A 56,310-nucleotide genomic window follows, 5' to 3' on the forward strand; every position below is an offset into this window, starting at 1 on the left:
ATACCGCTCATCCCCATCGCCTTGACGAGATCGTCGACTGAGCGCGTCGAGATGCCCTGAATGTAGGCCTCCTGAATAACCGCCGTCAGAGCCTTTTCCGCCATGCGACGCGGCTCAAGGAAACTCGGGAAATAGCTGCCCTTGCGCAGCTTTGGGATGCGAAGCTCGACCGTTCCGGCTCGCGTCTCCCAGTCCCGGTCGCGGTAACCATTGCGTTGGGCAAGCCGCATCGGGTTCTTCTCGCCGTAACCAGCACCGGTCGCACCGCCAACCTCCAGCTCCATCAGCCGTTCGGCCGCAAAGCCGATCATCTCGCGCAACAAATCCGCGTCCGCGCTCTTCTCAACAAGCGAGCGCACGTTCATCATATCCTCGGTCATCGGTGGTCTTTCCATCAGGTTGGTCTTGAACAACCCGACCCTACCGGAAAACACTGGTGACCACCGCTACCCTGCTACACCACTCCCTGGGACGTCATCTTTCGAAGAAATAGCAGCATGAGCAGTGCACCGATTAACATCGGAGGTAAGGCTTTTCTCCAGCTCATTTCGGTTGAAGCAAGGCGTGCATATAGGATATTTGCAAGCATTTCGCAGAAGAGCGACCAGGCAGGACCTAATATGAAGGGTTGCCCCAGCAGCGATATAGGCAAAAATAAAGCATTGAATAAAAAGGTTATGCCCCAAGATAAAAGGGTGACGCCGTTGATAGCCTCGAGCCTCCCTAAATCATAGCCCGTCATTAAAACGAGACCAACGATAAACATTGGGTAAAGTCTAACCAGGCGACGCCAAAGGAAAGACCTTTCGGGCATTCCGTTCACAAGTTTGCTATCATAAGCGTGAGCTATGACAAAGCCGCTTAAGACGAAGAAGAAATCAACGGCTAGATAGCTTGACTGAAATGGCCGGCCGCCGAACGTCTCTGAGATATGCCGTTGTGCTACCAATATCGCCGCAATTCCTCGAAGGGCATCCAAAAATATATAATGACGCTTGGTGGGTTCAACCTTGGCGTTGGCTGGCGCTGCGTCAAATATATTGGCCTGGTAAGCTGAAGTCATGGGGGGTTCTTTAAAAAGACAATTTGAACGCAGCAATTTTGCAAGATAGAACTTATCAGGATGACATTGACGTATAGATAACGCCTTGTCGGTGAGAAGTGGCATATCAGTTGGCATTTGCCCAGTCGACAAGCTGCTCCGAACCTAATTTGGCAATCACCAAAAGTCTCAGGTCGAATTTCCGCTCGATGGTTGAAAAATAGAAAATTCCGGGTGTTCATCGGAAGATACTCAAACTGTCGAATACATGGCATCAATTGCTTGTTTAAGGCACGAGTATTATCGCTTCGATCCAGGCGGGAACTATTTCCGGACAGGCACGTAATCAAGCCCGCCGTCGATTTGTGACGGCCTACCATCGAGGAAAAGCTCGCCGATGCGCGGCGCGGAACGGGCGATGATCTTGCCGCGCTTGATGACGGCGAGGCGATTGGGCTTCAGGCGCAGTGCCTCCAGCGTGTCGATGGCCTGCAGCACCACGAGGTCGGCGTTGCAGCCTTTCTCCAGGCCATAGCCTTGAAGTCCCAACGTCCTGGCGGAGTTGACGGTGAGCGCGTCGAAGATCTTCTTCTTGTCTTCAATGCCGGCCATCTGCGCGACATGGATGGCCATATGGCCGACTTCGAGCATGTCACCCGAGCCCATCGAATACCAGGGATCCATCACGCAATCATGCCCGAAGGAGACGTTGAGCCCGGCATCCATCAGTTCGCGCACGCGCGTCATGCCGCGCCGTTTGGGATAGGTGTCGTGCCGGCCCTGCAGCATGATATTGATTAATGGGTTGGGAATGACGTTGATGCTTGCTTCCGCCATCAAGGGGATGAGCTTGGAGACGTAGTAATTGTCCATCGAATGCATCGAGGTCAGGTGCGATCCGGCAACGCGGCCCTGCAGCCCAAACCGGATGGTTTCTGCCGCGAGCGTCTCGATATGGCGCGACATCGGATCGTCGGTCTCGTCGCAATGCATGTCGACGGGAAGACCGCGATCGGCCGCGATCCTGCAAAGCGCTTCGACCGAGGCCCTGCCTTCGTCCATCGTCCGCTCGAAATGCGGGATGCCGCCGACGATATCGACACCCATGTCCAGCGCGCGTTCAAGGGAAGCCACACCATCCTTGGCGCGGTAATAGCCATCCTGCGGGAAGGCGACGAGCTGCAGGTCGATATAGGGCTTGACCCTTTCCTTCACCTCCAGCAGCGCTTGCGCCGTCACCAGCCTGGGATCGGACGTGTCGACATGGCTGCGGATGAAAAGCAACCCTTGCGTCACGGCGAGATCGCAATAGCGCAGCGCACGCTCGACAAGCTCCTCCTTGGTCACGATCGGGCGCAGCTCTCCCCAAAGGGCGATACCTTCGAGAAGTGTGCCGGAAACATTCATGCGCGGCAGGCCGAGCGAAAGCGTGGCATCCATGTGGAAATGCGGATCGACGAAGGGCGGGCTCACCAGCCGGTCGGTCGCGTCGATCTCTTCTTTCACTTCTGCCGCGATCGAGGCCTCCACGGCGACGATCTTGCCGTCTTTAATCGCGATATCGAGGCCCTTGCGACCATCGGGCAGATTGGCATTGCGAATGACCAGATCGAACATGAAAAGGCTCCCCGGATTATCTCTCGCCACGGCGATAAGGTTGCATCAGCGCCTGCGGCACGCGAGCCCGCCGGCTCATGACGGCAAGGGCAACAATGGACAGGATGTATGGCGTCATCAGGAAGATCTGATAGGGCACGCCCTGCACCGCGGTCTGCAAGCGCAGTTGGAAAGCGTCGAAGAAAGCAAAGAGCAGGGCACCGAACAGCGCGCGGCCCGGTCGCCAGGACGAAAAGACGACCAGCGCGATGCAGATCCAGCCGCGGCCCTGCACCATCGTCGGAAAGAAACTGTTGAAGGCGGACAAGGTCAGGAAGGCGCCACCCATGGCCATCAGTGCGCTGCCGGCAACGATCGCGCCATAACGGATCCTCATGGGATTGAGGCCCTGCGCTTCCGCCGCATGCGGGTTTTCGCCGGTCATGCGGATCGCAAGCCCGATCGGCGTGCGGAAGATGAGGTAGGCCATGACGAGCGCCATCAGGATCGCCAGATAGGTCGGCGTCGTCTGCGTGAAGAGCGCTGGACCGATGAAGGGCAGGGTGGAAAGCCCAGGAATGGCGATCGGCTGGAACGGCGTGATGGTCGGCGGCGTTCCGGCAACCGGCACGACCAGCCGGAAGACGTAATAGCTGAAGCTGGATGCGAAAAGCGTCACGCCGAGTCCTGAAACATGTTGCGACAAGCCGAGCGTCACCGTCAGTGCCGAATGCAGAAGCCCGAAAATGCCGCCGGCGATTGCTGCGATCAGAAGGCCGGTCCAAAGATCGGCACCATGATAGGCCGAAAGCCAGCCGATCATAGCGCCGAAGGTCATGATGCCTTCGATGCCGAGATTGAGGACACCGGCCCGTTCGCAAAGTAGCGCACCAAGGGTACCAAAGATCAAGGGTGTGGCAATCCTCAGTACGGCAGCCCAAAGCCCGGCCGATGCGATAATGTCGATCAGCGTGCTCATCGGCGGATCCTGTACTGCGTGAAGAACAAGGCGATCAGCATGGTCAAGAGCGACAAGGAGACCGTGACGTCGGCGATGTAAGTGGGGATGCCGAGGCTGCGGCTCATGCCATCGGCACCGACGAACATCGTTGCGGTAAAGATCGCCGCAAGCACGACGCCAAGCGGGTTGAGGTTGGCAAGCATGGCAACGACGATGCCGGCATAGCCGAAGCCGGGCGATAGATCGGTGGTGACGTAACCTTTGACGCCCATCACTTCGATCGCGCCGGCAAGACCGGCAAGCCCGCCCGAAAGACAGGCAACCTTGACGAGCGTCGCGCCGAGGCGAACGCCGGCAAAGACGGCGCCCGACGGATTGAGGCCTGCTGCCCGCGACTGCATGCCGAACACCGTGCGCGACTGGACGAAGTAGACGATTGCCGCGATGACGATTGCAATTGCAAAGCCGATGTGAAGGCGTGATCGGGCAATCAGCTTCGGCAGCATGGCGTGATCGGCAAGGGCTTGGGATTGCGGCCAGCCGAATGCCGTCGGGTCCTTCAGCACGCCATCGATCAGCATGGAGACGAAGAGAACGGCGATGAAATTCAGGATCAGGCTGGTGACGACCTCATCGACGGAAAAGCGCAGCCGCAGCCATAGCGGCACGAGGATCAGGATCATACCGGCGATGGCGCCGATGACCATCAGGAGTGGAATGAGGATCGGGCCAGGCAGGCCGGAAAGCATCTTCGAGCCGAAGGCCGCGACCGCGATAGCTCCGAAATAGAATTGCCCCTCGGCGCCGATGTTCCAGAGGCGGGCACGAAAGGCGACTGCGGCCGCCAAGCCCGTCAGGATCAAGGGTGTGGCGCGGGTCAGCGTCTCCGTTGCCGAAAGTCGCGAACCGAAGGCGCCCAATAAGATCCGGCGATAGGCCTCAAAGACTGGCGCGCCGGCAATCGCGATCAGGATGCCGGCCAAGGCGAGCGCTGTGATGATCGCAAGCAAGGGAGCAAGGGCCATCACGTAGAGAGGGCGGTGTTCGCGCCGTTCAAATCGCATGTTCGATCCCGCTCTTTTCTTTCCATTCCCCGGCCATCATCAACCCCAGCAGGCGTGCATCGGCCTCTTCGGCCTCGATCGATGCCGACAGACGCCCGCCGACAATCGCCTGGATGCGATCGGCCAAGGCGATCACTTCGTCCAGGTCCTCCGAAATCAATAGAACAGCGGTGCCCTGTCGGCGCGCTTCCAGAATGCGACCGTGAACGGCGGCGACTGCCCCTTCGTCCAGGCCACGGGCCGGCTGAGCGGCAATGAGGATACGCAGGTGTTCGTGGAGATTGCGTCCGAGGATCAGCTTCTGCATGTTGCCGCCGGACAGGAGCCGCGTGCGGGTCGCAGCATTACCGCCGCGCACGTCGAAGGTGTCGATGATCTCCCGCGCAAACGCCAGGCCGGCTCGGCGGTCGACCAGGCCGCGCTTCGAATAGGCGGATAGGCGCTCGAGCGCGGCATTTTCCCAGATCGCCATTTCGCCGATTATGCCGTCGCGGTTTCGGTCTTCCGGAATGCGCCCAATGCGTGCCTCGATGATGGCGGCCACGTCGAGATCGCCGACAGGCTGACCGAACAAAAGAAGTTCACCGGATGAGCGGTTTGACGTGCCGGACAGGATCTGCCCCAAAGCGGCTTGGCCGTTGCCCGATACTCCGATAATCCCCAGAACCTCGCCGGCGCGGACATGAAAACTGATCTTTTTCAAGCGTTCGACACCGCCGGTCCTTACGGTGATATCGCGAGCTTCGAGCGCGACGCCGCCGGGTAGGCTTTTCTCGCGGGTCGGGCGCGTGACGCGATGTCCGACCATGAGCTCGGCAAGCTCGGCCTTGCTGGTCTCGGTTGCCTGCCTTTCGGCCGCAACCTTGCCGCCGCGCAGGACGACGATACGGTCGGCCGTCGCCATGACCTCGTCCAGTTTGTGAGAAATGAAGATCAAGGACAGGCCTTGGGCCGCCATCTGCTTCAGCGTCGAGAAGAGCTTTTCCGCTTCGATCTGGGTCAGAACGGCGGTCGGCTCGTCGAGGATCAGAATGCGCGCATCGTTGTAAAGTGCCTTCAGTATTTCCACCCGCTGCTGCTCGCCGACTGAGAGATCACCGAGGCGCGCACCTGGATCGACCTTCAGGCCGAAACGTTCTGAGATTGCCAAGAGCTTTTTGCGGGCAGCCGTCGTATGAGATTTGTGCGACCACAGCCTTTCCGTGCCCGTCATGATGTTTTCGAGCACGGTCAGGTTCGGCGCCAGCGAAAAATGCTGATGCACCATGCCGACGCCGGCCCGGATTGCCGCGCGCGGTTTGCCCTGAGGCAGTTCCACATTGTCGACTAGGATACGGCCGGCGTCGGGCACATAGTGCCCGAACAGAATGCTCATCAGTGTCGTCTTGCCGGCGCCGTTCTCGCCAAGCAAGGCGACGATCTCGCCCTTTGCCAAAGACAGCGAGATGTTGTCATTGGCAACCGTGCTGCCGAAACGCTTGCTGACACCTTCGATGGAAAGGACTGGGATGCTCATGTCGGAAGGCCTGCAATCGGATAGCGGTGTTGCCAACGTTGCTCGGCCTCGAGCGCAGATGCAAGCTGCAGCAACAGGTTATCCTCGCCCATGCGAGCCATAATCTGAACGGGCAGCGGCAATCCTTCGCCATCTTCGCCGAAGGGAAGTGTGATCGCCGGGAAGCCGGATATGTTGGCGAGGGCAGCGAGAGGCGCGAAGGACGTCATGCGCTCGAGGTGCAACTCAGTGTCGGAATGATCCGTGGGAAAAGACCCGATCGGCGGCGGTGCCGAGGCGAGCATGGGCATGACGACGGCATCCACCCTGTCGAAGATTTCCCAAAGAATGCGACTGGCCCTCACGGCGCCATTGAGGGAGCTCCAAAGTGCCATTGCCGGCATGGCGCGTCCGCGCATGATAAACGCCTGCGTCATTGTCTCCGTCGCCAGCATATCCAGTCCAAGGTCGTCGATCAGGCTGGCGATATTGACGGAAATGATATCGCCAAAGGCGCGGGTGCTGGCCTGAACGGCGCTTTCCATTTCGTCCCAACGAAGGGATACCAGCTTGTTTCCCAGGTTTTCCAGCGCGCTGGCCGCTGCTTTTATGGCTTGAGCCCGCTCGGTTGCGATCGGATAGTGCTGTCCGGCGTCCGAAAGAAGCCCGAGGCGAAGCTTGCCCGTCTTCAGCGCGGATTGCGCGATATCCGCGAATGGCCCCCTTGTTCTTCCCCGCACGATATCGAAGATCGCTGCGCTATCACGCACGGAACGGGTGACGGCAAGTTCGCTGGCAATGCCGCCAAGGTGATTTCCGAAGGAGGGACCAGCCGGCACGGCGCCGCGCGTCGGCTTCAGTCCGACAAGGCCGCAACAGGCGGCCGGCACCCGGATCGAGCCGCCCGCATCCGTTGCATGCGCGATTGCCACGATGCCGGCGGCGACTGCAGCTGCTGCACCGCCCGAGGAGCCGCCGGCTGTTCTATCTTGGTCCAAGGGGTTTCGGCAGATCGGGCCGATTGCCGGCTCGGATGCGAGCGAGAAGCCGAATTCCGGGCTGGTGCTCAAGCCGAAGGCGCAGAGGCCGGCATTGCGAAAACGGCTCGCCAAATCGCTGTCGGCGCCTTTTCCCGCCCGGGTGAACAGGCGGGAGCCTGCCGTCGCCGGCAGTCCTGGAAACGGGCCGCCGAGATCCTTGGCAACCGTCGGCACGCCTGCGAACGGCCGCAACGCAAAGCGCTCTGGATGCTTCGAGGCTTCCTGATCCATGGCTCGGGCAGCGGCAAGCCCGGTGTCCGGATTGAGATAGGCGATGGCGCCAAGCTGTTCATGCGCGTCGCAGGCGGCAAGTGCCGCCTGCATGGCATCCACACAGGCAAGCTTGCCAGACTTGATCGCGCCGGCCAGCTGGGTGGCATCGGCGAATGATGGGCTGCCCATGATAGAGCCGGAGAATTACTTCGGCTGATCCGGTACTTTCGGCACTTCGAAGGTACCGGCCTTAATGTCGGCACGGACCTTTTCCATTGCGGCTTCCGCCTCTGCCGGAGCAATGCCCTTGACATAGACGATGTCGCTGCCGCCTTCCTTCATCAGGCCGTAGGCCGTGTAGTTGCGGCCGACGGGCTTGCCGGCGGCAACATCGGCGATCGCCGCATTGAGGATGGGACGGAAATACCACATGGCATTGGCAAAGACGGTATCAGGATAGCGCGGCGTATAATCGATCAGCGATCCCACGGATTTGATGTGACGCTCCTTGGCGGCATCCGCCGTGCCGATACGCTCGCCGAAGAGAACGTCGGCGCCGGCATCGATCTGCGCAAGACCAGCCTCGCGCGCCTTCGGCGGATCGAAGAAGGTGCCGATGAAGGAGACGAGGTGCTTGCAGTCCGGGTTGACCGCCTTGATGCCGGCGGCAAAGGCATTGATCAGCATGTTGACTTCGGGGATCGGGATCGCGCCGACGGAGCCGACGACATTCGACTTGGTCATCTTGCCCGCCAGCATGCCGGCGAGATAGGCGCCGTCATAATTCCATGTGCCGAAGACACCGAAATTACTGCCGGCGGCCTCGCCGCTGGAGCCAAGGACGAAAGCCGTGTCTGGATAATCGGCGGCGACCTGACGTGCCTCCTTCTCCACGGCATAGGCCTCGCCGATAATCAGCTTGTTGCCCTGCTCGGCATATTCGCGCATGGCGCGGGGATAGTCCGTGCCCGAGACGCCCTCGGAAAACACATATTCGATCACTCCTTCCTTGGCTGCGTCTTGCAGCGCCTTGTGAAGACAGGAGTTCCAGGCATTTTCGACCGGCGAGGCATGAATGCCTGCGACCTTGAGCGGCGCAGCCGCGCGGGCGGCTGGCGCCAGCGTGCTGACGCCGAGGGCAATGCCGGAGGCTATGACGGCACGGCGCGAGAGTATGATTTGATTGGTCATTTTTCAGTTCCCCTGCTTTTTGATCATTTGGTAAAAATCATAGGAGGGGGCTAAAAAAGTGTCAAGCAACAGGCGTGCCCAAATAATATGCGAAGCGCATGATGTCTGCTCGTCACATTCGCCAATAAACAGTCCATGTAGCCGGTATTCAATCGTCTTGCAGGTTGTCTCCCATGGCGGCTTGCGCCAAATGTGGAATTCACAGCGCTTAATGCCAAGAATGCTTATTTGAGGACCGATAGGAGCGGGAGCGGCAATCGGTAAAATCCGTTGAAACAATTGTATTCTTCGTTAACTAGCTCACTTCACTCAATGTTTTGGTTTTCGTGCGATAACCGGACCAAAGGTAAGGTGATCCATGCAAGAGCTTCCAGTTTCATCAAAAATCATTAAATCCGTCTTCTTCGGCCCGGACGACGGGCGACTTTACATCCGTTTCAAAAACGGCGAGGAGCGTCAGTTTACCGGCGTTCCGCAGAAGGCCGCAATTGCCATGGTGAAGGCACCTTCACCCGGCCAGCACTATATCGAGCATATCCGCACCCAGTTCGAACGCGTCGCTTGAGACGATAGTTCAAAGCCGGCCGTTTCGCCTTGAAGATGCCGGATGGGGCTTGTTGCTCTCCGGCCACAAGTTGCCTGCATGCTGGGTAGGCTTATCCATTAATGCATTGATAAACGACGAGTTGCGCTATCTACATCGGTCAGGACCATCTCCCAGGGAGGACGCGGCGTGATTGATGAAAAGCAGCTTATATCCAAGATCACCTGGAGGCTCATGCCCTTCCTGGGGATCCTTTATCTGATCGCCTACATCGATCGCCAGAACGTCAGCTACGCAAAACTGCAGATGGTCGGCGATCTCGGCATGAGCGAATATGCCTATGGTCTCGGCGCCTCGCTGTTCTTTATCGGCTATTTCATCTTCGAAGTACCGAGCAACCTGCTTCTCGACCGATTCGGAGCAAGCAGATGGTTCGCGCGTATCCTGATATCCTGGGGTGCTGTCACGGTCGCGCTCGCCTATACGCAGAACGCCACCATGTTCTATATTCTTCGCTTCCTGCTCGGCGCCTGCGAGGCAGGCTTCTTTCCCGGTGTGCTCTATCTGCTGACCCTTTGGTATCCTTCGGCCTATCGCGGCACCATGGTCGGGCTTTTCATGATCTTCAGCGCCTTTGCCAATGCGATCGGTGCGCCGCTCGGTGGCGTGCTCCTGGATCTGAATGGGCTCTATGGCATCGCCGGCTGGCAGTGGGTCTTCCTCGTGACCGGCGTTCCCGCGATCATCGCCGGCTTCGTCACGCTGTTTTACCTGCCGGACCTGCCTGCCAAGGCGAGTTTTCTCGACGATACGGAAAAGCGCTGGCTTGAAGATAGGCTCGCGGTCGAAAACTCGGCCATGGAGCAAAATGCCGCCGATGGTTTCAAGGCGCTTGTCAATCCGCGCGTGCTGCTGATGGCGCTTTGCTACATCGGTTTTCCGCTGGCCGCTTATGGACTCAGCTATTGGTTGCCGACCATCGTGAAGAATTTCGGCGTCAGCAATACGACGAACGGCCTCCTCAACATTATTCCCTGGCTCCTGGTCGCCATCGCCCTTTACGCAGTGCCGGCAGCGGCGGACAAGGCGGAATCGAAAACGCCCTATATCGTCATCCCGGCTTTGATCGGCGCCATAAGCCTGGTCTTATCCGCTGTCATTCCCGACCATACGCTGCAGTTTGCTTTCCTTTGCATCGCTGCCGCCGGCATCTTCGCCGGCCAACCGGTCTTCTGGAGCCTGCCGTCGCGCTTTCTTCAGGGCGCGGGTGCTGCAGCCGGCCTTGCCGCAATCAACTCCGTCGGTAATCTCGGCGGATTCATCGCCCAGAACGTCGTCCCCTGGATCAAGGATTCCACCGGAAGCACCATCGCACCGATGTTCTTCCTTGCCGCTTGCCTGCTGGCCGCGGCGCTATTGGTTTTCGTCATCGGACGCATGGTGCCACGCACGCCGCGGCGAGGCGATCTTGGCGATGCAAATGCGGCGCGCGTGAAGTGAACACGAGCGAAATCAGGCGATCACTCGCCCTGGTGAAAAGGACGGGGGCTCTCCAGGCGCTAAAGTATTTTTTCGCCATGAGCAGAGTACTTTGGAATCGGCCTGCCATTGGCCGCGATGGCAACAATGCGTCAGAAGTGGACATTAGTGCTGGTAAGTGCGTTGGCCGAAATTGGGCCGCGAGCGGAATGTCCGCTATTGGATGTCAGAGACAATCATGTCGCCTTCAGTTGGAGCGCGGCAACCGGTCGGCAGATTGGCTTGAGAAATAGCGTGCGGGCGTGGTGCCGAGCGCCTTCTTGAACATCACGATGAAGGCGGTCGGGGACTCGTAGCCGAGATCGCTCGAGACCCTCTGCACCGACGCGCCGCTGGCCAGTTCGCGCAAGGCGATGACAAGATGCAACTGGCGCCGCCACCGGCCGAATGTCAGTCCGGTTTCTTCGACCATCAGCCGCTTGAGGGATCGCTCGCTCATGGCGACATGTGCCGCCCAGTCAGCAAGTGTGCGGCGATCGCTTGGGTCATCCGTCAAGGCAGCGGTGATCGCGTTGATCTTGGGATGATGGGATGCGGGCAGCGACAGCGCCTCTATCGGCATCTGCGCCAGTTCGTCCAGCATGACCCTGACCAGACGCTCAATATGTTCATTCCCGGCAAAATTGACCGGCACATCTGCCAGGCGCAGGATCATCTCACGCAGCATCGGCGAGACAGAAAGGGTGCAGCACTCCATAGGCAGCGCCGCTGCGCCGGGCTCGACGAACAGGTAAGAGAGATGGGCGTTGGACGTGGCCTGGTTGCTGTGAAGAATGCTCCCCGGTATCCAGACGCCGCAATCCGGTGGAACAATCCAGAGGGCGTTCTCCGTCCTGCAGGTGACGGCGCCGTGCAAGGCCATGACAAGCTGTCCCTGGCGATGCTGGTGCAGAGGCACTTCGGCCTTGTACTGGCTGAAGTCGAGACGCACGGCGAATGCCGTGCGATCCACATTATCGGGATCGAACTCAGCATAACAGCTCAGCAACGCTTCGGAAGATTGGCCTGATTTAGAGATCATGTGGCATTATCTCCAAATTCGCCAGAACCTGCAATGGGCTACCGTTCAGTGATCAATCATTGAACGGAGTGTGTTATGAGAATTGCTGTCGTTGGTGCAACGGGACGAGTTGGGGGCAAGCTTACCCGAACCCTTTTGAGCGCCGGGCATCAGGTCAGGGCCCTGTCCAGAGGTGGCCCGGCGCTGGAAGAGCTGGTTTCGCTCGGCGCAGAGCCCTTCATCGGAAGCTTTGATGAGGGGACGGGTGATCTCCACGCATTTTTCCGCGATGTCGATGCCGCGTTTCTGATGGTCAAGACAGACTGGAACAAGATCAAGACAGACTGGAACGACTTCGAGGGTCACTATCGCGTCGTGGCTCAGCGTTTTGTCGATGCGCTTGAAAAGTCCGACGTCAAGCTGGCCGTGAGCCTGACCGCCATGGGGTCCGAGGTCAACGCGAAGACCGGCCATTTCGAGTGCTTCCACCATCTCGACACCAAGCTCAACGAACTGGGCTCGATCAATCTGGTTCACCTGCGTGGCGCCTGGTTCATGGAAGATACGGCTCAGTGGATCAGGCCGGTTGCGAGATATGGCCGCATTGGGTGGTCCTGCCTGCCGGATCTGAAGATGCCATGGGTGGCAATCGATGACATCGTCTGGCTGGCTGCCAGGGAACTGACCAATCCGAGAGGCAGACACCGGGTCAACCTTGAGGTCGGTTCTGAGGACATCTCCATGAATGACCTGGCCGCGATCATCTGCGCTCAGATCGGCAAGCCGGTCGACTATCGCTACATCGACACGAAGCGCGAAGAGGTGAAAGCCGAATTCATCGGGCGGTTCGGGACGCCGGAAAAATGGAATTACGACGTACTGACGACTGAAGCCCTGAACAGCGGCCTCGTCAAGTTCCACGGGCAGCACGAGGATCGTCCGCAACTGCCGACGTCGATGGAAGCGTTCATCCGCGACGTCTGGAAGCCAAGCTACCTGGCAAACGCGGCGCCCCTGGAAGATGAGCCGGAGACCTTTGCTCTGTGGTGCGCGAGGGACTAACCCCCTCGCAGGCAGCTCATTCCGGCTGGCTGCAGTATCCCTAACGTCGGCCTATAGCCGACGCTGACGAGGCGATACGACCAGGGGAATGGCAGCTTCCGGGCGGTCCCACGAACCGCCTCCTGTCCGAAATGAAGGCGCGAAGGCGCCTCTCGGTAGACGAACTTTCCTTGTCCGCTTAGGGCCGACTGCGGTCATGGCACAAAGTGGAACCGCGAAGTCCAGCGGCTCCACCTTTGAGTTAGCGGCTGAGCGATAAAGGTCGTCAGAGATTGTCACGCAAAGGCATAGGAGCCGTCTGGACGCTTCGGCACGCGCCGCTGCCAATGGATGTAGCCTTCCTCCTCCATCGCCTTCTCGTCCATGTCGACACCCCAGCCGGGTCGGTCGGGCCTGAGCTCGAGATAGCCGTCCTTCGGCAGATAGGGATCGACGACGTAGCGGGTTTCGCCTTGTCGCTGCTCGACTTCGTTGCCGCCATAGACATAGGCCTGGCCCTTCGGCAGCCGGTATTCGAGGATCTTGAAGTTCTGTGCGGCGGCCGAGAAGTGCACGTTGACGGCGGTGGCGAGCGGACCCATCGGATTATGCGGTGCAACGCCGACGAAATGCGCTTCGGCGATCGTCGCGATGCGGCGCATCTCGCTGATGCCGCCGACGACGCAGATATCGGGCTGGATCAGGTCGGCGCCCTTGACCTGCAGCAGGCGCAGAAACTCGTTGCGGTTATAAAGGGACTCGCCGGTCGCCAAGACGCAGTTGAGGCCCTGCTTCAGCTCACCCCACATTTCGATGTTCTCGGGACGCAGCGGCTCCTCGTAGAAAAGCGGATCATAAGGAGCAAGCGCATTGCCGAGCTGGCGTGCGGCGACCGGTTCGAAGATCTTGGCATGGGCGTCAAAAGCGATCTCATAGTCGTCGCGCACGGTTTCGCGCAGCGAGCGGAAATAATCGGCCGATGCCTTGACGACATTGCCCCAGCGATGGGCATGCATGTCGATGCGCCAGGGGCTGAGCTTGAAGGCGGTAAAGCCCCATTCGGCATTCAAGCGGTCGAGCTCGTCGCGTGCAGCCGGCGCATCCGGTGCGGTATAGACGCCGGCATAGACCTTGATGCGGTCGCGCACGGCGCCGCCAAGCAGCTTGTAGACCGGAACATTGAGGGCCTTTGCCGAGAGATCCCACAGGCAATGGTCGAGCGCGGAAATCGCAGAAAGCCCCAAAGCGCCGGGCGGAAAGCGGCTCTGCTGGATCAGCAGGTTGACGAGATAGTCGATGCGGCTCGGATCCTGGCCGGCGATGAAGCCATAGAGATAGTCGAGGATCGGCGGCAGCGCCAAATCCGGGCCGTGATTGTAGCATTCGCCCCAGCCGGTCAGTCCGTCATCCGTATCGAGCGCTACGATGACGCGCGGCCGATCCTTGTCGCGGGTCATGAATACCCGCATGCGGTCGATCTTCATCTTACCTTCCTTCTATCGATTGACATGAATGCAGCATGGGAGATGCCGCAGGTTGGGAAATCGCCGCCGTGCCGAGCCGACGGCGGATCCGTGGCGAATGGGTGCCGGGGCAATGTCGAGGTAGCCCCTCACGCGGCACTGCCGTTCTTCACGGTCTCAGGCTCGACATAGCGGAAGCGTCGCGAGCGATCCCGATCGCGGGGATCGGGGCGCGGGATCGCTGAGATCAGCGCCTGCGTATAGGCATGTTCGGGTGAATTGCAGACCTTGTCGGCATCGCCGACCTCAACCAGCCGCCCCTTGTACATGACGCCGACGCGATCGCACATGTAGCGGATAACGCCGATGTCATGGCTGATGAAGATGTAGGCAAGGCCAAGTTCATCCTGCAGGCTCATCAAGAGATCAAGCACCTGCGAGCGCACGGAGACATCGAGAGCCGACGTCGCCTCGTCGGCAACGATGACACGCGGATTGAGGGTGATCGCACGCGCAATGCCGATACGCTGGCGCTGGCCGCCGGAAAAGGCATGCGGATAGCGCTCGCGCGTCCTTGGATCGAGGCCGACTTGCTCCATCAAATGGCAGACGCGTTCGTCGAGCGCCCGGCCTTTGGCGATGCCGTTGACGAGCAATGGTTCACCGATGATCTGTGAGACGGTCATGCGCGGATTGAGCGAGCCGAACGGGTCCTGGAACACCATGCGCAGTTCGCGGCGCGCTGCCGCCAAAGCCGTTCCCTTGGCGCTTGCCAGATCCGTGACATCGCCATCCGCGCGGCGATAGAGGATTTCCCCGGCAGTCGGATCGATAAGGCGCATGATCGAGCGGCCCATCGTCGTTTTGCCCGATCCGCTCTCGCCGACGATGCCAAGCGTTTCGCGCGGCAGAAGCGAGATCGAGACATCGTTGAGGGCGCGGACCTCGCCAAAGGCCATAGACACATTGCGCAATTCGAGGATCGGCGCAGCGGATCTGTCGAGCGGCGGCCGGGCAAGGCGGATTTCGGCCTTCCTTTCGAGCTTCAGAACCGAGCCGATCAGCATGCGGGTATAATCGTCCTTCGGCGTATGGAAGATCTGCTCGACCGGCCCGTATTCCTTAACGACGCCGTTATGCATGACGAGCACGTCATCAGCGATCTGGGCGACCACGCCCATGTCGTGGGTGATGAACAGCACCGCCATGCCATTGGCCTTCTGCAGCCGGGCGATGAGGTCGAGGATTTCTGCTTGGGTCGTTACGTCAAGCGCCGTCGTCGGCTCGTCGGCGATCAGAAGCTGCGGTTTGCAGGCAAGCGCCATGGCAATCATGGCGCGCTGGCGCATGCCGCCCGAATATTGAAAAGCGTAGCGGTCCACGGCCTTTTCCGGGGAGGGGATTTCCACCTGCTTCAGAAGCGAAATCGCCTCGGCACGCGCCTCCGCCTTGCTCATCTTCGTGTGAAGGCGAAGTGCTTCCATGATCTGGTCGCCGACGGTGTGGACCGGCGAGAGCGAGGCCATCGGCTCCTGGAAGATCATGGCAATGTCGCGCCCGCGGATCGATCTGATCTGACGGCCGCGCGGATTGAGCTTGACGAGATCGACCGAACTGCCGCCGGCCCCATTGAGGAGAATCGAACCGCTGGTGATGCGGCCGGGGGCATCGACGATCTGCAGGATCGAGCGTGCGGTCACGGATTTGCCCGAGCCGCTCTCTCCGACGACGCAAAGCGTCTTTCCAGGTTCGATGGCGAAGGAGAGATTGTCGACCGCGCGAAACGTGCCCGTTCGCAAAGGGAAGTCGACAGTCAGGTTCTTGACCTGCAGCAGCGGGCGGGCATTGCTCATGGAAACGATATCGATCATGCCGGCCTCATTTGTTGTAGGGATCGGCCGCGTCGCGCAGGCCATCGCCGAGAAGGTTCAGAGCCATGACGGCAATGACGACGGCGACACCTGGCAGGAACAGCCATGGGGCCGTTGCGATCGAGCGGATGTTCTGTGCCTCGCGCAGCAGCACGCCCCAGGAGATGGTCGGCGGCTGCAGACCCAGTCCGAGGAAGGAAAGGGAGGTCTCTGCCAGGATCATCGCCGGCACCGCAAGCGTGATGGACGCGATGATATGGCTCGCAAAACTCGGCAGCATATGGCGGAAGATGATGCGCCCCTCACTGGCGCCATCGAGCCTGGCAGCGTCAACGAATTCTTCCGTTCGCAGCGACAGGAAGCGACCGCGCACGACGCGGGCAAGCTGCGCCCAGCCGGTCAATGACAGGATGATCGTGATCATCATATATTGAAGTGCCGCCGGCCAGCCTTGCGGCAGGGCGGCCGCCATGGCGAGCCAGATGGGAATGGTCGGCAGCGACAGCACGAAATCGATCAGGCGTTGGATGAAAAAGTCGAGCTTGCCGCCGTAATAGCCTGAAATCCCTCCGAGAACGATGCCGAGCAGAAGCGAAAAGAACACGCCGACGAGACCGATCGACAGCGAGATCTGCGCGCCCTGAACGGTACGGCTGAAGACGTCGCGACCGAGCCGATCCGCCCCGAACAGAAGAAGGGGCGTCGACTTGTCCGAGGATGCCAGCAGATGGATGTTGCTCGTGAAAAGCCCGAGCACGGAATATTCATAGCCGCGCCCGAAGAGGGTCACGGAAACCCGTTTGGTCGTATCTTCCTTGAAGATCGCCGCCAGTGTTTCCGGATCGCGCGTGAGCTTCAGCGGATAATAGTGCAGCCCTATGGAGAAACCGTTCCCGGTATCGATGAAATGCACGCGCTGCGGCGGATGGAAAGTCGCCCGCGCATTTTGCTGATAGGGATCGTTGATGGCAAAGAAGCCCGGCACGATCGCAACGATATACATCATCACGGTGACGACGAGGGCGACCATGGCGAGCTTGTGGCGGCGGAAGGCCCACCAGATCAGCTGCCATTGTGAGGCGACCGCGGCGCGGTCGGGGCGGAGATTTGTAACGGCAATATCGGCCATGGGCTGCTCCTATTCCAACCGGATGCGGGGATCGACGAGGGCAAGCAGGATGTCGCTGATGAGTGACCCGATCAGCGTCAACGCGCAGATCAGCAGTATGAAGGCACCGGCAAGATACATGTCCTGCGCCATCAGCGCCTGGAGCAGCAGCGGTGCCGCCGTCGGCAGGTTAAGAACGATCGCCACGACGACCGACCCCGAGATCAGGTTGGGCAGCAGCCAGGCAATGGTCGAGATGAAGGGATTGAGCGCGATGCGCAGCGGATATTTGACCAGCAGCCGGAACTCCGAAAGGCCTTTGGCGCGGGCGGTCGTCACATAGGGTTTGGGCAGCTCGTCAAGCATGTTGGCGCGCATGACGCGGATGAGGCTTGCTGTCGATGAGACGGCGAGAATGATGACGGGAAGCCAGATATGCGCGAGCAGGTTCAGCATCTTGGCGATGCTCCAGGGCGCGGTCTCGAATTCGGAAGAGAACAGACCGCCGACATCCTGGCCGAACTCCACCGCCGCAACATACATCAGCACCAGAGCGAGCAGGAAGGACGGGATGGCGAGGCCAAGGAAGGTGAAGGCGGTAAAGAGATAATCGCCGATCGAATATTTCTTGACGGCGGAATAGACCCCGATCGGCAATGCGATCGCCCAGGTGGCGATGAGGGTCGCAAGCGCCAGCACGAGGGTCAGCGCCATGCGCTCCCAAATCAGGCCTGAGACCGGTTGTTGCCATTCGAAGGAGATGCCGAAATCGCCGCGCGTGACGATGTTCCAGATCCATTTCAGATATTGGATGAGCATCGGTTGGTCGAGGCCGAAGCGTTCGCGCAGCTGCGCGGCGGTGTTCTGATCGACCACCTCGTTCGAGGAAGCGAGCGTGGCGATATAGGTCGTCACATAGTCGCCTGGGGGCAGCTGGATCAGCACGAAGGCGAGGAAGCTGATGGCGAAAAGGGATGGGATCATCCATAAAAGGCGTTTACCGATGAAGACCAGCATGGCTATTTCTCGCAGTGGGTGCTGCAGCAAGCAGCTCGGCATGAAGGAAAGCGCCGCCCATACAAGGCGGCGCCAAATTCGTGTCATCAGCTGGTGAAGAAGAATTGCTGCGGCATGGCCGGCCCCGGATTGGGCCATGACCAGCTGTCCGGCTGTTTTTCCGGCACATTGTGCAAATTGTTGCGGATGATCCCAAAGCCGCCGACGCCAAGGCAAAGCCCAACGGTTTCAAACTCTTCGGCGGCGATGTCGAAGATCTGCTTCATGACGGCGCCGCGCTTGTCGAGATCGGCCGTCGAGCGGGCCTCGTCGAAGAGCTTCATGCGCTTCTTCTGGCTTTCCGGCGGCTCTTCGCCCTTCTTGCCGTTCGATGTGTACCAGACCGTCCACGGAATGGCGTAGCGCGAGCCCTGCGGATGGAAGGCGAAGAAATCACGCGGATCGAGCATGGGATCGAGGCCGCCTGGCCCCGGCCAGACCTGGGCGTCATGGGCATTGTCATCACCGCGGGTGTAATAGAGCGCGCGCTCGATCGTGTTGACTTTCATGTCGACGCCGATCTGCGCCCAATGTGCCTTCACCAGTTCGAGAGCGTCGACCAGATCGGGATAGAGGGTCGGAATGACGTCGATGGCGAAGAAGACCTTCTGGCCGTCCGGCCTCAGACGGAAGCCGTTCGCATCCTTCTTGCCGTAGCCGGCCTGATCGAGCATGGCGCCGGCCTTGTCGGGATCGTAGCCGGTGAATTGCCGCGCGTATTTTTCATTGTACCAGGGATGCTCCGGTCGCGGCCCGGCCTGGTAGGGCTGGCTCTGGCCGAAGTAGACGATGTCGATGATTTCCTGCCGGTTGATTCCGAGCGAGAGCGCCTGCCGGACCGATTTGTCGGCAAACATCTTGCGCATGGCCGGATCTTTGTGGGTGATATTGAAGTAGATCTGGCATTGCTGCGAGGTCGAAGGGACAAGAGTTAGAAGACGATAGTCACCCTTCTTCATGTTCTGCGACAGCGTCGGCTTGTTAGCAAGCACGCTGATATGGCGTTCCTGAATATCGATCTTGCCGGAGATGACGTTCAGCATCAGCGATTCCACATCCTGCGAAATGCCGAAATTGATCTCGTCGACATAGGGAAGCTGGTTGCCTGATGTATCGACCTGCCAGAAGTAGGGGTTGCGGGTCATGACGACGCGGGTGGCACCGCCGGTATAGGGCTCCTTGACGACCCAGGGATCGAGCGTCGGCTTGTCCGGATTGCCCCAGCGCGAGGGGATCTCGATGTCGCCGCAGCGCGCGCGGAAAAATTCGGGCCAGCTGTTGGCGCCTGCCTTCTTGGCATCCTCGGCAACGTTCGGATTGTATTTCGGCAGGAACTGGCTGCAATAGTGCTTGGGAAACAGCGTCGGATGCTGGCCAAGCGGGGTTGCGAGGTTTTCCAGATAAAGCGCGTTCGGCGCCGCGAAGGTGAATTTCACCGTGTAGTCGTCGATCTTCGTGACATCGACGGCCTTGCCGGCGACCGAAAGCTGCGCGGGTGCTGCGCTATAGAGATCGGTATTCTTGACGCAGTCCTCGATAGCGAAGACGACGTCGTCTGCGGTGAACGGATGGCCGTCCGACCAGCGCGCGCCCTGGATGAGATAGAAGGTGAACTGGGAGGCATCGGCATTGACGTCCCAGCGCTCGGCGAGGTTCGGCAACACCTGGGTGAATTCGAGGTTCCAGCGCACCAGGCTTTGGTTGCCCACCATGCGCAGGATACCGTTGTGGTCGGAGGAGCCGCGCAGGCCCCGCCGCAACGTCCCGCCATACGTGCCGACCTTTTCGTAAGGCGTGACCACCATGGGCTTTTTCGGCAGCCGGTCGGCCAGCGGCGGCAGCTTGCCGTCCTTGACCAGTGCAGCCAGGGCGGGCGCCTCGCCACCTGCATCGGCAGCGTTGAGACGGCCGGCCAGAGACAGGGCTGCCATTCCCGCCATGCCTCCGAGGACGGCACGCCTGCTCACGCCGCGGGACACTGTTTCATCGCGCATCGATTCCTCCCGTTTTGATCTCGGCCGGGTTTTCCCTGAGCCGATACGACAAGCTCCCAACCCGTCGCCATTGCACCCCTCTGGCGCCGCGTCGAGACCATATTACGTTCTCAGATAATTACAAGAGTTGACAGATTTTTACAGATTTAGTAGCTCTGTCGCGCAGGAAATGCGCTATGCCCGCCGCTGGCCGGCATTCACAAAGGACGATGATGAAACTCTCTGTCGCCAACGATTCCGGTGCGGGCGCGACGCGCTTCGGCGACATCATCTATGAGAGGATCGTCGGCATGATCGCGGACGGGCAGTTTCCGGTGAACGAAAGACTGCCGGCGGAAGCCAAGCTCGCCGAGATGTTCGGCGCGTCACGGCCTGTCGTGCGCGACGCCCTCGAACGGCTGCGCGCCGACGGCTTGATCGTCTCGCGCAAGGGGTCCGGTTCCTATGTGCGCCAAAAGCCGGATTCCTCGGTCCTGAAAATGGTGCCGGTGGGATCGCTCGCCGACGTCCAGCGCTTCTTCGAATTTCGCGCCGGGCTCGAAGCGGAAGCGGCCGAGCTTGCGGCGCACAACTGGCAGCCTGATGACAAGGAGCGGATCACGGCGGCGCTTCAAAAGATCGAACAATGTCTTGGCGAGGGACGGCTCGGCGCGGAAGAGGACCAGGAGCTGCACGATGCGATTGCGATCGCCACCGGCAACCAGTTCCATATCACCGTCCGCGAATTGTTCAGGCCGCACTTCGCCATCGGTCACTCGGTGACCCGCAGCCTCAGTCTCAAGCGGACGCCGGAGCAGATCCGCAGCGTTCAGGACGAGCATGCTGTCATCGTGCAGGCGATCTTCGCGCGGCAGGAGACCGAAGCGCACGATGCGATGAAGCGGCACATACTGAATGCGCGCGCCCGCATGTTCCAGGGCGTTTAGGGAATTGAACGAGGCTCAAGCGAGGTGAAGGCTTCTTTAAGCGTCCTTGTTTTCGCCTCGATGGGTGATGAAGGGTAAGGTAGGAAGATGAGCATTGAAACCATGCGGCAGGCGCTGACCGGCGTATCCGGCGTTCCGGTCACGGCCTATGATGCAAATGGCAATGTAGAGCCGCAGGTGACCGCCAAGGTCTACCAGCGCGTGGCCGCAGCCGGCATTCACAACATCGTCGCGGCAGGCAATACCGGCGAGTTCTATGCGCTGACGCCGGAGGAAATCCGCCGCGTCCACGAAGCCGCGATAAAGGGCGTCGACGGCAAGGCACCGGTGACGGCCGCAATCGGCCGTTCCCTACGCGAGGCAATCGGCATGGCCAGGGATGCCGCTTCGATCGGCGCCTCTGCCGTCATGTCGCATCAACCGGTAGATCCTTTCGCCGCCCCTGCCGCGCAGATCGACTATTTCCGCGATCTGGCGGAGGCCTCGCCCCTGCCGCTTGTGGCCTATGTCCGTGCCGAAGGCTTCAGCGTCGATGACATGGTTCGTCTGGCAGGCCACGGCAACATTGCCGGCATCAAGTTCGCGACGACGGACCTGATGCTGCTTTCGCGGGCGATCGCCGCTGCCGATCCGAATGGCGCACTGTTCGTCTGTGGCCTGGCCGAAAGCTGGGCTCCGGCATTTGCCGCCGCCGACGCACGCGGCTTCACCTCCGGCCTCGTCAACGTCGCACCAAAGCTGTCGCTTGCCGTTCTCGCGGCCTTGGCGAAGGGAGACTTCGCCGCTGCCCGCGCCATCGTCAACAAGCTCGAGCCATTCGAGCGCATGCGCACGAAGTTTCGCAACGGTGCCAATGTCACGGTCGTCAAGGAAGCGGTCACTTTCTCCGGCCTGAATGTCGGCCCCGTTCGTGTTCCGGGATTGCCATGCCTTGATCAGAAGGATCGCGAGGAATTGTTTGCCCTGCTTCGTGCCTGGCGGGATGCAGGCGAGCTTTCTGCCGGCTGACGCGCGGCGTCGATATCTGCGAATTTCGTCGGGAACCCAACGTGACGCCGCCGAAAGATCGAGCTTCGGCGCCCAAAACGACATATGGGACGGGTGCCTGATGCCACAACGCTCCTATCCTCCTCTTCAGATCGACGCTAGAGGCGGGTGTCCGCCTAAAATCGGCAGCCACGCGGGTATCGGCGATGCCGGGCCTAAGTTGAAAAAGGGTCTTGAATTCTTGTAGTCCGCCGTGGCCTGCACTCTTCTCGTGGGTGCGACATTGGGTCGAATGAGATAGATGTTCGATACTCAGGGCCGCCTGATCGGCCAGAACGCGCAGCAATGTCCCATCGTCGAAATATGGAGCGACGAGCCAATGGTCACGACACGAGCCGTGCTGGCTGTCCTTGCTGCGTCACCAATTCGACCGCTTGCTTATCAAACGAGACAAAGGTTTCGCCGCCCAACCAATTACCCTCATAGGCCATGATCCCATCGGCAAAGTCACCGCCAGCTTCGAGGATCGCAAGCCCGGCCTCCACCGCGGGACGGTTCATCACGACATTGCCCGCGTCCAGCAAATCACGGATTGTCGCGGCTATATCTTCTTTTGACAACTTAGCGCCACGGCGCAGTATCCAAACGAGCTCACATAGGCACGGCAAGGAAACGGCGATTAATGACGCCTCCTTCAGAAGTTTGCCGGCAGTCTCCGCCTGCTTTGCGTCGTCCTGCAAAACAGCCCGAACTAAGATATTCGTATCGACGGATATCTTCATTCTTCTCCTGCCCAGCCAGAGGCGGCAATCTCATTCATTTCTCCGATCGTCAGCGGCTTTTTGATCTTGCCAGCATGCCGCCCGATGAATTTATCTATAGTCCCGGTTGGCCGGGCCGCCTTTACTCGAAGCTCACCGCCCGGGAGCTTGTCGAATTCGATCCGCTCTCCGGGTTTGATGCCTAGGTGCTGCAGCAAATCCCGCTTGAGCGTGACCTGACCTTTCATCGTTACAGCTAGAGACGTCATAGGAATTTTCTCCTTCGTAAGATCCATCCATATGGTAATTGAAATCCACATTACCAGCAAGCCGAATCAGAATATGGTCGTGTCAGTCGGCTGGACCGCGTGCGGGCGGAGGACGCTTTTTATCGACCTAGAAATCTGAGCGGCAATCTCCAAGCAGAAGCGGCGACGACAATGCCCAAGCTGTTTTGATCAAGCTAAAAGCCATTTTGCGCGACAGAGCAGAACGAACGGCTAGAGTCACTATGGGACACTGTCGGCGAACTTCGCGGCATGCGCATATGTCGCCAAGTGAAGTGGACGTGCTCTAGCAGAAGCTTATTGGCAAAGCGCAATGACAGGCGGCAATTTAATCATATTGAAGCGGTCCCATCGGCTTTGCGGTCCCCCAATACAAACTCATTTGTCCGGTGTAACGGCCTCAGCACTTATATTCCTGTCTGCGCTTCGTGACGACGGTCGTGGTTAGGGCGCGTGCACCGTAAACTGCAGATAGGCTGCAAGGCTGATTGCCGAAAGCGCCACGATGACGACTGGTTGGGAGAGGCTTTTGCTGATGGCCGCTAGCATCAGGCCGAGCAGGATGATAGCGCCCCCCAGCAATAGCCCCTTGTCGGCGATGGACAATGCAAGGGCGGACAGGCTGACGGCGGCGGCGACCATCGTGACCGGCATCTGGTTTTGCAGACCGTCACCCTGGCTCGTAAATGTGAGCAGGAACCTGTTCCAGCTCAAACCGAGGGAAATGCTCAAAAGCAGCGGTAGAAGAATAGGCAGCATGATGATCGTCTTCCAATGGGTCGATCATGGAGACGCAATTCACGTGCCAATGAATGCAGATGGCGATCCGGCCGGATAAAACGCCATGCCGGCATGAATGATTGCCTGTTTGGGCGGCGATCTGCTGTACTGTTCAGCACTCTCCTGGGATCGACGGGCTCAAGCTTCGCCAGATAAAGGAGCATTGGTTGACGAGGGCGGGATCGGTATCGGGATCGACAGTTTTTGAAGCTCAAGTCCATGACGCTTTCCGGATCGAGACGGAGTGGCCCCGAGAGATCATCGATAGCATGGTCCGTTTTGGGTGATAATCACATCCATCGGAATGTCGTTATGAAGCGGATGAATGGTCTCGATCCGTTGCGATTCGAAGCCGACGCCGATGATCAGCGGCTTGCGATCGAGGGCGGCGAGGGTTCTGTCGAAAAATCCGCCTCCATAACCAAGACGGAAGCAATGTGGATCGAAGCCGACGAGCGGCGCTATGACGATATCTGGAACGGTTTGCCTGCCTTTTGCCGGCACGGGAATGTTCCATACGCCGCGTTGAAGCCGCTCCCCCATCTTCCATGACCGGAATATCAAGGGTTTCGCCTTGGCGACGACCACCGGCAACAGGCAAACCGCGCCACGGGCCGTTGAAGTCGCCATCCATCCTCTAAGGTCCGGCTCTCCGAGGAACGGCCAAAACAGGCTGATATGTTTGCCGGCGATATCAGCGACGACCTGATCGAGATAGGTCGCGATCGAGCGCGTATATTCCTGGCGTTCTGCGAATGGCAGGGCCTTCCTGTCGTCGATCAGCCTTTGCCGCTGCACTTTTCGCCACGCGAAAATATCTAAGACCCGGCTCTCGTTGGACGGAATGCCGCTATAGACCGGGTCGGCTTCGTGCAGCATGCAGGCGGGGGATGCGTATTCGCGAGGTTCTTCATCCGCTTGATTTCGATCTGATTTTGCCATCCGCTCTTTAACGCTCCGTCCTAACGCTCGATATCGAAACATGCTTGAGCTGCGAGAATGATTTTTGTATAGGGAATGATAGGGCAGCTTAATTCCTGAATCGAGATCTTTTCATTGGACCTTTCATCGATCGAGATATTTTTGGCCGTCGCCGGTGCTCGCAGCGTGACGAAGGCTGCGAAAGCCGTCGGGCGCGTGCCATCGAACGTGACCACACGCATCCGGCAGCTGGAGGACGATCTAGGCGTCTTGCTCTTCAGCCGCGACGGCAAGAAGATGACGCTGACGAAAGAAGGCGAGACGTTTCAGCTCTATGCCAATCGACTTGCCGCGCTGGCGCTCGAAGCGCGTCAGGCGGTCAGGCCCCAGCCTCCATCGGGCACATTGCGCTTGGGAACGATGGAAAGCACGGCGGCGAGCCGGCTGCCCGCGGCGCTCAGCCAATTCAATCACATGTGGCCGGATGTATCGCTCCAACTGACCCTTGGCTCCTCCCGTGACCTTGCCCGAGATGTTCTGAACGACGTACTGGACTGTGCGCTGATTGCCTTGCCGCCAAAAGCGATGTTGGATGACGATGCGAGTTTTGAGGCCGATCTCACGCAACTCGAGGCCGAACCGGTATTTGTCGAGGATCTCTTGCTCGTCTTGCCATCCGGGCATCCATCAATCCGATCGGCCGCCGACCTGCGGGTCGGATCGATCGCCGCCCTGGAACCCGGATGCACTTATCGGCGGATTGCGGAAGGTTGGGCGCGCAAGTCGAGCACTTTGCCAACGACCGAACTCGGCTCCTACCACGCCATCCTGGCAAGCGTGGCGACCGGCAATGCGGCCGGTGTCATGCCGAAATCGGTCCTTGACCTCATGCACTGGCCGATGACGTCGGCGACGCACCAACTCGCCACGGTCGACACGATCCTGATCTCCCGCAAAAATGATCGCCCGAGCGCGTTCAATGCGTTTCATGAGGTCCTCAGCGCCACCAGGGGCAAGGGTCCGCGGCTGGTGCCGAACTAACCCTATCCCGTCGCCCAGCCACGAAATATCCTTCCGAAAAACTGGTTTCATATGCAGCATCCAAAGTCCCCCAAGGCGGGATCTAGCCGGTTTCGCCTGTTTTCGCCGATCCTTGCCGGAGCGACCTTACGCGAACGGCTGATCGCGTGTCTTGGCGCCTTGATCGGTATCGGTCTGACTGGGGTCATCAGTGGCTATCTTTTCGGGCAGGGGCCGCAGCTTCCGCTCATCGTCGCCCCGATGGGGGCGTCTGCGGTGCTGCTTTTCGCGGTTCCGGCAAGCCAGCTCGCCCAGCCGTGGTCGATCATCGGCGGCAATACTATTTCGGCGATGATGGGTATCATCGCGGCCTATTTCATCCGTGATCCGATCATCGCGATCGGCGTCGGCGTCTCGCTTGCGATCGGGGCGATGTCGTTTACCCGATGCCTGCATCCGCCCGGTGGTGCTGCCGCCTTGACCGCCGTTCTCGGCGGACCGGTCGTCGCGGGCTGGGGTTTCCTGTTTCCCTTCGTGCCGGTCTGCTTGAATTCCTGCATACTCGTCGGCCTCGGTCTGGCGTTTCACAAGCTCTCCAGGCGCAACTACCCGCATGTGGTTGCAAAGCCGGCCGAGAACACCCATCAGACACGCGATCTGCCGCCGCCCTTGCGCGTCGGCTTTCGCGAGGACGACGTCGATGCCGCCCTGGGCGTGTTCGACGAGACCTTCGATATCGATCGGGCAGACCTCAGCCGCCTGTTGCGGCAGGTCGAATTGCAAGCGGCGGTGCGGTCGCATGGAGACATAAGCTGCGCCGACATCATGTCGCGCGATGTCATCGCCATTGGCGAGGATGAAGAGCCGGATCACGCACGACATCTTCTCTTGAAGCACAATATCCGCACCTTGCCGGTGAGGGACCGCGAGGGTCGTCTGATCGGCACGGTCGGCCTGCGCGAACTCTCGGGCAGCTCTGACACCATCGTGAGCGTCGTATCGAAACCGGCCGTGGCCGATGCCGCCGATCCCGCCTTGTCGCTGTTGCCTGTTCTGACGGACGGACGGACGCATGCGGTCATCGTCGTCGATGCCGACTGGCGCATCCTTGGCCTGATATCGCAGACGGATCTTCTGAGTGCCATGGCACGGCTTCTGCCGATGAGCGATACCCCGGCATCGGTTGTCGCCTGATTCGCGTGCGAATGCTGCCCGATTCTACTGCCTGGTGATGAAATCCCTGAGCACGATGGCGTGATTGTGCTCGCTGTCCTTCGCACCATAAATAAGCGTCGCCTCCGATTGCCCGATCTGGTTTTTAAGCTTTTCCACCGCTTCCGCGTTCTTTTTGAGCTCATCCCGGTAGCGACGGCGAAACTCGTCCCATTTGTTCGGATCGTGACCGAACCATCGCCGCAACTCGGCGCTTGGCGCGACGTCCTTCAGCCAGCTGTCGATATGGGCATCGTTCTTGGCGATACCGCGCGGCCACAATCGGTCGACAAGGATACGTTTGCCGTCACGGTCGTCCGCGGGTTCATAAATTCGCTTGATGCGCACGGATATATCGGATCTCCGTCTTCAGCATATGTCGTCGCGAGACTGCACAGGCATTTCACGCCTGCGCGCGGCGTAGCTCCGTCGGTGATTGCCCAAATAGCCGTCGGAACAACCTGGCAAAGTGCGACGCACTGTCAAAACCCACTTCAAGTGCAATTTCAATGAGCGGCGCCTGTGTCTGAAGAACCAGCTGCTTGGCGCGTTCCATGCGAATGCGCGTATAGACGGCTCCGGGAGAGGTCTTCATTTCCTCCAGGAACAGGCGCTCGAGTTGTCGCCGGGACAGGCCAACGGATGCGGCAAGATGCTCCGTCGGCACGACGTCTTCGATATGGCTTTCCATGGTGATGAGCACCGCTTTCAGACGCGGGTCCTGGCATTCGATGGCGAGCGGCTTGCGCGGCTGGATATCCAGCCCGGATCGCGCCCGCTCGATTTGCAGCACTTCCAGAGCGTTGCGTTCAGCGTCCCTGCTGATATGCCGTCTGACAAGGAAAGCGGCCATATCGGCCGCGCTGCTGCCGCCGGCGCACGATCCGCGGCTGCGATCGAGATTGAACAGGCGGTCGGAACGAACCGGATTATCGGGGAACTGCTCTCGATAAGCCTGATAATGCAGCCAGCTGACGCAGGTCTGGTGCGTTTTCATCAGGCCGAGCCGCGCCAGAATGAAGGTGCCGGTGCAAACGCCGATCAGCGGGATTTTTTGAGCCGCGGCCTTCTTCAGATAATCGGCGGTCTGATTGTCGATCGTGATGTCCGTGTTCAAAAGCCCACCGACGACGACGATATAGTCGAATTCAAGCGGGGCGATAAAGTCCGATGTCGGCGCGACCTGAACACCGCAGCTGGAGGTGATGAGATGCCGGGTACTGCCCAACACCTGCCAGTCGGCCATGACCCTGCCGGATTTATCAGCCTCGTCGCTTGCCAGTCTCAGCGTATCGATAAACAGCGCGAAGGCGGAAAGGGTAAACGACCGCGCGAGAATAAATCCGACCTTCAAGGGACCATGCTTCAATTCTTGCTTGCCGGATTTCATCAAATGCCTCGCCTGTCCAAGCCCTTCTATTTGATCTGGAAACCATACGCCAAGGGATTCCGATCGTCGACGAAGATCGGTGTTGTGACCAATGACGCGCGTCCATCCTCTAACGCTCAGCTTGATGCCCCCGAAGTGTCCGATGTCGGCCTCGACGCGCCCCCCTCGAATATGGGACGCGCCTGACCGTGATTGTCGATGCCGTTTTGCAAGAGATGGCCGGCTGCTTGCTTCTCCGCAATGTCTTGATAGACTTCGGTTAAATGCTTCAAGCATGGCCTCTGCGAGCAACACGCAAACGAGCAGTTGGGGTTGGGATGAGGATTGTTACTCTGGATCATTTCGCCCGCTGTGTCGGGGAAGGATTCGAAATCGATATGGGGGGAGGCGCTCTTGTTCTGACGCTGACCGAGGCGCGACCTCTGCCTGAACGGGGTATCAAGGGAATGATGCGAGCGCCGTTTTCATTGCTGTTCCGCAGCATGTCAAAGATCCTGCTGCCGCAGCAGATTTACAGGCTGAACAACGCCACGCTTGGAATTCTCGACATATTCCTGGTTCCCGTCGCCAGAGATAAGGACGGGATCATCTATCAGGCAATCTTCAATTGATGCCTGACGATTGAGGCGTCGATTTCAACGGGAGCTGATGCGAGCGCCATTCCATGCCGATGTGGGTATCGGTGCTTTCGACCTCCGTGAAGCCTAGGGCCTGATAGAGGCCGTGCGCGCGCCTGTTGTTTCGATCAACATGCAGGACGATTCCCAGGCTGTTTCCTGCCGTTACCGAATCTTGAATGGCTTTCAGCGTCGCGGAGCCCAAGCCCTGACCACGCCATTCGGGTAGCAAGCCAATATCGACAATATGCCAGATGTCCGCCTCGAGATCGATGTAGAGACGGCCGATGGCAATGCCGTCCTTTTCGATGATCAGGAACGCGGTTTGCGGAAAGGCTGCGATGTAATAACGATGTTGAAGGTCAAACTGCTGGTCGAGAAATGCGTGTCTGTCGTCCTGCGACCACGGTGTCCGGGCCAGTTCATTCTCCCGGAACGACCGATAGAGCTGGCGCAGAAATGAAAGGTCCTCCAGGGTTGCAGGACGCAGGATGCAAGCTGGAACTGAGAGCTGATGGCGGCTTGTTCGGGCCGGAAACTCTGGCAGCAAACCTATCACTGCAGCTATCATCAATCGAAGGTGGGATAGACGCCGCTTAGCGCGATGCAGAAGTTGACCGCGAGATAAGGCTGACGGTTTTCATGGGGCTGGCCCCCGCCCGCAATTCCGATGACGTTCGGTGCAAACTGCGTGTTCGGTTGGGCATTGGGGAGAAACGGACTGCTCAAATCCGGCAGGCTGAGCGCATCGCCGGTACTCGGCGAGGCGGCACGCTTGGATGTGTCGCCTTGATTATAGAGGGTCAGGGAGTGCGTGTGCGCCGGCATTTCCGCCTGGGTCAGCGTTATGTCGTTGCTGCCAAAGGTGTTGCCGGCGATGCGTTGCGTCAGGCCGAAACCTTGCCCCTGGTTGCAGCCTGCACGATTGGCAAAGTTGGGCAGCCGGAACGTGTGCATACCATCGCCGCCATATTGGGTGCTGATCAGGGAAAAAAGCTGGTTGTTTTGTTGGATCGTGAGCAGTGAGCCGTTACACGATGCCCAGCCGGAAGGCGCAAAGTCGAAACCGAACAGTTGGATCTCGCCGATGAAAGGTTGTGTCATAGCAACGTCCTTGATGGCTTAGGCGTGGTTCGGTGAGGGAAAGATACCGTCCCCTGCGATGCAATACTGTACCGTCAGCGTCGGCATCGTATTGTCATGCATGATCGTCGATCCGGTTGACTGCGTTGCCGTCTGTGATGTTGTGATCGGAGTGGCTCCACTTATGTCCGTGGCATACATCGTATCTCCGCTCAGCGCGGCGAGCTCGACCGACGAGCCTATCGATGTGCCGTCCGCTGAGCCAGTGGTGGCAAGATATGGATGCGTGTGGGACGGTATTTGCGTGGGCAGAAGCGTGATGTTCTCGCTGCCGGCGGATTGGCCGATCACATAGGTCGACAGGCTTGGTCCGGTGCCCTGATGTATCGGCACACGCCCGGAAAGATTGGGGGTCGCAAAGGTGGTTATTCCATCGCCGCCATACGTCGTCCCAATAAGCGTGAACAACTTGTCATATTGGGAAATAGGTTGCAGGGAATTGTCGCAGGGCAGCCACCCACTGGGCACTCGGTGAAAACCAAACAACCGGATTTCTCCAACAAAGGGTGTACTCATCGTTGATCCTCCAAGCGGTGAGTGGATAAAAGGCGATCAGCTGCTGGACGGAACGACACCCGACAGCGCTATGCAATAATTGATCACGTCGTAAGGCTGCATGTTGTCGTGGGGCTGGCCATTGCCGACCGCCGTTACAGTCTGGCTCGACAATGTGACCTGGTCGCCACTGGATGCGCCGTAGATATTGGCGCTGTTGGTTCCATAAAGCCCATTGCTCGGGCTCCGCGCGGTGCCGTCGCTGGTCGTTCCCGTCGCCAGATGAATGTGCTCAGGCAATTGCTGATCCAGCAAAGTCACACTTTCAACGCCGCCGGTTGCGCCGATCGCATAAGGCGTCGGCTGCCATGCGGCATCGTAGGATGACCCAAATCCGACCGGCGTGCGGCTTTGCAGATTGGGCAGAGCGAACGTCGTCTTTCCGTCGCCGCCATAAATCGTTCCCAATAACCTGAACAGGTTCTGGTTCTGGGCAATATCGAGGAATTGACCGTCGCACAGGGCAAAGCCTCTTGGCGCGAACGGAAAACCCGTAAGCATGATCTGGCCGAGAAAGAATTCCGACATACCAAACCTCTGCATATTTCAATGATATTGAATAGTCTCATCATCATTCAATCATTGCGGTAAATGCAAGGGCAAATTTGACTATCTCAGGTATAAAAATTTGATCGCTTTTTTAATTTTTTAATACTCAAAATTGTGTATCAGATAAAGGCAAGCAGACATGTCGGGTGTTTAAATAATCGCGGAAATTTAAGGATAGAGATGAAGATATTCACGAGCTCTGTAAGTTGTCGATTTGCGAAATAAGGCTGGTTGTCTGCCCTTAAAGCGGAAAGTTCGCAAAACGAGCTTTCGCTTGCTTTGGTTGGACTTAAAAAGGGTGTGACCAGCCGCGATCGGACGACGTGAAGCGTCACTATCGAGCTGTTTTCCAGCCGGATCGGCAAGGCTTGACCGGCGCCGACGAAACCCTAAGGCATCGTCTAAAACTTCTTGGCTGCAGCGACCTTGGCGCCAACGGATTTCTGCCCGTCGCCTTCGATGTTGAAGAGCAGGCTTGTGTCGAGCATCCAGAAATTCGTGGTCTGCAGTTGCAACCCGGCGGTAACGGCACCGAAGGCACCGGCACCGTCGAGGCCGGAGAAGCCGCCGGTGAGGCCGAGCTTCGGTGTCAGCTTGGTGTCGTTCTCCAGCACGAAGGACCGGGCGATCTCGGCGCCCAGGCTGACACGGAATTGATCCTCGTTGAAACCGTCAATGGCAATGGCATCGCCCGAGCTATTCTTGACGCTATAGTCGTCGACCTTTTCCGAGAAGTAGATTGCCCTGAGCTTCGGCGAGATTGTCGTGTCCTCGTCGAGGTTCCACTGCCCCTCGATGGAGGTATCGGCCATCCATCGCGTCGTCTTGAAATTGCCGTCCCAGAACTGGGTGTCGATCGTGTTGCTGGATCCGCCATAGCGCAGGCTGCCGTTCCAGAACACGCCCTTGCCGATCTCCAGCGAAGCATAGGGTCCCGCAAGCCAGCCGTTACCCGTCAGCTCGGCGTCCTCATCGGTCGGATCCGTCATGCGGTCATAATGAAGGGACAGGCCGATCAGCGCACGGTCGGAGATCAGGTAATCCGCCCCCATGTTGATCATGGCAAAGCTGCCCCACTTGCTGGTGCTGTCGTTCTTGTTCTTGTCGTCATGGGCAAGAAAGGCGCCGCCGATCCAGACGTTGAAGGGCGCGGAAGCGGCATCCGCATCGCCGCCGGCTGCCCGTATCTGCGACAGGCTGGTGGAAAAGCCGAGCGTCATGCCCTCCTGCGACGGCATCATGCGCGCGGTGATCGGATCGGTCGCCTTCTGCATCTGCCGGCGCTGCAGCAGCCCCGGCACCTCGATCGTATTGGCGATCATGTTCTGCCGGGACCGTACGAAATCATGCACGAGATTGTCGATATCCTCTGCCACCTTGCCGGCGTCGTAGCTGACATTATAGGTGACGGTCGCTGTATTGGAGGTCCCAAGCGCGCTGACGAGCTTGTAGCCGACGCGGATCTGGCCGGAATAGGCCGGGTTCAGCGTATAGTGCAGATACCAGCCGACCGGGCCTGCTACTGGGCCTGCCTGCGCTAGCTGCCCCTGGATGATCGTCGCCGTGCCGGCATTGGCGGGTTCCACGAATGCAAGGACGCCGGACGTGAAGGGCCCGCCGGTCGCGCCGCGATTGAGGTAGACGTCGGGAGGCGTCGATCCTGCCGGCACGTTGACGACCATGTCGAGAACAGTGACCGATTGGTTTCTGACCTTCAGCGTATAGGAAGCGGTCCCGGTTGCGCCGTTGCCATCGCGAACCTGGATGGTGAAGCTGTAGTCGCCTTGCGTGCCGGCCGCCAGCGGACCGGTCAGCTGACCGGTCGAGATATTGAGCACAAGGCCGTTCGGCAAGGCGCCGGAGGCAAGACTGTAGATCTTCGCACCGGTTCCGCCGGTTGCCGAAATCTGCTGACTATAGGCCTCGCCCGCCATGGCATCGCTCAGCGCTCCGCCGGCCGGCGAGAAGACGAAGGCAGTCGGCGGCGGTGCAATTGCGATCGTATAGGCGGCAGACGTCGTTGCGCTGTTGGCGTCGGTGGCGGTGATGGAGAAGCTGTAATTGCCCGAGGTCGTCGGCGTGCCGGTGATCGCGCCTGTCGCATGGTTGAGCGTCAGCCCGGCCGGCAGCGTGCCGGTGGCGCTGTAGCTGTAGGGGCTGGTTCCGCCTGACGCGGTGACCGTCTGGCTGTAGGCCGTACCGACCATGCCAGCCGGCAGGGTGCCGCTTGCCGGCGAGAATAACAGCGTCGGTGGCGTGATCGTCACGCTCACCGTTGCTGGCGCCGAAGTGCCGGAGCCATTGGTTGCGGTATAGATGAAGCTGTCCGAACCGCTATAGCCCGATGCCGGCGCATAGGTGATGGACGTTCCCGATGCGGTCGCCGTCCCATGGCTGGCGCCGGTTGCGATCGCAACCGAGGCCGCCGTTCCGCCGGTGATGTTGAGCGTGATCGGATTGTTCGACGAATTGGCGGCAACGGTTGCGGCAACATTGCCCGCGATCGGCGCCTGGACGCCGACAATCAGACTGTAGGGGCGAGATGCCGTGAACGGTCCCGAGCCACCCGAACTATCGGTGGCGGTGACCGTGAAGTTGAATGTGCCGGATGCCGTCGGGGTACCGGAGAGGACGCCGGCTGACGAAAACGCCAGGCCTGTCGGAAGCGCGCCGGCCGACAGGCTGTAGGTGTAGGGACTTGTGCCGCCCGAAGCCGCGATGGTCTGGCTGTAGGCAGTGGCAACGGTCGCGGCCGGCATCGTTGCCGGCGCGATCGTGATCGTTGGTGCGCCGATGGTGATGCTATAGGCCTGTGAGCCGGTAAACGAGAGGCTGTCCTTCGCGGTGATGGTGAAGTTGAATGTGCCGCCCGTCGTCGGGGTGCCGGAAAACACGCCGCCCGAGGAAAAGGCCACACCCGCCGGAAGGGTGCCAGCCGTCAGCGAATACGTATAGCCGCCGGTACCGCCCGAGGCCGTAAGCGTCTGACTATAGGCGGTTCCGGCCGTGCCGGCCGCCAAGGTCGCCGGCGCGATCGTAATCGTTGGTGCGCCGATGGTGATGCTATAGGCCTGTGAGCCGGTAAATGAGTGGCTGTCCGTCGCGGTGACGGCAAAGTTGAAGGTCCCGTTCGCTGTCGGAACGCCGGAGAGTACACCGCCCGAGGAAAACGCTATGCCCGGCGGAAGGGTGCCAGCCGTCAGCGAATAGCTGTAGCCGCCGCTGCCGCCCGAGGCCGTGAGGGTCTGGCTATAGGCGGTTCCGGCCGTGCCGGCCGGCAGGGTTGCCGGCGTAATCGTAATCGTCGGTGCGCCGATGGTGATGCTATAGGCCTGCGAGCCGGTAAACGAATGGCTGTCCCTAGCGGTGACGGTAAAGTTGAAGGCGCCACCCGTCGTTGGTATGCCGGAGAGCACGCCCCCCGAGGAAAGCGCTATGCCCGGCGGAAGGCCGCCAGTCACGCTATAGGTGTAGGTGCCGCTGCCGCCCGAGGCCGTGAGCGTCTGGCTGTAAGCGGTTCCGCCCGTGCCGGGCGGCAGCGTTGCCGGCGTGATCGTAATCGTCGGGGCAGCAATCGTAAACGTGTAGGCCTGCGAGCCCGTGAAGGGGCCTGTACCCGTGGAGCTGTCGGTTGCAGCGATGGTGAAGTTGAAGGGCCCAGCCTCCGTCGGCGTACCGGAAAGTAAGCCGGCCGAGGAAAGCGCCACGCCATCGGGAAGCGCGCCGGACGCCAGGCTATAGGTATAGGAACCGGTGCCGCCCGAGGCCGTCAGGGTCTGGCTGTAGGCCGTTTCCGCCGTCGCGGAAGGCAAGGAGGTGGGGCTGATCGCGATCGTCGGCGGCGAAACGGTTAAACTGTAAGCTCTCGAACCGGTGAACGGTCCGGTTCCGGTGGAGCTGTCCGTCGCCGCGACCGTGAAGTTGAACAAGCCTCCTGCCGTCGGCGTACCGATCAGGGTACCGCTTGAAGACAAAGTAAGCCCCGCGGGAAGAGCGCCTGCGGTGACCGCAAAACTATAGGAGCTGATGCCACCTGATGCGGTAATGGTTTGATTGTAGGCCGCAGCCACGGTCGCAGCCGGAAGCGACGCCGGCGCAACCGTGATCGTCGGTGGTGCAATGGTCAGCGTATAGGCCCTGGAACCCGTGAAAGGCGCCCCTGTACCAGTCGAACTATCCGTTGCCGTGATGGTGACGTTGAATGAGCCTCCCGCCGTCGGCGTGCCAGCGAGTACACCTCCCGGTGAGAGCGTCAAACCGGCGGGAAGACCACCTGAGGTGACCGCAAAGCTATAGGAACTGGTGCCACCCGATGCCGTGATGGTTTGGTTGTAAGGGGTTCCGACCGTCCCCGCAGACAAAGAGGATGGGCCTACCGAGATCGTCGGGGGAGCGATAGTTATACTATACGCCTGTGAATCGGTGAATGGCCCAGTACCCGTCGAGCTGTCCGTTGCGGTGATGGTAAAATTATATGTGCCCGCCCCCGTCGGCGTGCCGGAAATAGCGCCGGTCGTTGCCGACAGGTTCAAACCGCTCGGAAGGGAGCCGGCGGCGATCGTATAGGTGTAGGGGGTGGTGCCGCCGCTGGCACTGACGGCCTGGCTATAGGTCGTTCCGATAGTGCCGGATGTAAGCGTCGACGGGCCAAGCGAGATTATGGGTGGGCTGACGGTTATCGTCACAGTTGCCGGCGCGGAAGTGCCGCCGGCATTGGTCGCCGTATAGGTGAAACTATCCGGGCCGGAATAGCTTGCTGTCGGCGTATAGGTGATGGACGTGCCGCTGGCCGTGGCCGTTCCGTGGGACGCCTGGGTTCCGATCGCCACCGAGGTGGCTGCTCCCCCCGACAGGTTCAGCGTGATCGGATTTGAACTGCTGCCATGGCTCACTGTTGCGCTGACCGGACCGACAACGGGTGCCGGCACAGTGGGCGCAATGGCAATATTGACCGTGAAAGATATCCCGCCCGCATCCACCAGGGTGAAGCTGTCGCTGGTGGCTCCATCGCCATTATTTGTGTAGATGAACGCCCCTCCAGCGGCATTGTAACCACTTATCGAGCCGTGTTGCGGAGAGGTGACGCCCGGATCGTTAATAGGATTAAGGCCAGCGCCATTGCACTCGCTGCCGATGGTGACATTCAGCGCCCCGCCGGATGCCATCGGGCTTGTCGACGGCACCGTATGAGAATCGGGGAAGTTGAAGACCGTGCACGCGGCGTAAGCCACACTTGGAGCTGAGAGCGACAAGCCGGAGCAGAATAGAGTAACGAGCAGCGCCAGCTTAAGCAGCAGCGTATAAGTGCGCGTGCCGGCAGCAATAGACCTTGCGGTTACTTCAAAGACCTGCTCCGCCTTCCGCATGATGCTGCGCGGCTGGGTCTTGACAAGATCATTTCGCGGGATGCAAGTATCGTCCCTGGAGCAGGTTTCTCTTCCGACTGGTCCGATAGCCAGCTGTACGTCGCTTGTCATTTGCCCAACCCGAAGACCGAGCATACTCCGCTACGAAAAGCAGGAAGTTGCTCTTGCTTGCCCGTCCGCATTGTGGCTGACGCCCCTCAACTCAATCACTGTTGTATCGGAAGAGACTTTAAAGGCAATTTTGAATTGTCGAAAAACATAGGGACTAGTCCGTCTGAAATTAATTATTCAATCAAATGTTGTAGATTAGCAACATCGCGGATTATGACCGTTCCGGGCGGTATTCGAGTCAATGGAAAGGTAAGCTATGGCAGGCGCCTTTCAGGCGCGGTCGGCCAGAACAACTCTTCCGCTGGTTTTGATGTTACCGCGCGCCGGACTGGCTCGCCCGTATCGCTGACGGCCCGTCGTGGGTACCTCTGTCGTATATGTGGCCGACTATGCAGGCCGGGCCTGACCGGGCTTTGATTGACGGCGCCACATCGTCAACGAGCATGCGCGCCGCGCGTGAGCCCTTGGAAGAGTGCGTAGCGCCCGAGAGGCTCCTTACTCCGTACCGGCGGCGCTACGTTACGGGTGGCTTCTTCCGAGATCCATATCAGCATCACGTTCGGACGGAACCTGAACTGCGGGCGAGGCTTGGCCAACGCGTCTTTGACGGTGGACCGCAGTAGAGGTCGCTGCCGATCAGGGCAATGGCGGGGCCGTCGCGCTCAGAAGCGCAGCTGGTTGATGAGGCAGAGATAGAGGAGGGAAGGGGATTTTGCGGCGGGTTTGCAGGCAGGAGAGAGGCTCCATCCGGCTCGTCACGGAGAAAAGGCATGGCTAACACCATCCAGACAGTCAGGCTCGGCATCGAGCACGACATCCCTTTCAGGGGCGAGACACCAAAACGCACTGCGTGATGCTGCAGCCGTCGGCGATCCTACTGCGTTCCAGGGAAGCGACATCGCCGATCGTGCCACGGATCCGGACAACGACTTTCTGCATCCACGTCGCAGCCGGCGTAGCGACTTGGTCGTAACGATCTTTCGCCCATGCCCCGCCGGTCTTCCCGTTTTCATTGGAGACATCACCATGCACACTACAATTTCCAACGGCGAATCTATGCCAACGGCCTTTAAGGTCGACATATCACGCGGCGAGCGCCTCGGCCGCGTATCGTCCGAATGGTTCTTGCGGCCGGATGATGAGCGCTATCTTTCTCTTGGAGAATTGTATGACACCGTAAGATTACGCGGCGAACGCGCTCATGTCCGCACCGTCGAAAGCTCGGCCATCCGCGTGGAAGCAACCCGCAACAACGCCGACCGGCTTGAATTGATCGTGCCGGGCTCCCGGCAGCCGATCGTACCGACCCACTGGAGCTATGGTCAGCTTTGCAGCCTAGTCGGCGCTCCGGCCAGCTATATGCGCCAGTTGCCGGCGCCGCTTGCCGCCATCAATCTTCAGCATGGCCTGCTCAATCATCGAGCCGAGCTGGTGAAGACGCTCGAGATGGACGATGGCCGGCTCGAACTCAGGGCTGTTACCGGGCCGGAATATGGTCGCATCTGGGACCACGAACTGGTCTCAGCGGTAATGAAGATCGCCGGCAACGGCACCGGCGATACGATCTGGAAGGTGCCTGGCGTCCTCGATTGGGCGACGATGACCCACAATCCGTTCGTCGACATCACTAAGGATACGACCACGCTCTATGCCTCGGACCGCGATATCTTTTTGTTCCTCGTCGATGACACACATCCTATCGAAGCAGGGCGCCTGCCCAATGGTGAACCGGACCTTTACTTTCGGGGCTTCTACGCCTGGAATAGTGAGGTCGGATCGAAGACGCTCGGCATCGCCTCCTTTTATCTGCGCGCGGTCTGCGCCAACAGGAACATCTGGGGCTCGGAAAATTTCGAGGAGATCACCATCCGGCATTCGAAATTGGCCGCCGATCGCTTTGCCCGCGGGGCAGCGCCCGCGCTGACGAGCTTTGCCAACTCCTCTCCCGCATCCTTTGTTGCCGGCATTAAGGCGGCACGCGAGCGTATCGTCGCACGCGATGACGAGGATCGCCAGATCTTCCTGCGCCGGCGCGGCTTTTCGAAATCGGACACCGGCAGGATCATCGAGATGGTTCTTTGCGAAGAAGGTCGCCCAGCGGAATCGGTGTTCGATTTCGTGCAGGGAATCACCGCGCTGGCGCGCACCAAGACAAACCAGGACACCCGCCTCGAATTGGAGGCGAAAGCCGAGAAGTTGCTTGAAAGGGCCTCCTAACTCGGGTGCGGCCGCCGAAATCACATCTCCGAAACTTCACCATCCTCTCATGTGCCCGGTCTAGCACCGGGCTTTTTGTTGCCGGACTGGCAGTCGAGCCCAAGGCCTCGACGTCAGCATCACCGTCTATCATTGCCGCCGGGCCGATCTGCGCCGGTGGCGGATCCTTCAGGGCGGAGCTCGGCATGCCTGACGCACGGCATCATCGCCACAAACAGGAAAGCGGAGCAGCGACAAGCCTATCGCCAAAGGGAACGACATCATTGTCATGCGCGCTTTCGGTTCATCGGACGTCGGCAAGCGAGCGCCCAGCCCATCCTTCTCGGCGTGATTAGAGAGGCAGAGAGGGGCTGAAAAAGATTGGTCCTGCGGGCTTTGAGAGCACCCGGATGGGCCGATGCTTTCCTTGCTCTCCACGAGGCTCTTCATGAACATGATCTCGTTTCCGGCCGCCAGCGCGGCCACATTCCCAATTGTTCCCATCCACCATGCGAGCCGAGGCGACCGCATCTTTGATGCCGCCGATGCACTGCTTTCCTTTCTGGGGCAGGATCGGCCCATCGGCTCAGTCGATTTGAGCGCTGTCATGATGAATGACTGCCCGATCAAACGGATTGGCTTTACCGATAGTGTGCGTGATTGGCTGAACGCAATCGGACTTTTCTTCGAGATCATTGCCTGGACGACGCGGTTCTTTGTGCCGAAGGCGGAGGTGAGCAAAGTGATCCTCGACAGGCTTATCGAGTGCTATCGGCGGCCGGAGTACTTGAGGCGAAGAAGCTGAAGGAGGTGGACTATGACATCCGCTTCCGAGCTTTCGGCCCGTCTCGCGCGCGATGCCGAGGCGGTCTGTCGCCATTATCTCTCGGCCGGCCGTCGCGCCGGCAATTATTGGATTGTCGGCAATGTCGCCAACAGTAAGGGGCGCTCGCTCTATGTTCGCTTGACCGGTCCACGCGCCGGCAAATGGGCAGACGCGGCAACCGGTCAGCACGGAGACCTGCTCGATCTCCTACGCGAGACGTCCGGGCTCGTCGACTTCCGCGACACTGCCGACGAGGCCCTGAGATTCCTCAAACTTGCCCAGTTCGAGCCGACCTTTGTCAGAAAGGCCGATCCTGGCGGCCCTGAACCGATTGATAGGTCGTCTGCCGAACGGGCACGGCGGCTGTTTGCAATGGGGCAGCCGCTGGCGGGCACGCTTGCCGATGCCTATCTGCGCAAGCGCCGTATCTTGGCGGCTGCGGAGCATGCCGCATTGCGGTTCCATCCAGCCTGCTACTATCGTGATCTCGTGACGGGCCAAAGGCGAAGCTATCCAGCGTTGATCGCGGCGGTCACCGGCTTGGATGGGGTAATTGCCGGCGTGCATCGGACCTGGCTTGATCCCGATGGCAACGGAAAAGCCAAGATCGAGGAGCCTCGTCGCGCGCTCGGCGGATTGCTTGGCAATGGCGTGCGCTTTCGCTTTGCCATTGGTGAGCCTGTGCCCGTTATGGCGGCGGGCGAGGGGCTTGAAACTGTGCTGTCGCTTTCTCGTGTCATGCCCGAGATGCCGATGGTCGCAGCGCTTAGTGCCGGTCATCTCGCCGCCTTGCGATTTCCCGCCGGCTGCCTGCGCATCTATATCGCTAGCGACGCGGATGCCGCCGGTCGGCATGGGGTCGAGAGCTTGAGCCGTCGAGCATGGGAGTGCGGGATACTGCCGCTAGCGCTTCTACCCGAATTTGGCGACTTCAACGAGGACTTGTGTCGGCTTGGATCGGACCGACTGACGGCGAACCTTGGTCGCCAGATCGTCCCGGAAGACGTCGCTGCGTTTCTACCCGCTATGTGATGTCGGCAAGCCAACGGGGCGCAATGGCGTCGGCGCGAATTCGGACGGAAACGCTGTCATGGAACTCCATTTTGCCGGCACCCCCGGCCTGCCAAGTGGCGACCCATACCACGCGGTGCCCTGACCTTCAGCGGGTCGGTCAGGTTTCTTCCCCGCAGCGGCTTCGCCGCTGCTCCTCGCGCTGCCCAAGAAACCCTTCCTCCGCCGCCCGGCGCGCAGGCTGGGCCGCGGCGCGAAGGCGCCTCGGTTCCGGTCTGGTCCCGCGTGATGAGGGATCGCCGCCAGGCCGCGAGAGGCGCGGCTCAACAACCGATGGAGATCATCATGGACCTGTTTTCAACCCTCGACGATAGCCCCGCACCGCAGCCCGCATCCTCGCCAACCGATCGATGCATCTACGAGATGCAGATCTACGGGCACCGTCCCTTCCAGGACGAGCCCGATCCTCGCCCGCTCCCCGAAGAACCGGTCGTCCAGGCGTCCCTGGCCGCGATCTTCGATGCCCTCTTCGAAATGCTGGGCGACACGCGGCTCGAACCGGATCTCGAAGATCTTCTCTGGTCGATCCCCAATCTCTTTCATCGTGCCGGCGAGCGCATCCAGCGTGAACTCGATCGCAACGAAGAGGCGCAGCGGGCCGGTCAACGCGAGCAGGACGGCTCCGAAGTCAAAAGCGTCGAGCTCGAGCGCCTGATCGCCGAAGGCATCACGATGCTGGAACGCCGCAACAGCTTCGAGTTCATGCGCGACTTCGCCGCCGACCTCTTTGAGGCGCAAACCGGTTCTACCTGGCGGCCACGCACCGGCTCGAAAGTCAGCCACGCCAACATGACCGCGGCGATGATCGATAGCCGCGACTTCCTGTCTGCCCGCCGGCGCGCCGAAACCGAAGTGCTGATCCCAGCTGGCACCAAGATCGCCGTCGCAGGCGGGATGGACTACAACGATCACGATCGCATCTGGGCAAAACTCGATCAGGCCCACGCCAAGCATCCCGACATGGTCTTGCTGCACGGTGGCTCGCCAAAGGGCGCCGAGCGCATCGCCGCCTGCTGGGCAGAGGCCCGCAAGGTGACCCAGATCACCTTCAAGCCGAACTGGATCAAACATGCCAAGGCCGCTCCATTCCGCCGCAACGACGAGATGCTGTCCGTCATGCCGGCCGGCCTGATCGTCTTTCCGGGTAACGGCATCACGAGCAATCTCGCCGACAAGGCACGCCGGCTCGGCATCCCCGTTTGGCGGGCCAAAGGAGATGGCCCGTGAGCGCCGCTTTCCTCCAAAGAGACGAGGAAAATGGCGAATTCCGGATCATCATTTCTGCGGGGCGTCGTTTTATGGCCGATCGATATTAGGACTTCGACCGAGGATGTCCCATCAGCATTTCATATTCTCGGCTAGTCAATCGTTCGATTGCGCGCAACTGTGCGGGAAGATCCGTCCGCTCGTGCAAGACTGCAGCAATGATGAAGGTTGTATCGTCAACAACAATGCAGGCGGCGTAGTGATGCTCGATCCTGTGCAGCCGGAACAGCGACTTGCCGCCGCCTCGTCCTTCTTTGTTCGGACGCGAGCATAGGCTTCGGGTGTAGATTCGAATCCTGGTCTGAGGAGGCGGTCATACGCCTTTGCCTGCTTAACGGACTATTTCCTCGCCGTTTCGCGGACCGCCAGACGATAGTTGTCAAGTGCGGTCGGCAAGATGAGAACGCGAGGATCCACTAACGCAACTCTTCATCCGGTTCGACATCGACGGTATCAAGTGCAGAAAGGGGAAGCATCTCTCCACGCTGGAATTCTTCTTCGGCTCGCAGCAGCGAACGGATAGCGTAGCGGCGATCCTCTTTCCGCGCCATGTCTTCGCGAATAAGAGCGCGTACATATTCGCTCGGCGTCGTGTATTGGCTCTTCCCTTTGGCGCGTATATCGACGAAGGCGCGCATTTCATCGGGCAAGCTGTATGCGAGTCGTAATGTGAATATTTGACATTCCTTTTGGCCCCCTCCCGAGCATCCTGATGGTTTGGCCTCAGGCGGCCGGGAACTTTGAACGCAGCCAGAGTCGATGCGAAGTGGCCCCGGCAAATTATGGTAAAGCCCCTAGTTGAAAGGGCTTGCCTCGTATAACTGCGAACGGCCGAAGGTGCGCTCTGCCGAACGCCGACGATGCACAAGGCACGCGCCGTCTCGCGGCAAGGCAGCGAGCGGGTGGCTGGCGTGGCGTCGCCTCCTAACGTTGCAATCAGAGACCATTCCCGTTCTTTGGTGTCGCCTTTTAAGGGACCGGCCGCGATCAGCGTCAACCCGCAAGGGGTTCCCCTTCGCTGACGCTGCGGTGACGCCTGCGGCTTGGCCCCTTCTTCGGGCGCCATCGGGAATGGTCCCGATGCAACGAAGGAGACATTACCATGGCTACCACGATCGCAACTCTCACCGCCAAGGCAGACGGCAGCTTCGAAGGCGTCTTTGCCACCATCCGGGTCAATGCCCCGATCGCCATCATCCCCAACGTTAACAAGGCGAGCGAAGAAGCTCCGGACTTCCGCGTCATTCACCGCAAGACCGGTTTCGAAATCGGTGCCGCATGGAACCGCATGGCGCGTCAGACCGGCGAGGAATACCTCTCCGTCAAGCTCGAAGCACCCGAGATCGGTGTCATCTTCGGCAATGTCGCTCCGGCTCCCGGTGGCGAGGCCAACCGCAAGGTCATCCTCTGGAACAACCCGGCCTGACTGAGGTGGCCGGTCCCGAAAGGGATCGGCCTTTTCCTGTGAGCCGATCGAAGGGCAGAGTAATAATGGACGGTCCTTATCGTCTCCAAGGCGGCATCCCGCCGTTTGCTAATCCGACGAGCCGGGCTTTGAACGGGCCAAGGCCGCCCACGACGGCAGTGGAGAAGACCTTCGCTGCCGGTAACGCCTTCGGATAGGCGATCACCAAGGCGCGTATGGAGGTCTTTGATGGCTTGCGCAAAGACGCCCCTGAAGCATCGGCCGTCAGACCGTCAGCGGCGGCATCTCTTCCTCACCGGCGCGCCACACCCAGGCGGACATGTCCGGACGTGCTTCGATCATCTCTTGCAGGGCCGTTTCGAAACTCTCATCCGCGCCCTGCGGCACAATATAAAGCGCCCGTGCCAATGGTCGACGGTCCGGCAAGATCACATTTGCAAGAGGCTGGCTCCGCGAAAGTTCGAAACGCAGCCCCTTCACCATTTTTTCGTGCATCCGCGTCAATCGATCCAACAGGCGTTCCTCATGGACATTTTCGATCGGCAGCCACTGTTCCGTCACTGTCATCAGCGCGATCTCGTTGACGGTGATGACGCCGGAAGGACTTCCGGCGATCGTGGCAATGGCAACGAGATGAGAACTTTCATTGCTCCCCCAGAGCGTCAGTTCGGTATCGAAGCGACGCTGCAATCGTCGCCAAGCTGCTTCCTCGAGATAGAGACGAAACCCCGGCATGTGTTTGATGACGATGAGCTGCCCGTTCCTCGCCGACAAGAATTCCTTCACCTCTCCCACCAGAAGCATCAACATCTTCGGACCGGAAGAGGTTTGAAACAAAGGCGATAAAGCCTGCGCCCGGCGTTGCTCGATGGCTGCCTTCTCTTCCGCCCGGAACGGCTCGGGGATAAAGAGACGCTCCGCGAGACTTTGCTGCCGCACGGACATCGTTCGAGCCGCTTCCTGAAGATGATGATAGGCTTGCCACCAATGCCGCTTGCCCGCCCAATGCGCCGTCCATTCGGTCAGGCAGCTTTCATGCCAGAGGAAATGCAGCAGGCCGCGCAGCGACAGTTTCTTTCCATCATTCTTGATACTGTCGACCGGCTCAGAACTTGCAGCAGTGCGACCGTGAGAACCGCGCTTCGATAGCGAGAAGTCCAGTTTGAGCGCTGCCGTCCCGGCCGCCGGGTCGACTTTGATGGCATTTCCCATTAGCGGGCCGAGGCCCGACAGCTCATAGGGGGGCTCATAGGACGGACATGCGGGATCGTGGTCCGCGCCGGTAAGCGGCATTCTCTTGATCACCAGCTGATCACTGATGCTGGCGACGTACATCGGTACACCTTCGTCCTTGCAGAGGCAAAGCGGCCTGGCCTTGTCGCGATAGGCTAGCGCCAGTACATGCTGAAAATTATCGGCCTCGTCGTCGAAAACGATCCCATTGATCAGGAACCGTCTCATAGCTGCGGCCACCGTCGAGAGAGCGGCAGGCTCAAGACCGGGTGCCCCAAGAGAGAAAAACCTGTCTGCTCAGACTGGCCGATTGTGCCGGACAGGCAAAGCCAGCTCAAGGCCGCGCGGCGCCTCCAATTTTCTCTGCGCTCCGTCTTACTTCGCTCCGACAAAATCGGTTCCTCCGCGCGCCGGCTCCGCCGGTCGTGTTCCACGAGCTTTGACCTGACTTTCCCCATCCTGCGTGCCGCCGTCATCTTTCACATCACTCAAGGAGACGACGATGACTAACGAACAACATATCGAAGAATTGCGCGCTGAAGCCAGGGCTGCCGCGACATTGGAGGAACGTCGCCAGATCGAAGCCGAACTCGAGCTGGCGATCGCCGAGCGCGAGGTGACCCTCGCCGAACTGGATGGACGCATCAGCGCCGAGCCGCCGTTCTGAGGTGGCTCGAGTTGACGCCTTGGCAAAGGCCGGTGAATGCGTCGGTGGCATTGGCTCCAGGGGCCTCAATAGCCGTTCTCCTTCAGATAGAAATCAATGGCAGCCTTCATGACCACAGCCATTTTGAGATCGTTCTCGTCAGCTGCGCGTTTGAGACGCGCTTTCGTCGCTTGGTCCAACGCGACATTGACGAAAAATTTCACCTGCCGCTGCTTGGCCCGTTTCAGGCTCCTGATGCTGTAGCGGGCCTCCTCCTGGGCGGTGGCGTGTTCCCTGGCGCGCTTTTCCCGCTCTGCGAAGGAGTGCTTTCGCAGCATTGTACTCCCGTTGGTGAGGCAGCCTGAACCTTGTTCCACCGGCTGCTGTTCCTCAATGATGCGTTCGCCGGGGACCTCACCCAATCCATCCTGGCTGTTTTTTCTCGTGGCGCTGCTGCTCGCTATGGTGAAGTCTCTAAGATCAAGATTGGCTTTGCTCATGCAGCGTCCCCATTCGGCTTCTCCTGTCGTTTCGTCTCGATCTCTTCCACAAGGCGCAAGACCTCCTGGCGGGCCTTTCTCACCGGTTCGGTCAGCTCCTGCATCTGCAGGGTTCCAAGCCCATTCTGGATTTCTCTATAGATATTGCGCTCGAAGAGTTCGGTATCGAGAAGTGCAGTCTGGTAGCCGGCGTCGCGTAGGCCGGCGACAAACGGGCGAACATAGCGATAGGCTTCAAGATTACGGCCAGGGACCGTGATGCGCGTACGCACGTTCAAATGCAGAATCTGTGATCTGTGCCTGTCGTTGATGTCGCTGACGCTTGCCGCCGCCTGTCCTGCGGCCTCGATTTCCTTGATTCCGGGCTGGATCGGCGAAAGCACCAGCTCCGAGGAGCCGATGATCGTTTCCTGCACCGCACTGTCGACACCCGGTGCATCGATGATGATGAGGTCGAACGAATGTTGAAGGCGGGTAATTTCGGACCTAAGCGTCCGACTTGAGGCCGCAATTACCACCTGGATGTTCTCCGGCACATTGTCTTTGCTGTGGCAGAGCTTCCACCAGCCGGACAAATTGAACCTTCCATCCGCGTCGATCAGAAGCACCCGCTCTCCCCGCAGCGCATATTCGCCGGCAAGCAACGTGACCAAAGTCGTCTTGCCGGCGCCGCCCTTGCTGCTGATGGCAGCGTAGACCCGTCCCATGTCCTGTCTCCATTCGCTGATCCGAATTGCGCTCCGCATTGAGTAAGGCCATCCTTTATGGAACAAATATTATTCCAAAATGGCGATCCGTCAAGCGTTCAAAGAACTAGGTAACTCGATGTGAAGCAGCGACACAATTCCACATACATACGCTGTGTTCACATCGAGTGCCACTAGCATGTGCCACCATGTTCGAATTAAATATTCATATAAAGCAATGGTATAGTGGCTTCTTTGTTGTCTCGCCTCAGGATCGTTCTCCATCGAGCGCATGATGAAGCAATTCGCTTTCGGCAAGGCTGACCCCCGCCACGGGTATTCATGAGGGTTTGGATATGGATCAAAATGGGTAAACTTGTACTTGGCAGGATACGCAAATTTGTGATACAAATCTGCTGGCGATCGACGGATGAACCGTCGATGCACCTGCGGCGCTTCCTTGAAAGGAGGACGAGATGGCGGCGGACGGGCAAGCTGCGATGGTGTTGGGTAGGCCTCAACAGCGCAAGGATAGGGTCGTTCATGCGCGCTTCAGCGTCTCGGAACTTGCCGCAATCGATGCTGCCGCCAAGGCAGCTGGCCTGACGGTTTCCGCCTTCCTTCGTTCGCTGACGCTCGAAGGGTCGGGCGTGCGCCCTTTTCTGACGGACGAGGACAGGGCTGTGTTCGAGGTGCTGATTGCCGATATCCGGGCACTCGGCGTCAACGTCAATCAGATTGCCCGCTCCCTTCATGCGACCGGTCGGTTTTCGACATCTGAACTGTCCGCGCGTTTGACAGGCGTGCAAAAGTGTCTCGCGGCGGTCTTGCTCGAGTTAAGGCGTCATGCGGCGCGAGGCGCCCGTCGGCGCCGGGCAGAGGCTTGATGGAGCTCTTGCCTGGCGCTTTCGAGCATGAATGGGAGCGCCGACGGGCAGCGTTGCTCCATGAGTGGTCGATTGGGCGGCCCACCTCGTCCGACGAAGAGGAGCGTCGGCGTCGGGGTGGTCTTGTTGCGCGGGCATCTCCTTTACCCGGTGTCGCGCCTGGGCGATCTGGACCGGTAAAGAGGGGTGGTTGGCTTGGGCGTGCACACGAGCAGGGGCCTGTTTCGGAACCGCCGATGCGATCGCGGTTTGCCGCACTCGCTTCCGGCAGTCAGCCGGCCGTCGTCAAGCTGGCGTCGTTCGGCGGCAGCGGCCGTCTCGGCGCGATGATCAACTACGTGTCGCGCAATGGCGCCGTCACTATCGAGAATGAACGCGGGGAGGAATTGCACGGACGAGACGAACTTTCCGGCGTCCGTGGCGAGTGGGACCATCTGATGAAGAACCGCGCCGAAAGTCGCGACATCGGCACCTTCACGGTGGAGGTGAAGGAGGTGTTCGATATGGCGGCTGATCTTCACGATCGAGCGCGGACTATGTTGAAGGGAGGTTTAGGAGATCGGAGCTTTGTCTTTGCGGTCACCTCCAGCGATGATGGCAGAAGCTATCGGATCGAGGGTGTTACCGTGCTTCGTGACGGCAAAGCTGAGCGGTTGACGGCGGACGAGAAAGCATCGGCGATCGTGCGAGAGCGTATTGCCGATAAGAGCGGTGAACACGAACGGGAGGTGACGTTTCGCTTTACCGGTTACGGCAACGGCACGGATTACGGTGCGAGCCGATTGCGGGATCTGGTCGATCGGCACCCTGGTGCCGTCCAGGATAACAAAGGTACCACGATCCTTGACGAAAGGCAGGCGGCAGACCTGGTGCAGTATGAATGGCGCGACCGGCTCCATAGCCGCAAGCCTCGTGACGTGATGCATGTTGTGATGTCTGCCCGGGCCGGCACCGATGTCGAGGCGTTCCGTGCCGCCGCGCGCGATTTCCTGGCACAGGAGTTTGCGGGCCACCGGTATGTCTTCTCGCTTCACGACCCATCGCAGGACCCGAAGCCGGAGGAGGCGGGTGGAAAGCGCCCGCACGTCCATGGTCATGCGATCATCACCATGCGCTCGGATTCCGGCGCTCGGATCGAGACGACCATCGCGTCGTTCCGGCGATGGCGGGTGACGATGGCCGAGAAGGCGCGTGACCATGGCATCCGGATGGAAATGACGGATCGCCGTGAGAGGGCGAGCGCGCCCGCCTATGGCAGAAACCAGGTTCGGCCGACGAACAGACGGGGTCGAACGGAGTACGAAGGCACAAGCGAAGCGGGTCAGCGGCGCTATGATGCAAAGCGGATGGATCACGGGAGCCACGCGCGAACGAAAGATAGCAAGGTTTATTCTCTGGCGGCCCGTGAGGAATGGCTGGCGCTGGTGAAAGATAGCCGTGAAGCGGATGCAAAAACATTCGCGTCAGATCAAGCGAGGCGGCTCGAATCGCCAGTTTCTCGAATCTCCTCGCAGGAGACCGGTTCATCCGAGCCCGGAAATTTCCGTTCGCGCTATGGAATAAATTTGGTAAAGTTGGCGATGGTCATCACGGAGGACGATATCATGTATCATATGACCCGTCGGGAATTCAACTCCTACGAAAAGCGGGTTGAAGCGGCGCTATTCCAGGCCGAGCGCATGGTGCCCCAAGACGAACGGAAGAGTTTCGAAGAGATCGCTGCGGCGGCTCGCGATCACGTCAACGTCCGGCGCGAACTGATGGAATTGCAGGAGCGGAGCGGAACGTCCCATCGCGACGTTATGCCTTCGGCGCGGGAACAGGATGGGGATTCGAGCGCCTATTGGCAAGACGTGGTCGCGCGGCATGGTCTGGGCAACGCTGAGGCTGCCAATCAGGCCATGCTTGAGGTGGAACGCTATCGTGATGAACTCAAGAAGGCGACTTCCGGGGAGATCAAGGCCAACAGGGCGGCACTCCTGGCGGGTCTGCAGCGCGAAATCGCTAACGCCGCAGAAATCGGTGCGATGGGCAATAAGCTGATCCGCGAAATTGCCGAGGGCGACGAGGAGTTGCGCGTCGCGATTAAACAGGCTGAGCAATCTCGTAACGACGGCAACAAATCAAAGCGGACTACGCGCGAGATTGTCGAGGTCCGGGCAAATGACGGCGAAGACCGCGGGCGTGCAGAGGGCTTCAGCCGTCGATCGGCGGAACTGGAACGTGATCGCGCCTCTGTCGATCCAGATCGTGGGCGACAAGAACAGCCCAGATCCGGCGACACGATCCGGACCGATCCGACACAGCAGCATGTTCCGCGGCTTGAGCAGTTGCAGCGTGAGGCCGACGAGCGACGAGAACAGGAGCGCGATGAGCGCGAGCGATAGGAGAAGGGGCTTCGTGCGACTGGATGATACTGGTCGCACATTTTCAGCAGTCAGAGCTGGCCACGAAGGCGGAAAGTCCCTCAAATCTGCTTTATCCATGAGGCGTAGCCGAGCGAATTCGGATTGCCTTGGAAGATACCAGTTAAAGGAGCGGCAACGATGACCGCTGCAGCTTTCAAGAGCTTGCGTAAACTTGCCGCGGCCACTGGCAACGCCTTCAAGGCTCTTTTGTGACGGTGACAAAATTCTGCCATTTGGCAATAATCTTGCGAACCGCTATCTTGTCTCTGGGCGACTGAGCAAAGGGCTAGGAGCTTTCTGCGTTGATGCTCAACAAAGTAGGCGATGGCCATGGTGGATTGGAGACGAGGAAGGCTTGGCTCCGTACTTCCTGAGTGAAGAAAACGTCTGGGCGACCATCGTCAGGCTTTATGAAGCCATAGCCCTTGGCTGCACCGAACCACTTTATTTTTCCCGCCGCCATTTCGTTGTCGATATAAACAGTGTGCCCAAGATCATTCCAATCCAATTTCGAGCGGATCAGGGACTGTCTCGGCAAGGATATCCTGGATGTGCTTGCGCCGGTTCAAAGACATATCCGGCGATCCCGCCAGTGATTTCGCGACGGCTGCTTTGAGTCTGGCCGCTGTCGGCAGGATCTGTGCCTCGGTCTTGGCAAGGAGATCGTCCACGACGGGATCTGGCCCGGTATCGTTCGTTCCATTTACTTTTCCGTTGTTCGATTTTGCGGACAATTTCTTCACGCTGCGCGCTATCGGCTGAGAGGGAACAGAGGCGTCGGCGGCTTGGAACGGAGGGCTTCCCCGAAAACCTTGTCCTTCATCCCCTGGCTGCTTGGTCGCAGGAGCATAGCCCGGCGCCAGTGCCGGCACTGTGGTTCTTGCCTCAAACGCCACGTCAGGCACATCCAGCCGTTGCTGTCGTGCGTATTCGGCCGCTGCCTTGAATGGCTGGGTGATATGATAGCGAAGCTTGCTGGCGAAGATCGGCAGCTGACCCTCAGCGAGCAGGATCATCCTGTCCTCGGGCATTTGCCTGACCTCCTGCGGCATCATCAGGTCGCGCTCGCGGATCTGCTCCACCTTGGTCCGGCGTGGGATGCCCATCAGTTCCAGCGTGCGTGATTCCGACAGATAACGAATGGTGCGCTTACCCACAGCCCGTGAGACGTACTCCGCCGTTGCCTGGTCGTTGGCGCCGAGGATCAACTGAAGGCCGCAATTTCCGAGAAGCGAGTGCCGGGCAGTCTCGCCGTAAATCTCGTCAAGATTCTTCAGGTCCTGGATGATAAAGGCCATCTTGATGTTGTAACCGGCGACATAAGGCAGTTTGTTGAGGATCTCGTCCATCTTTTTCAACTGCCGGAATTCGTCGAGAAGGAAATAGACGGGCAATGCAGCCGGATTATGCTCGCGCGTCAGCAGATCCGTTACCTGCTGCACGAAGAGTGTCAACAGCGGCCGGAGAATGGTCATGTCGGTGATATTCGGCGCCAGGTAGATCGTCACCGGCCGTCGTTGCAGCGAGGCGAGATCCATATCGGTTATGGCCGTAGCGGCCGTCACCCGTTCATTGCGGAACGGTGCCAATGCCTTGTGAATGTCGAGCAAGGCAGACCGTGCTGCACGTTCGTTGAGAGAGATATAGGCGTTAAAGCTATCCATTGTGAACCGGGACAGGTCAGGCTCGTTTTCCTTGATGAGCTTCATCAGGGCCTGCAGGTCGATGCCGGCGTTGAAGAAGCTGTTCACCTCGCCAAGATTGCGGCGGTTTCTGTAGTGCGGGCTTTCCAAAACATAGCTGATCACGCCGGCGATCACCTGCTGGGCCGTGCCCTGCCACACCGCGTTGTCGGAGCCGACCGTTTCCGGGATGAGGACCGCAGAGATATTCTGAATGTCGATGGTTCGGCTGCCGCGGTCGGTGCGCACGAAGTCGAGGGGGTTCCAACGGTGTGTCTTCTGGGACGCCGGAGAGAACAGGAAGACCTGGTGTCCCCTTGTTTTCCGATAACCGGCCGTCAGCTCGAAAATCTCCCCCTTGAGATCAGTTGCGATCATCGATCCCGGGAACATCAGCGCATTCGGAATGACGTACCCGACACCTTTGCCCGATCGGGTTGGACCGATGATCAGATGGTGGCGATCATCCTTGCGACAAAGGGTGCTGCGGCCGATCTGACCGAAGACGTGACCTTCCTTGCGAAACCAGCCGCCACGACGAAGGGAGGCAATATCCTGGAAGGCCGCATCACCGAGTGGGCTCGCTGGACGCCGAACTCCGACGGCTGCGACAATTGCCGCGATTAGGATGGAGGGAAGAAGCGCGGCGGCGGCCGCCATTTGCAGAGGCTGGCTGCTCGAATAGGTTATCAGTTGCTGGAAGGGGGCAAGCGGATTTGTGGTCGTCACCAGCTTGAGGATGCGGTCGTCTTTCCAGACAAGTTGCAAGATCAGACCGTAGCTTAACAGCCAGACGGCGATAGCAATCAGCAGGCAGAAGAGGAGATAGATCGCCAGGTAGAATTTGCTCATAAGGCGCGCCGGGAGAAGAAAATCTCGGAGACACCTCGGCGCCCGCCATCACGACGCAGCTGGATCACCACCGGGATCACCATGCGGATATAGGACATGAGATCCTGTTTCGAATAGCCGGACGACATGCCCGCCTGCATCATCATCATGGCAAGCTGTTCATACGCACCCATTGGTGTGTCGGCATGCACGGTCGACATGCTGCCCGGATGGCCCGTGTTGATGGCTCGCAGGAAAGAGAAGGCCTCAGCGCCGCGGATTTCTCCGACAAAGAGCCGATCCGGCCGCATTCGCAGCGATGCTTCGAGCAGCGACTGGATCGTCACCTGCGCGGCTCCCTGGGCACCACGTGAGGCCAGAAGATGTACGCTGTTGCGATGTGGCGGAAAAAGTTCCCGGGTATCCTCGAGCGTCAGGATGCGCTCTTGCTTATCCAGGCTCTTGAGGCACGCATTGAGGAAGGTTGTCTTGCCTGTAGAGGTTCCACCACTGACGAGGATGGAGAGACGCTGGTGAACGGCCGTTTCGATGAAATCATGGATGCGATCGGCGTCCAGCAGGGAAAGAAGTTTCTCTTCGGTTTTGCTCAGACCTCCGACGGTCACCGCCACCTTGTCGAGTGCGCCGCTGTCGCGATACTGTGCCAGGGTAAGGTCGCTGATCACCTGTTTGCGGATCGAAATCGCGCCGCCGTCGGGAGCGGCAGGCGGAAGAATAACCTGGATGCGTTCACCGGACGGTAAGGTAGCGCTGAGCAGCGGATTGATGCGGCTGATGAATTGGTTGCTGGCGGCGGCGACACGCTCGCCAATATGCTCGATCTCCCTTGAGGTGAGGGCAGGGATCCCATGAAATTCCATATGTTCGGCACCCAGCCGTTCGACAAAGACTTCGCCTGGTCTGTTGACGGAAACCTCCACAACGGTTGGATCCGCAAGGAACTGCGCCAGCGGCGATAGGGCGCGTCTGAGAAAGTAATACGGATCACTGCCGGCTGCTGCGGTTCGGGCTGAGGCCTCGCTCATTTTTGATTTCCTTCAAGGCTTCCTCGATGGGATCCAGGTACATGGCTGAGAAATCGAGATCCTGGCGGACATAGACGAAGATGCGTTCGCCCTGATGAACGCTGATCGTCGGCGGAATACGCAGGTTTTCTCCGAGCGCCTGGTTGGCCATGTCGGAGAAGGTCTGGGAGATGGTCTCGCGCGCGAGTTCCGCTGCGCGGTCGGAATCGGATTCACCGCTGCCGTTGCTCGTGTTGTGTTGATTGCTTCCGTACCCAGTCAGATAGGAAGATCCGGCGCCGACGACGGACAACAGGATCGCGGAGCCAAAACGTTCGCGCCACTTGTTGTCGACGATGCCGGTCAGCCCGGACCGGCCCAGACTGTCGGTGCCGATGCTGTTCAGACGGACCGAAACGCCGTCGTCGCGCAACAGTCGTGTCCAGATGACAAAAATACGTTTCTGGCCGCGGGTGATGTCCGACTGGTATTCGCCGATCAGTCTGGTGCCGGTTGGGATGAGCACACGCCGGCCATCGAAAGAATAGACGTCTTGCGAGGTGATTGCGCGGATCTGGCCGGGCAGATCGCTGTTGATGGCGGTTTCGAGAATTCCGGGGATTAAGGTGCCCTCGGGGATCATGGCGTCGATGCGGCCGATCTGACGCGCCTTTGCCGATCGGTCGCCGATTGCCGAGGCTGTCGCAAGAAACTTGCTATTGCGATCCTCTCCAGCGACAGTTGGCACCCCGTCCGCCACACCATTCAACGAGGCGTTATCACTGCCGGATTTGGCAGAATCGACGATGACCTGCTTCGACAGATAGCGCTGGGGAAATTCTTCCGATGGCGGTGCAGTTCGTTGCGGGGTTGTTTCAGCCACTGTTGGTGGCGGAGGGACATCGAATTCGGTTGTGTCGATGATTTCCTTCTTCTTTTCCTCCGGAGGTTCAGGGAGTTGAATGACATTCTCGTTCTCTTTCCGCTCAGGCACCGGTCCCTGGCGGAAGAAGGATGGCGGGCGGAACGTCGTCGTGGAAAACTCCTCATCACCTTGAAGGACATCTCGCGGCGGCGGCTTGGGCGCGAGCACGAGAATGTAGGCAAGGGCAGCACCAGCGAGGACGAAAGCTGCTCCGCTCAGCAGTTGCCTGCGTTTGGCCCGCTGATCACCGACCTGGCTCAGGTCGGCCTCCAGCATGGCCTCAAGTTCCGGCGATCGCTTCATCCGTTACCGCTCCTTTTTCGCTTCGCCACCTTCTCATCGAAGACCGGGCCCATGATGGCGGGGTCCGGCGCGCCGAAATCGGGCTTTCTAAGGTTGAAGATGCAGGTCCATTGATTGCCGTCGCGCAGCGTGTATTGCGTTGCGGTGCCATCGATGACGATGTAGTCGCCCTCACGCCGAAAATTGCGCAAGGTTTCGGTGAAGTCCGCGTTGACAGCAAAGATCGCCGGAACCTTGGAGCCGAACTTGAGGTAGGTCTTCTTGCCGTCATCGAAGATCATGAGGGGTTTGAGACTGCCGTCGCCAGAGAAGGAATAGTCAATGTTGACGTTCGCCTTGTCGATACCGGAGATGTTCGGATAGGCGGCACGGGCTTCTGCTTGCCTGCGTAGCGAGGCATTCAGATCCTTGTCAGGATAAATGAAGCGGACACCAAAGATCTCTTTGTCGTCCTCCGGCGCAAAGTCGCTGAGTTCGAGATAGTAGACGCGCTTCGTGGTGACGACATTCATGTTCGTTTCGGCTTTCCTTGCTTTCGGTTTGACGAACAGAATGTTGCCCTTGTCGGTCGGCACCACGTCCCAGCTGTCGCTGTCACCGACGGCGATGGTTTCGAACTTCTCGTCCTCGTCGAAGATGATCATCGTTGAGATGCCGTAGGTGGAGAAGATCCGCACGACATTGTTCGGCTGGTAGACCACGTTCGTCACGCGTGGATCGAGCCGACCGGCCGAGGGCGTTTGGGCGGTTCGCGCGACAGACAGCGGCACTATGCAGATAATGAAGGCGAAAAGGATCCGGGTCACTGGCTACTCCCGGTCACAGTCTCCTGGTCGCGCCGATAATCATAGGCCTGGAACCCTAAAGGATTCTCGAAACGCCATTCATTGGTGGCGGGCGTGTCGGTGTAGCGATAGCGAACCACAGCGATCCAGTGGCGGGCGATCGAATCCGTATCCGAAACTTCCATGGTGGAGAAGCGGACAATGCCGGTACTGTTGTTTGGGAAGGTCACGGATGCGATCTCGGTCATCACGCGCTTACTCCTGCCGTAGACCTTGGCCGGGTTCTTGGGGTTAGTGGCACTGAAGAGGTCCTGAAGCTCGCGCGCTGCGTTCCCGGTCGAAAGCAGGGCGGCAATGGCGAAATTCTGCTCGATGGCGTAGGGATCGTAGCCCTCTCGGGCGCGGATGTAGCGAACGATGTTCGCCTGGGTGATTGCCTGCTGCTCGGTGAGATTTGTCGGACGCGTCAGCCCCGTCTTCACCTCGAGATAACCGGTGCTCTTGTCAACCTCGACGATATATGGCTCAAAGCTCTTGAGCGGAACCAGCATGACGAGAGCGATTAGGCTCAGTAGCGTGATGGTGCCAAAGATCATTGTCACGAGCCAGGCAAGCGTCCTCGACCGCTTGGCTCGTCTGACGATCTCCTGCTCCCAGATATCTCCGCTTTGGTAGTAGGTGCGTAAATCGAGTTCCTTGGTCTCGGCCATGTTGTCTCACTCTTCAGAACGGAGTTTCAGCGCGGTGTGCCCTGACGGGCGATTTTGGCTT

Annotated in this window: 52 protein-coding genes and 2 pseudogenes (1 of these 54 only partly in view); 16 read left to right on the forward strand and 38 right to left on the reverse strand. The window is 59.4% G+C overall.

The genetic code is table 11. The features are described 5' to 3' along the window. The 8 genes from ACPYOP_RS20005 to ACPYOP_RS20040 form a co-directional block, all read right to left on the reverse strand. The coding region (locus ACPYOP_RS20005; protein ID WP_481412084.1) for a transposase at window positions 1–380 on the reverse strand (380 nt) is incomplete at its 3' end. Window positions 381–454: 74 nt separating this feature from the next. Further along, window positions 455–1,168 carry an acyltransferase family protein gene (locus tag ACPYOP_RS20010; RefSeq protein WP_481412085.1) on the reverse strand — a complete coding sequence of 238 codons (714 nt, stop codon included), beginning with the start codon at window positions 1,166–1,168 and terminating at the stop codon, window positions 455–457. Window positions 1,169–1,366: 198 nt separating this feature from the next. Beyond that, on the reverse strand, window positions 1,367–2,659 hold the full coding sequence (locus ACPYOP_RS20015; protein WP_481412086.1) for an amidohydrolase family protein: 1,293 nt from the start codon (window positions 2,657–2,659) through the stop codon (window positions 1,367–1,369). 16 nt (window positions 2,660–2,675) lie between these two features. After that, the gene (locus ACPYOP_RS20020; protein ID WP_481412087.1) at window positions 2,676–3,617 is read right to left on the reverse strand and encodes an ABC transporter permease; all 942 of its coding nucleotides are present in this window, start codon (window positions 3,615–3,617) and stop codon (window positions 2,676–2,678) included. Next, window positions 3,614–4,663: an ABC transporter permease gene (locus ACPYOP_RS20025; RefSeq protein ID WP_481412088.1), complete on the reverse strand. Its 1,050-nt coding sequence runs from the start codon at window positions 4,661–4,663 to the stop codon at window positions 3,614–3,616. The genes ACPYOP_RS20020 and ACPYOP_RS20025 overlap by 4 nt, the downstream gene beginning before the upstream one ends. Then, window positions 4,653–6,179: an ABC transporter ATP-binding protein gene (locus ACPYOP_RS20030; protein ID WP_481412089.1), complete on the reverse strand. Its 1,527-nt coding sequence runs from the start codon at window positions 6,177–6,179 to the stop codon at window positions 4,653–4,655. The genes ACPYOP_RS20025 and ACPYOP_RS20030 overlap by 11 nt, the downstream gene beginning before the upstream one ends. Continuing rightward, on the reverse strand, window positions 6,176–7,600 hold the full coding sequence (locus ACPYOP_RS20035; RefSeq protein WP_481412090.1) for an amidase: 1,425 nt from the start codon (window positions 7,598–7,600) through the stop codon (window positions 6,176–6,178). Before ACPYOP_RS20035 ends, ACPYOP_RS20030 begins: the two co-directional genes overlap by 4 nt. Window positions 7,601–7,615: 15 nt before the next feature. Next, window positions 7,616–8,602 carry a BMP family protein gene (locus tag ACPYOP_RS20040; RefSeq protein ID WP_481412091.1) on the reverse strand — a complete coding sequence of 329 codons (987 nt, stop codon included), beginning with the start codon at window positions 8,600–8,602 and terminating at the stop codon, window positions 7,616–7,618. A gap of 358 nt (window positions 8,603–8,960) precedes the next feature. Between ACPYOP_RS20040 and ACPYOP_RS20045 the strand changes: the two genes are divergently transcribed. Both ACPYOP_RS20045 and ACPYOP_RS20050 read left to right on the forward strand, forming a co-directional pair. Further along, window positions 8,961–9,167, forward strand: coding sequence for a KTSC domain-containing protein (locus ACPYOP_RS20045; protein ID WP_481412092.1), 207 nt, complete (start codon window positions 8,961–8,963; stop codon window positions 9,165–9,167). A 168-nt stretch (window positions 9,168–9,335) separates the two neighbouring features. Continuing rightward, complete coding sequence (locus ACPYOP_RS20050; RefSeq protein WP_481412093.1) at window positions 9,336–10,646, forward strand: MFS transporter; 1,311 nt, start codon at window positions 9,336–9,338, stop codon at window positions 10,644–10,646. Between the two features lie 226 nt (window positions 10,647–10,872). Here the strand turns inward: ACPYOP_RS20050 and ACPYOP_RS20055 are convergent, their stop codons facing one another. Continuing rightward, the gene (locus ACPYOP_RS20055; protein WP_481412094.1) at window positions 10,873–11,706 is read right to left on the reverse strand and encodes an AraC family transcriptional regulator; all 834 of its coding nucleotides are present in this window, start codon (window positions 11,704–11,706) and stop codon (window positions 10,873–10,875) included. Between the two features lie 75 nt (window positions 11,707–11,781). On the opposite strand from ACPYOP_RS20055, the gene ACPYOP_RS20060 reads away from it, so the two are divergent. After that, complete coding sequence (locus ACPYOP_RS20060; RefSeq protein ID WP_481412095.1) at window positions 11,782–12,747, forward strand: NmrA family NAD(P)-binding protein; 966 nt, start codon at window positions 11,782–11,784, stop codon at window positions 12,745–12,747. Between the two features lie 275 nt (window positions 12,748–13,022). Here the strand turns inward: ACPYOP_RS20060 and ACPYOP_RS20065 are convergent, their stop codons facing one another. The 5 genes from ACPYOP_RS20065 to ACPYOP_RS20085 form a co-directional block, all read right to left on the reverse strand. Then, complete coding sequence (locus ACPYOP_RS20065) at window positions 13,023–14,210, reverse strand: galactarate dehydratase (protein WP_481412096.1); 1,188 nt, start codon at window positions 14,208–14,210, stop codon at window positions 13,023–13,025. Window positions 14,211–14,338: 128 nt separating this feature from the next. Then, complete coding sequence (locus tag ACPYOP_RS20070) at window positions 14,339–16,060, reverse strand: ABC transporter ATP-binding protein (RefSeq protein ID WP_481412097.1); 1,722 nt, start codon at window positions 16,058–16,060, stop codon at window positions 14,339–14,341. 7 nt (window positions 16,061–16,067) lie between these two features. Next, window positions 16,068–17,189 carry an ABC transporter permease gene (locus ACPYOP_RS20075; RefSeq protein ID WP_481412099.1) on the reverse strand — a complete coding sequence of 374 codons (1,122 nt, stop codon included), beginning with the start codon at window positions 17,187–17,189 and terminating at the stop codon, window positions 16,068–16,070. Window positions 17,190–17,198: 9 nt separating this feature from the next. Beyond that, window positions 17,199–18,185: an ABC transporter permease gene (locus ACPYOP_RS20080; protein ID WP_481412100.1), complete on the reverse strand. Its 987-nt coding sequence runs from the start codon at window positions 18,183–18,185 to the stop codon at window positions 17,199–17,201. Between the two features lie 86 nt (window positions 18,186–18,271). Then, window positions 18,272–20,218, reverse strand: coding sequence for an ABC transporter substrate-binding protein (locus ACPYOP_RS20085; RefSeq protein WP_481412101.1), 1,947 nt, complete (start codon window positions 20,216–20,218; stop codon window positions 18,272–18,274). 212 nt (window positions 20,219–20,430) lie between these two features. Between ACPYOP_RS20085 and ACPYOP_RS20090 the strand changes: the two genes are divergently transcribed. After that, window positions 20,431–21,144 carry a FadR/GntR family transcriptional regulator gene (locus tag ACPYOP_RS20090; RefSeq protein WP_481412156.1) on the forward strand — a complete coding sequence of 238 codons (714 nt, stop codon included), beginning with the start codon at window positions 20,431–20,433 and terminating at the stop codon, window positions 21,142–21,144. 87 nt (window positions 21,145–21,231) lie between these two features. Continuing rightward, window positions 21,232–22,152, forward strand: a complete 921-nt coding sequence (locus ACPYOP_RS20095) for a dihydrodipicolinate synthase family protein (protein ID WP_481412102.1) — start codon at window positions 21,232–21,234, stop codon at window positions 22,150–22,152. 362 nt (window positions 22,153–22,514) lie between these two features. Here the strand turns inward: ACPYOP_RS20095 and ACPYOP_RS20100 are convergent, their stop codons facing one another. The 4 genes from ACPYOP_RS20100 to ACPYOP_RS20115 form a co-directional block, all read right to left on the reverse strand. Beyond that, window positions 22,515–22,913 carry a type II toxin-antitoxin system VapC family toxin gene (locus tag ACPYOP_RS20100; RefSeq protein ID WP_481412103.1) on the reverse strand — a complete coding sequence of 133 codons (399 nt, stop codon included), beginning with the start codon at window positions 22,911–22,913 and terminating at the stop codon, window positions 22,515–22,517. Beyond that, window positions 22,910–23,161 (reverse strand): AbrB/MazE/SpoVT family DNA-binding domain-containing protein, encoded by a 252-nt coding sequence (locus ACPYOP_RS20105; RefSeq protein ID WP_481412104.1) that lies wholly within the window; start codon window positions 23,159–23,161, stop codon window positions 22,910–22,912. Before ACPYOP_RS20105 ends, ACPYOP_RS20100 begins: the two co-directional genes overlap by 4 nt. Before the next feature lie 462 nt (window positions 23,162–23,623). Then, a complete protein-coding gene (locus ACPYOP_RS20110) occupies window positions 23,624–23,938 on the reverse strand; it encodes a hypothetical protein (protein ID WP_481412105.1) in 315 nt (104 codons plus the stop codon). Window positions 23,939–24,217: 279 nt separating this feature from the next. Further along, window positions 24,218–24,838, reverse strand: a complete 621-nt coding sequence (locus ACPYOP_RS20115) for a 5-formyltetrahydrofolate cyclo-ligase (protein WP_481412106.1) — start codon at window positions 24,836–24,838, stop codon at window positions 24,218–24,220. Window positions 24,839–25,015: 177 nt separating this feature from the next. On the opposite strand from ACPYOP_RS20115, the gene ACPYOP_RS20120 reads away from it, so the two are divergent. Next, the gene (locus ACPYOP_RS20120) at window positions 25,016–25,921 is read left to right on the forward strand and encodes a LysR family transcriptional regulator (RefSeq protein ID WP_481412107.1); all 906 of its coding nucleotides are present in this window, start codon (window positions 25,016–25,018) and stop codon (window positions 25,919–25,921) included. 51 nt (window positions 25,922–25,972) lie between these two features. Further along, window positions 25,973–27,094, forward strand: a complete 1,122-nt coding sequence (locus tag ACPYOP_RS20125) for an HPP family protein (RefSeq protein ID WP_481412108.1) — start codon at window positions 25,973–25,975, stop codon at window positions 27,092–27,094. A gap of 24 nt (window positions 27,095–27,118) precedes the next feature. Here ACPYOP_RS20125 and ACPYOP_RS20130 read toward each other — a convergent pair whose 3' ends face one another. Together ACPYOP_RS20130 and ACPYOP_RS20135 are read right to left on the reverse strand one after the other, a co-directional pair. Beyond that, complete coding sequence (locus ACPYOP_RS20130; protein WP_481412157.1) at window positions 27,119–27,466, reverse strand: DUF488 domain-containing protein; 348 nt, start codon at window positions 27,464–27,466, stop codon at window positions 27,119–27,121. Between the two features lie 49 nt (window positions 27,467–27,515). Beyond that, window positions 27,516–28,502, reverse strand: coding sequence for a GlxA family transcriptional regulator (locus tag ACPYOP_RS20135; protein ID WP_481412109.1), 987 nt, complete (start codon window positions 28,500–28,502; stop codon window positions 27,516–27,518). Window positions 28,503–28,819: 317 nt separating this feature from the next. On the opposite strand from ACPYOP_RS20135, the gene ACPYOP_RS20140 reads away from it, so the two are divergent. Continuing rightward, window positions 28,820–29,113: a DUF6916 family protein gene (locus tag ACPYOP_RS20140; RefSeq protein ID WP_481412110.1), complete on the forward strand. Its 294-nt coding sequence runs from the start codon at window positions 28,820–28,822 to the stop codon at window positions 29,111–29,113. Here the strand turns inward: ACPYOP_RS20140 and ACPYOP_RS20145 are convergent. The 5 genes from ACPYOP_RS20145 to ACPYOP_RS20165 form a co-directional block, all read right to left on the reverse strand. Further along, entirely contained in the window at window positions 29,106–29,678 is a 573-nt protein-coding gene (locus tag ACPYOP_RS20145) for an N-acetyltransferase family protein (protein WP_481412111.1), read from the reverse strand. The genes ACPYOP_RS20140 and ACPYOP_RS20145 overlap by 8 nt on opposite strands. A gap of 11 nt (window positions 29,679–29,689) precedes the next feature. Continuing rightward, window positions 29,690–30,223 (reverse strand): phage tail protein, encoded by a 534-nt coding sequence (locus ACPYOP_RS20150; protein ID WP_481412112.1) that lies wholly within the window; start codon window positions 30,221–30,223, stop codon window positions 29,690–29,692. A gap of 18 nt (window positions 30,224–30,241) precedes the next feature. After that, window positions 30,242–30,778: a phage tail protein gene (locus ACPYOP_RS20155; protein ID WP_481412113.1), complete on the reverse strand. Its 537-nt coding sequence runs from the start codon at window positions 30,776–30,778 to the stop codon at window positions 30,242–30,244. A 36-nt stretch (window positions 30,779–30,814) separates the two neighbouring features. Next, on the reverse strand, window positions 30,815–31,345 hold the full coding sequence (locus ACPYOP_RS20160; RefSeq protein WP_481412114.1) for a phage tail protein: 531 nt from the start codon (window positions 31,343–31,345) through the stop codon (window positions 30,815–30,817). A 422-nt stretch (window positions 31,346–31,767) separates the two neighbouring features. Next, entirely contained in the window at window positions 31,768–36,732 is a 4,965-nt protein-coding gene (locus tag ACPYOP_RS20165) for a putative Ig domain-containing protein (protein ID WP_481412115.1), read from the reverse strand. Window positions 36,733–37,869: 1,137 nt separating this feature from the next. Here ACPYOP_RS20165 and ACPYOP_RS20170 point away from each other — a divergent pair. The 4 genes from ACPYOP_RS20170 (at window position 37,870) to ACPYOP_RS20185 (ending at window position 42,163) form a co-directional block, all read left to right on the forward strand. Beyond that, window positions 37,870–39,060 (forward strand): DUF932 domain-containing protein, encoded by a 1,191-nt coding sequence (locus ACPYOP_RS20170; RefSeq protein WP_481412116.1) that lies wholly within the window; start codon window positions 37,870–37,872, stop codon window positions 39,058–39,060. A gap of 427 nt (window positions 39,061–39,487) precedes the next feature. After that, complete coding sequence (locus tag ACPYOP_RS20175) at window positions 39,488–39,844, forward strand: hypothetical protein (protein ID WP_481412117.1); 357 nt, start codon at window positions 39,488–39,490, stop codon at window positions 39,842–39,844. Between the two features lie 12 nt (window positions 39,845–39,856). Next, window positions 39,857–40,897: a DUF7146 domain-containing protein gene (locus ACPYOP_RS20180; protein ID WP_481412118.1), complete on the forward strand. Its 1,041-nt coding sequence runs from the start codon at window positions 39,857–39,859 to the stop codon at window positions 40,895–40,897. A gap of 324 nt (window positions 40,898–41,221) precedes the next feature. Then, window positions 41,222–42,163, forward strand: a complete 942-nt coding sequence (locus tag ACPYOP_RS20185) for a DUF2493 domain-containing protein (protein WP_481412119.1) — start codon at window positions 41,222–41,224, stop codon at window positions 42,161–42,163. Window positions 42,164–42,248: 85 nt separating this feature from the next. Here ACPYOP_RS20185 and ACPYOP_RS20190 read toward each other — a convergent pair. Next, window positions 42,249–42,619 (reverse strand): annotated as a pseudogene (locus ACPYOP_RS20190) (type II toxin-antitoxin system RelE/ParE family toxin). Continuing rightward, a complete protein-coding gene (locus ACPYOP_RS20195; RefSeq protein WP_481412158.1) occupies window positions 42,619–42,840 on the reverse strand; it encodes a ribbon-helix-helix domain-containing protein in 222 nt (73 codons plus the stop codon). Before ACPYOP_RS20195 ends, ACPYOP_RS20190 begins: the two are co-directional and overlap by 1 nt. 464 nt (window positions 42,841–43,304) lie before the next feature. Here ACPYOP_RS20195 and ACPYOP_RS20200 point away from each other — a divergent pair, with 464 nt between their 5' ends. Beyond that, window positions 43,305–43,628 carry a DUF736 domain-containing protein gene (locus ACPYOP_RS20200; RefSeq protein WP_481412120.1) on the forward strand — a complete coding sequence of 108 codons (324 nt, stop codon included), beginning with the start codon at window positions 43,305–43,307 and terminating at the stop codon, window positions 43,626–43,628. Between the two features lie 264 nt (window positions 43,629–43,892). Here the strand turns inward: ACPYOP_RS20200 and ACPYOP_RS20205 are convergent, their stop codons facing one another. Next, a complete protein-coding gene (locus tag ACPYOP_RS20205) occupies window positions 43,893–45,089 on the reverse strand; it encodes a DUF1173 domain-containing protein (RefSeq protein ID WP_481412121.1) in 1,197 nt (398 codons plus the stop codon). A gap of 274 nt (window positions 45,090–45,363) precedes the next feature. Between ACPYOP_RS20205 and ACPYOP_RS20210 the strand changes: the two genes are divergently transcribed. Next, entirely contained in the window at window positions 45,364–45,528 is a 165-nt protein-coding gene (locus tag ACPYOP_RS20210; protein WP_481412122.1) for a hypothetical protein, read from the forward strand. Between the two features lie 65 nt (window positions 45,529–45,593). On the opposite strand, the gene ACPYOP_RS20215 is transcribed toward ACPYOP_RS20210, so the two are convergent. Together ACPYOP_RS20215 and ACPYOP_RS20220 are read right to left on the reverse strand one after the other, a co-directional pair. Beyond that, window positions 45,594–46,007 (reverse strand): hypothetical protein, encoded by a 414-nt coding sequence (locus tag ACPYOP_RS20215; RefSeq protein WP_481412123.1) that lies wholly within the window; start codon window positions 46,005–46,007, stop codon window positions 45,594–45,596. Beyond that, a complete protein-coding gene (locus tag ACPYOP_RS20220) occupies window positions 46,004–46,714 on the reverse strand; it encodes a ParA family protein (RefSeq protein WP_481412124.1) in 711 nt (236 codons plus the stop codon). The genes ACPYOP_RS20215 and ACPYOP_RS20220 overlap by 4 nt, the downstream gene beginning before the upstream one ends. A 455-nt stretch (window positions 46,715–47,169) precedes the next feature. On the opposite strand from ACPYOP_RS20220, the gene ACPYOP_RS20225 reads away from it, so the two are divergent. Together ACPYOP_RS20225 and ACPYOP_RS20230 are read left to right on the forward strand one after the other, a co-directional pair. Continuing rightward, on the forward strand, window positions 47,170–47,580 hold the full coding sequence (locus ACPYOP_RS20225) for a plasmid mobilization protein (RefSeq protein WP_481412125.1): 411 nt from the start codon (window positions 47,170–47,172) through the stop codon (window positions 47,578–47,580). A gap of 236 nt (window positions 47,581–47,816) precedes the next feature. Further along, window positions 47,817–49,967 (forward strand): hypothetical protein, encoded by a 2,151-nt coding sequence (locus tag ACPYOP_RS20230; RefSeq protein ID WP_481412126.1) that lies wholly within the window; start codon window positions 47,817–47,819, stop codon window positions 49,965–49,967. An 80-nt stretch (window positions 49,968–50,047) separates the two neighbouring features. Here the strand turns inward: ACPYOP_RS20230 and ACPYOP_RS20235 are convergent, their stop codons facing one another. The 8 genes and pseudogenes from ACPYOP_RS20235 to ACPYOP_RS20270 form a co-directional block, all read right to left on the reverse strand. Continuing rightward, the gene (locus ACPYOP_RS20235) at window positions 50,048–50,320 is read right to left on the reverse strand and encodes a hypothetical protein (protein WP_481412127.1); all 273 of its coding nucleotides are present in this window, start codon (window positions 50,318–50,320) and stop codon (window positions 50,048–50,050) included. A gap of 47 nt (window positions 50,321–50,367) precedes the next feature. Further along, window positions 50,368–50,451, reverse strand: a pseudogene (locus ACPYOP_RS20240) (cold-shock protein); the annotation flags it as partial. A gap of 31 nt (window positions 50,452–50,482) precedes the next feature. Further along, window positions 50,483–52,522 (reverse strand): type IV secretory system conjugative DNA transfer family protein, encoded by a 2,040-nt coding sequence (locus ACPYOP_RS20245; protein ID WP_481412128.1) that lies wholly within the window; start codon window positions 52,520–52,522, stop codon window positions 50,483–50,485. After that, entirely contained in the window at window positions 52,519–53,547 is a 1,029-nt protein-coding gene (virB11, locus tag ACPYOP_RS20250) for a P-type DNA transfer ATPase VirB11 (protein ID WP_481412129.1), read from the reverse strand. The genes ACPYOP_RS20245 and virB11 overlap by 4 nt, the downstream gene beginning before the upstream one ends. Next, the gene (virB10, locus tag ACPYOP_RS20255; protein WP_481412130.1) at window positions 53,507–54,754 is read right to left on the reverse strand and encodes a type IV secretion system protein VirB10; all 1,248 of its coding nucleotides are present in this window, start codon (window positions 54,752–54,754) and stop codon (window positions 53,507–53,509) included. The genes virB11 and virB10 overlap by 41 nt, the downstream gene beginning before the upstream one ends. Next, complete coding sequence (locus ACPYOP_RS20260) at window positions 54,751–55,560, reverse strand: TrbG/VirB9 family P-type conjugative transfer protein (protein ID WP_481412131.1); 810 nt, start codon at window positions 55,558–55,560, stop codon at window positions 54,751–54,753. The genes virB10 and ACPYOP_RS20260 overlap by 4 nt, the downstream gene beginning before the upstream one ends. Next, on the reverse strand, window positions 55,557–56,249 hold the full coding sequence (locus ACPYOP_RS20265) for a VirB8 family type IV secretion system protein (RefSeq protein WP_481412132.1): 693 nt from the start codon (window positions 56,247–56,249) through the stop codon (window positions 55,557–55,559). Before ACPYOP_RS20265 ends, ACPYOP_RS20260 begins: the two co-directional genes overlap by 4 nt. Before the next feature lie 26 nt (window positions 56,250–56,275). After that, window positions 56,276–56,310 carry the 3' portion of a TrbL/VirB6 family protein gene (locus tag ACPYOP_RS20270; RefSeq protein ID WP_481412133.1) on the reverse strand. Its footprint extends 991 nt past the window's final position, so only the last 35 of its 1,026 coding nucleotides appear in the window; its start codon lies off the right edge, out of view; it ends in the stop codon at window positions 56,276–56,278.

Source organism: Rhizobium sp. KNZ2-6A, from assembly GCF_056755475.1.

Excerpts from the sequence above, each read along its gene's own strand:
- ACPYOP_RS20010 (WP_481412085.1), bottom strand. The coding sequence starts at position 1,168 with ATGCCACTTCTCACCGACAAGGCGTTATCTATACGTCAATGTCATCCT.
- ACPYOP_RS20015 (WP_481412086.1), bottom strand. The coding sequence starts at position 2,659 with ATGTTCGATCTGGTCATTCGCAATGCCAATCTGCCCGATGGTCGCAAG.
- ACPYOP_RS20020 (WP_481412087.1), bottom strand. The coding sequence starts at position 3,617 with ATGAGCACGCTGATCGACATTATCGCATCGGCCGGGCTTTGGGCTGCC.
- ACPYOP_RS20025 (WP_481412088.1), bottom strand. The coding sequence starts at position 4,663 with ATGCGATTTGAACGGCGCGAACACCGCCCTCTCTACGTGATGGCCCTT.
- ACPYOP_RS20030 (WP_481412089.1), bottom strand. The coding sequence starts at position 6,179 with ATGAGCATCCCAGTCCTTTCCATCGAAGGTGTCAGCAAGCGTTTCGGC.
- ACPYOP_RS20035 (WP_481412090.1), bottom strand. The coding sequence starts at position 7,600 with ATGGGCAGCCCATCATTCGCCGATGCCACCCAGCTGGCCGGCGCGATC.
- ACPYOP_RS20040 (WP_481412091.1), bottom strand. The coding sequence starts at position 8,602 with ATGACCAATCAAATCATACTCTCGCGCCGTGCCGTCATAGCCTCCGGC.
- ACPYOP_RS20045 (WP_481412092.1), top strand. The coding sequence starts at position 8,961 with ATGCAAGAGCTTCCAGTTTCATCAAAAATCATTAAATCCGTCTTCTTC.
- ACPYOP_RS20055 (WP_481412094.1), bottom strand. The coding sequence starts at position 11,706 with ATGATCTCTAAATCAGGCCAATCTTCCGAAGCGTTGCTGAGCTGTTAT.
- ACPYOP_RS20060 (WP_481412095.1), top strand. The coding sequence starts at position 11,782 with ATGAGAATTGCTGTCGTTGGTGCAACGGGACGAGTTGGGGGCAAGCTT.
- ACPYOP_RS20065 (WP_481412096.1), bottom strand. The coding sequence starts at position 14,210 with ATGAAGATCGACCGCATGCGGGTATTCATGACCCGCGACAAGGATCGG.
- ACPYOP_RS20070 (WP_481412097.1), bottom strand. The coding sequence starts at position 16,060 with ATGATCGATATCGTTTCCATGAGCAATGCCCGCCCGCTGCTGCAGGTC.
- ACPYOP_RS20075 (WP_481412099.1), bottom strand. The coding sequence starts at position 17,189 with ATGGCCGATATTGCCGTTACAAATCTCCGCCCCGACCGCGCCGCGGTC.
- ACPYOP_RS20080 (WP_481412100.1), bottom strand. The coding sequence starts at position 18,185 with ATGCTGGTCTTCATCGGTAAACGCCTTTTATGGATGATCCCATCCCTT.
- ACPYOP_RS20085 (WP_481412101.1), bottom strand. The coding sequence starts at position 20,218 with ATGCGCGATGAAACAGTGTCCCGCGGCGTGAGCAGGCGTGCCGTCCTC.
- ACPYOP_RS20090 (WP_481412156.1), top strand. The coding sequence starts at position 20,431 with ATGAAACTCTCTGTCGCCAACGATTCCGGTGCGGGCGCGACGCGCTTC.
- ACPYOP_RS20095 (WP_481412102.1), top strand. The coding sequence starts at position 21,232 with ATGAGCATTGAAACCATGCGGCAGGCGCTGACCGGCGTATCCGGCGTT.
- ACPYOP_RS20100 (WP_481412103.1), bottom strand. The coding sequence starts at position 22,913 with ATGAAGATATCCGTCGATACGAATATCTTAGTTCGGGCTGTTTTGCAG.
- ACPYOP_RS20105 (WP_481412104.1), bottom strand. The coding sequence starts at position 23,161 with ATGACGTCTCTAGCTGTAACGATGAAAGGTCAGGTCACGCTCAAGCGG.
- ACPYOP_RS20110 (WP_481412105.1), bottom strand. The coding sequence starts at position 23,938 with ATGCTGCCTATTCTTCTACCGCTGCTTTTGAGCATTTCCCTCGGTTTG.
- ACPYOP_RS20115 (WP_481412106.1), bottom strand. The coding sequence starts at position 24,838 with ATGCTGCACGAAGCCGACCCGGTCTATAGCGGCATTCCGTCCAACGAG.
- ACPYOP_RS20125 (WP_481412108.1), top strand. The coding sequence starts at position 25,973 with ATGCAGCATCCAAAGTCCCCCAAGGCGGGATCTAGCCGGTTTCGCCTG.
- ACPYOP_RS20135 (WP_481412109.1), bottom strand. The coding sequence starts at position 28,502 with ATGAAATCCGGCAAGCAAGAATTGAAGCATGGTCCCTTGAAGGTCGGA.
- ACPYOP_RS20140 (WP_481412110.1), top strand. The coding sequence starts at position 28,820 with ATGAGGATTGTTACTCTGGATCATTTCGCCCGCTGTGTCGGGGAAGGA.
- ACPYOP_RS20150 (WP_481412112.1), bottom strand. The coding sequence starts at position 30,223 with ATGACACAACCTTTCATCGGCGAGATCCAACTGTTCGGTTTCGACTTT.
- ACPYOP_RS20155 (WP_481412113.1), bottom strand. The coding sequence starts at position 30,778 with ATGAGTACACCCTTTGTTGGAGAAATCCGGTTGTTTGGTTTTCACCGA.
- ACPYOP_RS20160 (WP_481412114.1), bottom strand. The coding sequence starts at position 31,345 with ATGTCGGAATTCTTTCTCGGCCAGATCATGCTTACGGGTTTTCCGTTC.
- ACPYOP_RS20165 (WP_481412115.1), bottom strand. The coding sequence starts at position 36,732 with ATGCGGAAGGCGGAGCAGGTCTTTGAAGTAACCGCAAGGTCTATTGCT.
- ACPYOP_RS20170 (WP_481412116.1), top strand. The coding sequence starts at position 37,870 with ATGCACACTACAATTTCCAACGGCGAATCTATGCCAACGGCCTTTAAG.
- ACPYOP_RS20175 (WP_481412117.1), top strand. The coding sequence starts at position 39,488 with ATGAACATGATCTCGTTTCCGGCCGCCAGCGCGGCCACATTCCCAATT.
- ACPYOP_RS20180 (WP_481412118.1), top strand. The coding sequence starts at position 39,857 with ATGACATCCGCTTCCGAGCTTTCGGCCCGTCTCGCGCGCGATGCCGAG.
- ACPYOP_RS20185 (WP_481412119.1), top strand. The coding sequence starts at position 41,222 with ATGGACCTGTTTTCAACCCTCGACGATAGCCCCGCACCGCAGCCCGCA.
- ACPYOP_RS20195 (WP_481412158.1), bottom strand. The coding sequence starts at position 42,840 with ATGCGCGCCTTCGTCGATATACGCGCCAAAGGGAAGAGCCAATACACG.
- ACPYOP_RS20200 (WP_481412120.1), top strand. The coding sequence starts at position 43,305 with ATGGCTACCACGATCGCAACTCTCACCGCCAAGGCAGACGGCAGCTTC.
- ACPYOP_RS20205 (WP_481412121.1), bottom strand. The coding sequence starts at position 45,089 with ATGAGACGGTTCCTGATCAATGGGATCGTTTTCGACGACGAGGCCGAT.
- ACPYOP_RS20210 (WP_481412122.1), top strand. The coding sequence starts at position 45,364 with ATGACTAACGAACAACATATCGAAGAATTGCGCGCTGAAGCCAGGGCT.
- ACPYOP_RS20215 (WP_481412123.1), bottom strand. The coding sequence starts at position 46,007 with ATGAGCAAAGCCAATCTTGATCTTAGAGACTTCACCATAGCGAGCAGC.
- ACPYOP_RS20220 (WP_481412124.1), bottom strand. The coding sequence starts at position 46,714 with ATGGGACGGGTCTACGCTGCCATCAGCAGCAAGGGCGGCGCCGGCAAG.
- ACPYOP_RS20225 (WP_481412125.1), top strand. The coding sequence starts at position 47,170 with ATGGCGGCGGACGGGCAAGCTGCGATGGTGTTGGGTAGGCCTCAACAG.
- ACPYOP_RS20230 (WP_481412126.1), top strand. The coding sequence starts at position 47,817 with ATGCGATCGCGGTTTGCCGCACTCGCTTCCGGCAGTCAGCCGGCCGTC.
- ACPYOP_RS20235 (WP_481412127.1), bottom strand. The coding sequence starts at position 50,320 with ATGGCCATCGCCTACTTTGTTGAGCATCAACGCAGAAAGCTCCTAGCC.
- ACPYOP_RS20245 (WP_481412128.1), bottom strand. The coding sequence starts at position 52,522 with ATGAGCAAATTCTACCTGGCGATCTATCTCCTCTTCTGCCTGCTGATT.
- virB11 (WP_481412129.1), bottom strand. The coding sequence starts at position 53,547 with ATGAGCGAGGCCTCAGCCCGAACCGCAGCAGCCGGCAGTGATCCGTAT.
- virB10 (WP_481412130.1), bottom strand. The coding sequence starts at position 54,754 with ATGAAGCGATCGCCGGAACTTGAGGCCATGCTGGAGGCCGACCTGAGC.
- ACPYOP_RS20265 (WP_481412132.1), bottom strand. The coding sequence starts at position 56,249 with ATGGCCGAGACCAAGGAACTCGATTTACGCACCTACTACCAAAGCGGA.